This is a genomic window from Halomonas llamarensis, assembly GCF_023555005.1.
Taxonomy (GTDB): Bacteria; Pseudomonadota; Gammaproteobacteria; order Pseudomonadales; family Halomonadaceae; genus Vreelandella; species Vreelandella llamarensis.
In genome coordinates, this window is sequence record NZ_JAMJPJ010000016.1 from 1 (window position 1) to 54,722 (window position 54,722).

The window sequence follows — 54,722 nt, forward strand, 5'->3', positions numbered from 1 at the left end:
CTTGCCGTCAGCTAGCACTTCCCCTTGCCGGGCGTGCAGGGGACTTTCACCCCCAAGTCATCCTGAGGCACCACCCCCAGGAACAGCGCCGGTCAAGGCGCTGCGCGCCATGCCTGGCGCACACGAAAAAGGCGAACCAAGCTAAGTGCTTGATTCGCCTTTTAAAATCTCTGGCGGAGGGGGAGGGATTCGAACCCCTTCACTCCCTGCCTAATATACATAACATACTGATTCTTAATGCTTGGTGCCAACTTCTTTATTGTTTTCGAGTCCCTGGCTAGTCCCGACTATCGTGAGGATTACGCGCGGCGCGTGTGTGCGCACGTTAATGCCGCAGGATTCCTAGAATCCGTGGGTGGCTCGGAAAAAGGTAACAAAGGTAACGCTTTCTAAAAATAGAAGTTAACCTACTGATATTTATATAAATAAAACAGGTGTTCAAAAGGTAACAATAAGGTGACAAAAAGGTAATGCGTTACCTTTTAATAGGGTTACAGAAGTAATTATAAAAATATATATAAATCATCACCTTATAATTCCGTTACCTTTTGCGTTACCTATTGCGACCTTTTAGAGGTAACAAGTAAACCTATATAAAACAGCACCTTATATTTGCTTTTCCCTGCCGTGACCGATGTTACCTTTTTCCGAGGACCCCTCTACTTCTCAAACAGGCCGACTGCCAAGACGCCTCCTGGGATCGTGGATTCTTTTGCATAAAACCGCCGATATGCGCATAAAAGAAAGCTCACCCAAAACCCTGCCCGAGCCCAGTAACGTCGCGGGCTTGGGCCCTAGTGCAAAGGTGCATAAAAAATAAAATATTTAGAGCGCAGGCGGGGCGGGGTGTCGATCGCGCGCTGGGGGTCGGCGCCGGGGCCGGGAGGTGGCACGCTTGCCTCAAGCTGAGCCTGTTTAGCGGGCACAAAAAAGCCGCCTTGAAGGCGGCTGCTGTGCTGTGACTGAGTAGCGAAGCGATTATCGCGATGGATCTAGTCCTGGCCCGCCACCGCCTTCAAGAGAGTAAGGGCGAAAGCTCACGATCTCTTCACCGACCCGCTCGTTGATCTCCATCATTGTTGCCTGCAACGGCTCTAACTCGTTGGCCACGAATACCTTGGCCGCTTTCTCAACGTCGCCGAAACCGCAGGTATTCTGGGGGATGATGCCCATCAGCTGCGGGGGTATGCGGTGGCCGGCAAGCTGATCATCCCGGGTGATGTTCTTCACGTTCCAGAACTCGTCTTTCGCCGCGACCTCGCTGACCGGGATCACCTGAACCCCATCCTTCTTACCCCCTGGGGAGTACAGGAAAAGGTTCCGGAAATTACCGGGGCCCTTCGAATCCTTAAGCGCCTGGCGCATCGCGTCTATATCCTGCTTGTTATGGGCGGCATCGTTGACGTACATGATGAACCCAGCATGACTGCCGTTGAGGTAGTAGCGCCTCCGGAACAGGGTGGCGCTCTCATTGAGCCATGCAGACTGCAGGCTGCCGAGATAGTCCGGTACGCCATAGATCCCCTGGTCAACATCGGGCTCCAGCAAGTGGATTACCCGCCCCGCCGGCAGCTCTACCCGATCAACGAAGTTAGGTGCCCACCAGTATCGATCACCACTCAATCCACCCCGCCGCATATAGCGCGCTCGCAAATGGCGAAAAGGCAACCTCTTGCCTAGCCTCCCGAACACCTCTTCGAGATAACCGTTACCAAACACCAGGTAGTCCAGGGCTAGGCCACTAAACGCTTGGCGGCCAAGCAAGGGGTGCGGCTTGAACGTGCGTAACAGAATATTCCTCTTCACCTGGAGCGCCGACCCGTGATGCGCCGTCGCCCGATAGCTCTTGGCCAACACATCCAGCGGGATCGGCGGCTCGTACCACTCATCTGCTGAAAGCCATAACCCCTCGTGGAAAAAGTCCCGCATGCTGGTAACTGGCTCTGGATCCCCGAAGCTGAACGCCTCGGGTCGAGCGCCTGACGCCGCGGCCGATCCGGTTGACAGGTTGCCCGATTCGCTTGACGGGGCGCTGGACTCATCGACGCGGTAGGCCGGCACGCGGATTCGGGGCTTGGCGGTAGTCTCGCTCATTCAAATATCTCCATCATGGAACGCCCGGCCTCTTCCGCCGGGCCGTCGATTGGTTCGTGGTGAAGCGCGTGCATCGTGGCCCAAGCCAGGTCGGCATGGCCTGTCGCCTGGTTGCGCCCGCTGGTGTAGGTGAACTGGCGGCCCGAAGCGGTCAGTTCACGTTTGATGGCCATGAAGGACTGGGCAAGATCCGCCCAGCCGGCGTCAAACTCGAGTCGTCCCTTGCGCATTATCTGCTGTGCCTGCATTACCATGCGGCTCTTGACGTCGACGCTGTACTGGTAGCGCACTAAGGTGGGGAACCACTTCTCGACATGCTCGGCCACGGCCTCTCCAAGCCCGCTGACGTCGATGCCGATATGCTCGATCTGGTACTTGGCTTCGAAGCTACGGATGAAAGCGGCCTGCGCCTCATAGTCCTGGCCTTTCACTCTGTGGCGCTCCAGCAACCGGTGAGGCTCATCGGCAGTGCGCGAGGGCAACACCACTACCAAGCCAGCGCCGTCGCCATCTTCACCGGTACCCGTTGGGTCATAGCCGATCCACACGCCGCGATCGCCGACCGGGCGCGGCGCGAATGGCCGGTAGTCGTTCCACACTTCCCAGCTATCGACCATGCAGGGCTGAATAGCCGATAGCGGGAAAGCGCTTTGCGAATCGTCGACGAACTGGCACTCGAACAAGTTGGCGAACTCGTCATCGCTATACTCGAATCGCAGGTCATCGATCTCGAAGAGGTCGCAGCCGCCCTGCTCGGCATCGTGGATGGTGACGATTTGCTTCCACTGGCGATCACCGCATAAAGCACCGTTTCTAAGTGCTTTATGACTGGTGTCTATCTCCACTCGATCGGATTTTTTGCGCCGCTTGTTAAGGCGCTCACCCGTCCAGAATGGGTAGGCCGCATGAGCGATTGAAGATGGGGTGGAACAATAGGTCTGGCTAAACTGCTTATGCGTGGCCATCGCCGATGCCACTTTACGAAACTGCTCAAAGCCTAGAATCCAGAAGTACTCATCCAAAAAAACATCACCGTGATACCCCTGTGCGGTTTTCGCGTTAGTACCCAGGAAGTGAAGTTCGGCGCCATTATCAAGAATAATCGGGTCGCCCTTTAGCTCAACGCCACACGTCTGTTTTACAAACTGGACGATATAACTTCGAAATATGTGAGCCTGAGCCTTTGAAGCACTTAGGAATATTTTGTTCTTGCCCGACTTAAAGGCGTCGAGTATCGCTTCCCGAGCGAAGTAGAAAGTCGCGCCGATCTGCCGGCTCTTCAGAATGTTGCGAATTCGGTGCTTCTGACCGGCCTCATACCACGTCAACTGATAATCAAACAGCGAGTCAAAGAACGCGGCCTCGAGCTGCTCTACTTGCTCTTCATCCAGCGCATTACGCCGCTGCTTGCGGCGCGGGGCTTCGTTGCGCGCATTGATATTGGGGTTGAGATCCGCCTCGCGGCCGGTCTGCTGGTATTTATGCACCCGAGCCAGGCGCTCGATCTGCCTGCCCAGCAGGTCGATCTCCTTAAAGTCCCTGCCTTCCTTTGCCTCCTTGCTGATCAGCTGCACCAGGCGCGCCTCGAGCGCCCCCTCAACGCGCTGGCTCGGCAATGCATCGTCCCAGCCGTCACGCTGTTTCCAGCTGTGTACGGTGGCCGCCTTCTCGTCTAAATGCTCAGCAATACGCGCCACTCGCCACCCCTGCCAGTAAAGGTGGCGGGCGTGTACGCGCGAAGAGTCTGTTGTGTCGGCAGGCATCGTTGTCATGCCGCCAGCCTAACCGCGCTCGCTTCGCAGCCCACGGCATAGCGCGTTGTGGATAAGACGCCTACAACGCCACAGCGTTGAGCTAGACGCCCTGCGCGCGGAACCTGACCACAACGCCTGAACCCCACCACCCACGAGGCAGCCATGGCAATGTTCCGCATCGCGACTGAAGGCGCGACAACTGACGGCCGCACGATCACACGCAAGTGGATCGAGCAGATGGCCAAGAATTTTAACCCCGCCACCTACGGTGCTCGGATTTGGATGGAGCACATGCGCGGCATGTTCGCCGACGGCCCCTTCCCCGCACTTGGCGACGTGACAGCCCTTGAGGCGCGCGAAGGCGAAGATGGCAAGATGGCTCTCTATGCCGAGATCGACCCCACCGACCGGCTCAAACAGATCAACAGCGAGCGTCAGAAGATCTACACCAGCATTGAAGTAGATCCTGAATTCGCGGATACCGGCGAGGCCTACCTGGTTGGCCTAGCGGTCACCGACTCACCCGCAAGCCTCGGTACCGACATGCTTCAATTCAGCGCTTCTCAAGGCACCGCCTCTCCGCTGGCCGCCCGCAAGCAGTCGGCGCACAACGTGTTCACGGCAGCCGTGGAAACTGAGCTGGACTTCTCTACGGAGCCACCCGAAGAGCAAGGCCCAACCCTAACCGAGCGCGTGAAAGCGCTGTTCAAGAAGCACGACGCCAAGACCGACAAGGGTTTTGCCGACTTTCGCGCCGAGCTCGAGCAGACCCTCGAACTGTTCGTGCAGAAGTACCAGGCGCTGGACGCCGAGCTCAAAAAACTGCCTAGCAGCACGGCTTTTAAAGAGCTCCAAGACGCCCATGCCGCAACCAAAACCAAGCTGGATGAGCTCTATACCAAGCTCGACAACGAACCGACTACCCCGCCCCGCGCTCCCGCCATCGGCGGTGCTGATGCCCAACTGACAGACTGCTAAGGATCGCCGCTAATGCGTAAAGATACCCGTATCGCCTACAACCGACTGCTCGACCGAATCGCTCAACTGTCCGGCGTGCCTAGCGCCAAAGAGCAATTCGCCATCGAGCCGTCGGTGCAACAGACGTTGGAATCCAAGATTCAGGAATCCAGTGAATTCCTGAGCTCCGTCAACATCATTGGCGTCGATGAGCTCAAGGGGCAAAAGCTCGGCCTGGGTGTCACCGGCCCGATTGCCAGCCGTACCGACACCACTCAGAAAGACCGCACCACCAGTGATGTGTCCTCCCTCGAATCTCATGATTACGAATGTGTCGCCACCGAGTTCGACACCCACATCACCTGGGCCAAGCTAGACGCCTGGGCCAAGTTCCCGGATTTTCAGACCCGTGTGCGCAACGCCATCGTTCGCCAACAAGCGCTGGACCGCATCATGGTTGGGCTCAACGGCACCACGGCGGCCGCCGAAACGGATCGCGTGGCCAACCCGCTGCTGCAAGACGTCAACATCGGCTGGCTGCAGCAATATCGCACCCACGCCCCGGCGCGCGTTCTCAGCGAAGGCGCCAACGCGGGCGAAGTACGTGTTGGCCCGAGTGGTGACTATGAAAACCTGGATGCCCTGGTCTATGACGTGGTCAACGAAATGCTCGACCCCTGGTTCCGGGAAAGCACGGATATTCGCGCCATTTGCGGCCGCAAGATCCTTGCCGACAAGTATTTCCCGCTGATCAACCAAGAGCAGGCGCCCACCGAGCAACGCGCCCTGGACATGATCCTCAGCCAAAAGCGCATGGGTGGCCAACAGGCCGCGCGCGTCCCGTTCATGCCGGACGGCACGCTGCTGATCACCCCGCCGGAAAACCTCTCACTGTATTGGCAGAACGGCAGCCGCCGCCGCTACCTAGAGGACAACCCCAAGCGCAACCGTATCGAGAACTACGAATCCAGCAATGACGCCTACGTGATTGAGGACTACGGATTTGGCTGCTTGGTCGAAAACATCGTCTTCGGTGACTGGTCCGTTTAAGGAGTAGCCAATGATTAGCCCTGCCCGTAAGCACTTCCAGCGCACCTTTGCTGCCCAAGCGGCGGGGGTCGCCAACCCCCGCGCCGCCCAGGGTGGCGAGCAGTACGAACTCATGGCCGCTGCGCTGTGGGAGGCCCGCCGCACCCTAAAGGGCATCAAGTCAGTCGAGGCCAAGGTGGCCAAGAAGCGCGAGATGCTGCCCGAGTTTGAGGCCTACGTGGCTGGCGTGATCGAGGGCGGCAAAGGCGCCCAAGATGACGTCCTGATGACCATCATGCTCTGGCGTCTTGATGTCGGTGAGCTCGAAGGCGGCCTCGAAGTGGCTGAGTACGCCCTACACCACGCTCTCGACACCCCCGACCGCTTCGAGCGGGACACCGCTTCGATCGTCGCCGAACAAGTCGCCGAGGAAGCATTGGCCCGCCTTGAGGCACCGCATACAGATGACGCCGAAGGCGAGGCCCGCGCTGCCGCCGAAGCCGCTGATCTGGTTATGCACCTGAGTCGCGCCGAAGCGCTGACCCGCGACGCCGATATGCACGACCAGATCCGCGCCAAGCTGCACAAGGCCCTGGGCTATGCCCACCGTGGATCACGCAACCTGAGCGAAGCCCTTGAATGCCTTCGCCGCGCCCTGCAGCTGAATGACCGGGTCGGCGTTAAGAAGGACATCGAAAAGCTAGAGCGCGAGCTCAAGCAACAGCAGAACGAAGGTGACCAGGCTAACGCCTGATCGCCCCACCGAGTCGCACGCCGACGCCAAGGGGGCGCCGGGTAAGAGCTGACCCCGGTCTTGCTCGACACCCAGCCCACCCCCTTCCTAACAACGAGCCACCGCCATGTCGTTGATCTCCTACGGAACCGGCGAGACCGCTACGCCACCCGACGCTATCGCCAACAATGGATTCTGGCCAGACCTTGACGCCGCCGACTTTCGCGACGCCGAGCGAATCGACAGCACGGCCACCGAGGCACGCTTCGAACAGGCCCTGCGCGTGGCCATGGCCGATATCAACCGACAGCTCGCCCCCTTCCAGGAAGAACAGCAGGCCAATGGTGTTGCTACCGCTGCCGAGATACCGCGCGCAGGGTGGCAATGCGAAGGGCATCACAAGCTGCTCTATCGCCGCGCCGTCTATGCCACTGCCCTGGCCAGCTTGCTCGAGCGCTACCGCGACTACAGCGCAACCGGTGAAGGGGATGAACGTGGCGAAGCCAAGGACCTAGCGGCTGATGACTACCGCCGCGACGCCCGCTGGGCCGTCAGCGAGATCCTCGACGAAAGCCACGCTGTTGTGGAGCTGATCTAGTGCCAACCGTTCGCACTCACCAGGGCGAAACCCTCGACCAGCTTTGCCATCGAGTGCTTGGCACAACCGCCGGCGTCACTGAGCGCGCGCTAAAAATGAACCCAGGGCTAGCCGATCTCGGCCCGGTCCTACCTCACGGCACCCTGGTCAAGCTGCCCGAAGAGCAGACAACCCCCGTCGTGGTCGACACCGTCCAGCTATGGAGCTGACGAAAAAACGAAGAGGAATTTATGGCAGAACCCAGCACCGCCGCTGCCGCCGGCACCGCCTCGCTTGCAGCCTTTTTTATTGGAATGCTGCCGGGCATCGACGCAAATGCGGTTGTCGGCGCATTTTGCGGCGCCGCGCTGTTCGTTATCAGCGCAAAAGAACTGGGCCTACTCGAGCGCCTCGCTTATCTCGCTATTTCATTCCTGATCGGCTACCTCGGCGGCCCCGCCACACTAGGCGACATGCTTGAGCACTCCGCCGTCTCGGCGTTTATCGCCGCCGCCGTCAGCGTCACTGCCGGGCTTCGAGCCATTGAAGGCGTCAAGACAATGGATCTCAAAGCCTGGCTAGGAGGAAAGAAGTGATACCCGCCGAATCGATGATCACCCTGTTGGCCGCCTCACTGATCTGCATCCGGCTGCTAACGTTTCGCCGCGGCGAGGCCCGCCACCGCGTGGGCTATGCCTGCCTGGCGTGGCTACTCATCGCCGGTACCGGCACCGTTTCTATCCGCATTCTAACCGGCACCGCCTGCCCCCCTGGTTGGGGTATCGCGATCGTCATGTCAGTTCTTGCCGTGCTCGTGTTTCGCGCGCGCGGCAACGTTGCTCACGTCATCCAACTTCGGAGGCTCTAATGCTCATCATCGGAGACCGCGGCTACCAGGTCGAAGCCCTGCAGCAGAATCTCAACCGTCACGGCTACGGCCTAGAGACAGATGGGCTCTATGGGCCTGACACAGAAACCGCCGTGCGCCACTTCCAGCGAGCCCACAACCTGGTGGTCGACGGTATCGCCGGCCGCAAGACGCGCCGAGCGCTCATCCAGGGCGACGATCCCAAAGCCCTGCGCCAGATTGACCTGGTCGGCGCCGCCGACACGCTCGAAGTGGATCTGGCAGCCGTTATGGCCGTCAACGAAGTCGAGAGCCGTGGCGTAGGCTTTCACTTCGGCGGCCCCCGCAATAACGAGCCCGTGATTCTCTACGAGCGCCACATCATGCGCCGCCGCCTAGAGCACCACGGCGTCAGCCCCGTTGCCTACGAGCGTAGCCACCCGCGTCTGGTTAACACCGCACCTGGCGGCTATATCGGCGGCCATCGCGAGCACAACCGACTCGACAAGGCCCGCGACCTGCACAACGAAGCGGCCATCGAGTCAGCCTCCTGGGGCGCGTTTCAGATCATGGGCTTTCACTGGTCGCGGCTAGGGTACGCCAGCGCCCATGCCTGGCTTGAGGCCATGCGCGCAAGCGAGGGCCATCAGCTCGAAGCCTTCGTTCGCTTCATCGAAGCCGACCGAGCAATTCACAACGCGCTACGCCGCCACGACTGGCGCGACTTCGCCCGCCGCTACAACGGCCCAGCCTTCGAGAAAAACGACTACGACACCAAGCTGGCCGCCGCTCACCGTCGCCACAGCCAAGCCCTGGAGGTAGCCGCATGAAAATCATCACCACATTATCAGCCATCGCCCTGATCAGCGGGTGCGCAGCCGTCAACACGCCGCTGGACAGCGAATACGAATTCGGCCAAATGACCGGCAGCTTGCTAGGCCTGCAAGCCAAGTACTGTGCAAACGCTGACCCGCGCCGCCGCGCGGTAATACGGGCAGTGTTAAGAAGCCAGGGCATAGGCCTACCCCCAAGTGGCGCCTGCACTTCGCTAATCGCCCTAATGCCGCAGCCCACCGATGCCGAAATCGAAGCCGCCAAGCAAGATCAACAAAACGCTCAAGGCAAAAGCGATGCGGATTAACTACCAGACCCCACTGATCACAACGCCGGTACCAGACGACACCCATGCCCCATGGCTATGTCAGTCATCAGCAAAAAGCCAGTTGGTGGCCGACTTCGTCGTTATCCTTGATGGTATCCGGCTTGTGATCCCCGAGGGCTATGTCTCCGATTGGGCCAGCATCCCTCGGCCACTCTGGTGGCTCTACCCGCCCACCTATGGCCCCGCCCGCCACGGTGCATGGATTCACGACCGCATCTACAGCCACGAATGGCGATGGTTGCCAAAAGCCTTTGCGGATCGCGCCCTGGCCGCCTGTGTCGCTAACGATGGGGGAACCGCGTTAGACCAGTGGGCCTTTTACCGATCAACGCACCACTTCGGCAAAGGTGGGTGGCACTACAGTCAACACCCCGGCGCCGACTCGTTCTGGAAGGCTACTGAATGAAAATACTACACTCCCTGCGCGCCTACCTTGTCGAACGGATCCCCGGTCTCAAGCGCAACCCTGACCGTCTACTCACCTTCATTGAAGATGGCCGCATCGAGTTCCACCGCGGCGCGCATCTTTCCCATGAGTACCGGGTGCCTGCCCGCATCGTGCTTACCGATCACAGCGGCGAGCTCGACGCGGTCATCATCCCTCTACTGCAGTGGCTTTCGCGCTACCAGCCTGACATCAATCCTGAAGAGGCCATCACCTTCCAGGCCGAGCTGCTCTCCAACAAGTCCTGGGATCTTGCCATTGACGTCACGCTGACTGAGCGCGTCGTTGCCCTGGTCGACTGCGATGCCGGCACCATCCATGTGGATCACCGCCAGCCTAGCTTTGAGATCGATCCTTGTGCCGCCAGCAACTGGCAGCTGTTCATTCGGGACGTTGCGGCAAGCGAGGACTACGACCTGATCGCTGAATGGGGCGAAGAGTGAGTAGCGACCTAGACGCACTGGAGGACTGGGCCGCCCCGCTGCTCGAGCGCCTGCAACCAGGTGAGCGCAAAAAGCTCGCCCGCGATATCGCCCGCGAGCTGCGCAAGCGACAAGCCGCCCGTATCAAGCGGCAGAAAAATCCTGACGGCAGCCCCTTCGAGCCCCGCAAGCCACAGGCCCGCGCCCAATCCGGCAGCATCCGCCGGAAGGCGATGTTCACAAAGATCCGGCAGGCCAAGTTTCTCAAGGGTCGTGGCCAGGGAGATGCCGCGACGGTTGGGTTCTCAGGTCGCGTCGCCCGCATCGCTCGAGCACACCAGCGCGGCCTGCGCGAAAAGGTCGATCGCAGCGGCCCTTGGTACGACTATCCCGAGCGCGAACTGATCGGCTATAGCGACGATGACCGCGCCGTTATCCGCGACATGATCCTTGATCGGCTAGGTTCCGAGTTGTAGAAACACACCCCACAACGCCCGCCGCTTTCGACTCACGCCCACCCGGGTAAGCATGGCCGCATGAGCCAACGCCCCCTGCATAGCGCCGCCGAGATGCTGCGCCTGATCCACAACATAATCCGCCTCGGTACCATCGCCGAAGTGGATCACGAACGCGCCCGCGTGCGCGTCAAAACCGGTGACATCACCACCGGCTGGCTGCGCTGGCTGGAAGGCCGAGCAGGCACAACGCGAGACTGGGACCCGCCCACGGTCGACGAACAGGTCATCGTCTTTTCACCCGGCGGCGACATGCACGCCGCCATCGTCGTTACCGGGCTATACCGAACCGCACACCCTGCCCCGTCGGCTGACCCCGATCTGCAGCGGCGCATCTACCCAGACGGCACCCAGCAACAGCACAACCACGCCGAAAGCCACTGGCATTTGCGCGTACCAGCGGGCGGCAAAATCGAGCTCGAAATAGGCCGCACGCGGCTAACCCTGGAAGACGACAAAACCCGCCTCTATACCCCCGACTTCGAGGCAGTCCGCACATGAGCTATGGCGTCGCCGTCAATCAGCTGGATACCGCCGGCGGCGTACAGATCCAGCAAAGCCAGTCGTTCTTCCGCGTCCAGGGTGAGCCCGTGGTCAGGATCGGCGACCTCGTCGCCGCACACGGCAGCCCGCCGCACTCACCGCCGCCGCCAATGGTGGAAGGCAGCGCCTGGTACCGCGTCGCAGGCATTGCCGTATCACGCCGGGAGCACAAAGCCAGCTGTGGGCACGCCACCACCGGCCGCCCCTGGTACCGGTTAAGCGAATAGGAGAGCTGCCACATGCCAGGCATGAACGACCACAACGGCACCGCCATCGAAGGCATGGCGCACATCCATCAAAGCGTGCGAGACATTCTCACCACGCCCCTGGGAACGCGCGTCATGCGCCGGGAATACGGCAGCCTGTTACCTGAGCTTATCGACCAGCCGTTAAACGATGCCCTGCTGCTGCAAGCCTACGCAGCCACCGTCATGGCGCTGATCCGCTGGGAGCCGCGCATCCGCGTGACCGCTATCCGCCGCAGCGTTAACAGCGGCCAGGCAGGTCAGGCAAGCCTTGAAATTTCCGCCATTACCGTATGGGGCGAGCCGCTAAGCCTGGAGGTCGCCATCCCATGACCACGCCCATCGACCTGTCCCGGCTACCCCTGCCGGATGTCATCGAGCCACTCGACTACGAAGATCTGCTCGAAGAGCGTAAAGCGCGCCTGCTCGAACTGACCCCGGAAGACGACCGCGAAAGCCTCGCCGAGCTGCTCGCCCTGGAATCCGAACCGCTGGCCAAGTACCTACAGGAAAACGCCTACCGTGAAATGGTGCTGCGACAACGCATCAATGACGCCGCCGCCGCGGGCATGCTGGCCGCCAATCGAGGTGCCGATCTTGACGGTGTTGCCGCCCGTTATGAAACCCAACGCCTCGACGGCGAAGACGACGACCGCCTGCGCGAACGCAGCCAGCTCGCCTTCTACCAAGTCGCCGCCGCAGGCCCGGCACAGCGTTACCGCCGCGTCGCGCTTGATGCCCACCCCGATGTCGTTGCCGTCGATGCCTGGCAGCAATCCCCCGGCGTGGTGCGGGTAGCCGTCCTCACCCGCCACACGCTAACCAAAGAAGATGCCAGCGAAGACGCGTTGACGATCGGCCAGGCGCTCTACCCTCAGCCCATCGATAAAAACAAAGCCACGATCATTGGCGGCCGAGGAACGCCCGCCTTTGACGCCGCTCTCAAGCGGCTAACAGCGGACGACGTGCAGCCGGTCGGCGTCGATGTACGCGTCTCCCCCGCGTCTATCAATACCTACACGGTCGACGCCACCGTGATCGTCCCGCTCGGCCCCGATCCCCAGCGCATCCGCGACGCCGCTCACAAAAAATTAGCCACCCGGGTACGAGAACTCGCCACCTTCCGCATTGATGTCTATCGCGCCCCGCTGAAAGCAGCGCTGATGGTGGAAGGCGCCCGCACCGTCGAGCTGCACGCCCCCACGGCCGACATAGACCGCGGCCCCGGTGAATTTGCCGTCGCCACGGCGATCAACGTCGATGTCGAGGTGCGCAATGACTGAACACACCGTGCAAAGCATCCATCCACCCAACGCCACGCGCCAAGCGCGGCGGGTCGAACAGGTCACCGCGCCAGAAGCGAAGATCTCGCCGGAGGTACTGCGCACCCTCTACGACCCCGAACGCATCCCGTCGGATCTGCTCCCTTGGCTCGCCTGGGGGGAAAACGTACCGGTCTGGCCAGATGGCGACGCCGCCCGCCGCGACATCATCCGCCGTAGCCACCGCCTGCATGGCATCATCGGCACCGCCGCCGGGCTGCGCGCCGGTGCCCGGCTCACCGATGCCAAGGTCACCAGGCTGATTACCCCACCGGCCACCACCTTTCTGGGCAGTTGGAGCGACGACGCCCGGCGCGAATGGCTCAACGCCATGCCGCAGCTGCGCATCTACCCACGCCGCCAGCGGGCAACCGCGCAATCGCCCATGCTCGGCAGCACCTGGTCAAACAGCGAGCCGCCGTTGGTCAGTGACGCCATGTTCCGCGCCACGGCCCGAACCACCGTTTGGCAGCCGGACGGCACCGAAACCGAGCTAACAACACGCGAATGGCAGCACGGCACCGCCCAAGGCAACGCCACCCTGGAAATGGCCCGCCACGACCGCGCACCAGGCCTACACCTGGGCCAATGGCTCGGCGGTCACACCGCAAAGTACACCGCCGCGCACCGGCTCTACCGTATTGATCAACAGCACTACCGCTACGGCACCGCCACCCTGCTGATCAAAACCGCCGCGCCCACGCTGGCCCCGCTCTCCACCGATGTCGAGATCTTCAGCGAACGCGCCGCACGGCCAAAAGCCCAACTGGTCGGCCAGCCCACCGGCGGCCTGCACCTTTGCAGGCTCGATAGCGAAACCCGCTACTACCGCCGCAGCTACCTACACGACCCCGAGGTCAAAGGCCGCACCACGGCAAGCCCCGCCCACCTCGGCGTCACCCGCCTGGGCATGCCGCCGTTTCATGTTGAAGCGCGCGTCCGCATGCCCGCGCGCCAAAGCGGTAGTGCCCATATCAACGGCTACATCGGTGCCGGGCCGCCCAGCCAACGCAACGCCACCGCGCACATCACCCCCACGCTCAACGCCGTGGAATGGATGCGCGCCGAAGCCGACAAGATCCTGATCGATACACGCCACACCAGCAGCCTGCTGGCACGCCAGACCATTACCGCCGGCGACTACACCGCCGGGCAGATCATCGAACGCTAAACCGGAGAGCCCCATGGAAAAACAAGTCATCTACCGCGACCGCCAGGAACTGCAAGCCGCCGACCTGGAAAACACCCAAGGCTGGGGCGATGACGCCCTCGCCCACGTCATTAGTGACGCCATTTCCAGCGAACGCCACTACACTGGCCTCGCCGTATCCTCTAACAGTGCCACCGAGCTCACCATCGACCCCGGTCGGCTATACGACGGCAGCGAAGGTCACGTCTACGCTATTGATAACGCGCAGATCAAAAGCGTGTTTTCGATGCTGCCGCTGCAAGACGAAAAATGGCTCGCGGTTTCCGTCGTCGGCCAGGAAAACGACACCAACCTGGAACCCCGCGACTTCCTGATTGATCTGCAAACACGCGAAGTAGAGCCGCAAACCGTCGCCATGCAGCGCGCCCGCGTCGCCGATGTCCACATCGCCCAAGGGCTGGAATCCCCCACGCCCGAAAAGCCCGAGCCGCCCACCGGCTACACCCTGATCGCCCACGTCCGACTGACCAGCTCCGGCATTCAGGAAATAGTCCTCGCCGAAAACCGTCGGCTGCCCAACCTGCAACGCGTCGCCGGCCGCGTGGACGTCGTCGAGGGCTGGATCGACACAGCAGAACCCCGCATCGCTCACATTCAAAGCGATATCGCAGGCCTCGCCGACAGCCTCAATCAGCGTGCAACCATCGAGCAGGCCATTCAGCTGGGCATGGACATGGCCAAGGTCAAAGAGCGCCTGGAAATTCCCGACGACTACGTCTTCTACGGCGCTGACCATTACCTGGACGGCCGCGAGACCGACACCACTCAGGCCGACTACAACGCCCACCTGGACGAAGGCGTCCGCTTCGCCCAAGGCGCAACCGTCACCACCCAACTGGATATCGACAATCCGCTGGACGGGGCGGCCTCGCTCAGTGCCGAGGGCTTTCTGCTGCCGCGCTACGATGAACGCGCGCGCATGCGCTTGGAAAATCGCGCGGGCGAACTCACCATCAACCAATACCAATACCAGACGGTCGAGACCGTGCAACGCACAATGACGCGTCAGCACATTCGCTACGGCGCCACGCGCACCGTGTGTACAAACGGCAGCTTTTGGCGCAGCGGTGAGTACGATATTGCCACGGGCATCTTCAGCAAGGATGGCGAAACGTTTGAGGTGGAAGACGACCGTGGCAGGCGTGACGGCCCCGGCGGGCTGACCCACTGGGTGCGCGTCAAAGAGTTTTGGGTCGATGAATATGAAGAGGCCTATTGGAGCCAGGTCACGACCTCGCACACCATTCAGGGCAGCGTGCTCGCACAAACGTTTCTGAGTGCTCAAACCGGCTGGCACACCAGTGCCGAGATCTACTTCACAAGCGTCGCCAACGACGGTGCGGTCACCGTCATGCTCACCGCCGTCAAAAACGGCCAGCCCGACACCAGCAAGGTGCTATCACGCGCCACGCTCACGGCCAATGGCCTGGAAGGCGGCTGGCAGAAAATCCCCTGGTCGCGCCCGGTCTTCATCGAAGCGGGCAAGCGTTACGCCCTGGTCATTAGTAGCGGCGGCGCGCACCGCGTGGGCTTCGGCGAAGGCACCGAATACACCCAGGGGCTATTGATGTATGCCCAAGACGGCGACTACTTCAACGAAGCCGAAGAGCGTGACCTGATGCTGCGCCTCAACTTCGCCAAGTTCCGCTCCCCGCGCGCTGCAATTCAGCTCAAGAGCCTGGAGCTCGCCGGCGGCATCCACGACATCGACATGCTGTTCGAGGGATTCCGGCCCGCCGGTACTGAGCTCGCATTCCAGTACCGCATTGGGGGCGAGTGGTACTCAGTCGAGGCAGGCACTGCCGAACGGCTTGGCGTATCCCCCGCACTACTCCCGCTGCGCGTCGTGTTCACCGGCACCACGGATCTCATGCCGGGGTTATTGCTCACCGACAGCCAGGTTAAGCTTGCCCAACACGGCACAGAATTCCGTCACTACAGCACTGAACGCAGCCTAACCACGCCCAGCGACACCATCATCATCCGCACGCTGGTCGAGGACTTTGATGACGATGCCCACACCCTCGACGCCACGCTGGTCATAGACGGCGCCACCGTCAACGCCGACAACCAGGTGACCGAGGTAGTGGATCGCCGCAGCTACTGGCTGGAATCGCGCTTCAACCTCGCAAGCCCAGCCAACGCCTACACCATCCGGCTCGACGGCCAAACAAATGACCCGTTTAAGGGCTACCACGTCGCCGAACGCTACGACATCGCCCTATAGGAGACGTTATGGCCACCCGCCTGCCTAATTACCAAATGCGCGACGGCCGCACCCGGCTGGGGCAAAGCTACTTCAACCCCATCTGGGCAGACCTCGACAGCCGCCTCGATACGCTCGAAAAGATCCGGATCGACTGGCAAAACCAGGTCGCGCAGTTGCGCGACCTCGGCCTGCAGCGAATTGATGAATACATCCGCCCGGTCGTTGACGAAGTCGACGCCCTGCTCGCCCAGGCGACCGAAGAGACCAACGGCCTGGCGGCTAGCCTGGTCGAACAGCACCTGACCCCGGTCATCGAACAGGTCAACGGCATACTGTCGCAAGCGCAAAACGACACCGATGGCCTCGCTCAGACCCTGGTCGATGAGCATATCGCCCCGATACTGGCCCAGGCGCAACAGGTGCTGAATGATATCCAGAGCATTCGCCAGCAAGCCAACGCCAACGCATCCGCGACGCTGACCGAAATCGGTCAACAGCTCGAAAGCGCCCAAGAAGACGCCGCCGCAATCACCCAACTACTGGCCAACATGGGATGGGAACAACAACTAGAAGATTTAACTAACAGCGTAAATAACGCCCTAACGGAAAAGGCAGATAAATCCGAACTGGATAGCAAAGCGGACAGCAACCACAAACACGACGCATCCGACATCACCAGTGGTGTTTTTTCGGAGGATCGCATCCCCGCTGCAAGTAGTTCAGTTAAAGGCGGTGTGCGCGTGTGGAAAAACGGCACTACTGGCTATATCTATACAAGTAATTAAGGGGGCTGGTATGCCGTTAATTATCGGTGGCGGTTCTGAAATCGATGATCTCACTATTGACGGAGTGTCGTTAGACTCTCTAGTTGTAGACGGAACTGAAGTTTGGAGAAAGATGGAAGCCGGAGATCAGCTTTCAGACGGCTCTTACGTACTCGGGGTTTTTAACGGTTATTGGCTCATTGTGGCACCTAACGATGAAACCGAACCTGCGTACGGCGGTGTATATGATTATCCTTTATACACAGGTTCTACAGTAGACGGGGTATCGAACACTGTTAGCATGGTAAACAAAGTTAATGCTGGGCTTGGAACCTATAATCCAGATGACGGAAAAACGCCGAACGCGGCAATACTCTGTGACGATAAAACAACAGGCGGGCACACAGACTGGTATTTGCCCGCTATAGACGAGTTATATTTTCTGTGGTCGCAGCGGAACGTTTTAACCGGCGGATTATCTGGCATCGGAATAATTACTAGCACGTCAGTTTACCCCGATCCTTACTACTATTTGTCTTCTTCTGTTCAACAAGATAGGCGAGAGGGTTCTAATAAGTTAATGAAGTTCGATGACGGAAATCCGGGGTATGGGTCTAGAAGGTTTCAATACAACGTGCGTGCTTTTCGAAGAATACCAGCGTAATAGGATAAAAGATGAAAATCACATGGGAAGACCGCAAGCAACGCGGAATTATAGACAATCACACTATCATTGATAAGCCACAATTGAGCTTTGAGTATGCGTGGTTTTTAGTTACTGACGATACAGCCGAATACGTTGAGTCTCATGAATACGGCTACTGGAATAAAGAAATGACGACCAAACAACGTCAAGAGGTTGTCGAGTTCTACCAGTCATGGGCACCGCCCGCGCCAACGCCACCCACCCTTGCAGATCTAAAAAAAGCAAAATACGTGGAGTTAGAACAAGCCCGCAAAGACGCCTTCACCGCCGGGCTACCCTACGAAATCAACGGCCAGCCCGACATCGTCCAAACCCGCCTGCAAGACAAAATCAACCTGCTCGGCCTACGCATCGAGGCGCAAGAGTTAACCAGCGCCGGGATTACCGACCCCATCATGCCTTTCCGCGCAGAAAGCAACACCGGCTACCAGCTAACCCCCCAACAAATGATCGACCTCACCAACGCCGCGCTGGCCCACATTCAGCAGATCTACCAGCAAAGCTGGCAGTTGAAAGATGCCGTCGACAATGCTGAATCAGCAGACGACGTCTCGGCGATAGAATGGCCGTAAGCACGGCATAAGATCAGCGGCCCGCGTATGCGGGCTTTTTTCTTTTTAACCCTACCCAAGCCCCGTCGTTGTAGCCCTACCATCCACAACCCCCAGAGCTAGAGCCTACGCCCTGCGCGCGCAAGCATGGCAGCACGTCATGCATCGACCATTACACCCCTGCGCAGGAGCACCCCATGGCCCAGGACTACCACCACGGCATTCGTGTCGTAGAGATTAACGAAGGCACCCGGCCGATCCGTACCGTCGCCACGGCGGTTATCGGCTTGGTGGCCACCGCGCCCGACGCGGCTACCGGCGTAGCGGCCAGTCGAGTAATCGACTTCGCGGCCTTTAATGCCGGCGTCACTTACACGGCCGTCAATGTCGGAACCGACGGTAACGGCATTCGCGTGCGCTACGTCGAGCCATCCACGGCGGAGGCCGTACTAGCAGTCAGCGTCGCAGGCAGTGACATCACGGTCAGCCTCGCCACCGATATCGAAAGCGCCATTACCAGCACCGCCGCTGAGGTGGCCACGGCCATTAATGACAGCGCCGAAGCCAGCGCCCTGGTGACGGCAGCCGAGGAAGGCACGGGGGCTGGCGTTGTCTCGGCCACTGGCTACCAGAACCTAACCGAGGGCGAGGACGAGCCTTTCCCACTGAACACCCCGGTACTGCTCACCGACCTGCTATCTGCCCAAGGCCAAGCCGGCACCGAAGGCACACTGGCCCGCGCGCTCGATGCCATCGCCGACCAAGCCAAGACCCTGGTGGTCGTGGTCCGCGTTGCGGAAGGTATGGACGCTGACGAAACCAAGTCCAACGTCATTGGCGGCGTGGATGAAAGCGGCAAAAAGCTAGGCCTACAGGCCCTGCTCGCCGCCGAGCAGAAGTTTGGCGTGAAGCCACGCGTGCTGGGAGCGCCTGAGCTTGACGACGAAGACGTCACCACTGAGATGATCGGCATCGCCCAAAAGCTGCGTGCCTTCGTTTACGCCTACGCACGCGGCTGCACCACGAAAGAAGAGGCAGCGATGTACCGGGAGAACTTCGGCGCACGCGAGGTCATGGTGATCTGGCCCGAGTTTACCGGCTGGGATACCGCCACCGACAGCACCCGTAGCATGCCTGCCGTGGCGCGTGCGCTCGGCATGCGCGCCAAGCTTGATAACCAGATAGGCTGGCACAAGACGCTCTCCAACATGCCGGTTAATGGCGTGACCGGGATCTCCCGCGACGTCTTCTGGGATCTACAAGACCCCAACACCGACGCCGGCTACCTGAACAGCCACGAGGTCACCACCCTGATCAACCGGGGCGGCTATCGCTTCTGGGGCTCTCGCACCTGCTCGATCGACCCGCTATTCGCCTTCGAGAACTACACCCGCACCGCGCAGATCATCGCCGATACGATCGCCGAGGCACACCTCTGGGCCGTCGACCTGCCCATGCACCCCTCACTGGTGAAGGACATTATCGAAGGCATCAATGCGAAGTTCCGCGAGTGGATTCGCCAGGGCTACCTGTTGGGTGGTTCCGCCTGGTTCGATGCCGAGATGAACACCAAGGAAGTGCTCAAGAGCGGCAAGTTGTACATCGATTACGACTACACCCCGGTGCCCCCGCTCGAAAACCTCATGCTACAGCAGCGTATTACTGACCGATATTTGGTGGATTTCGCCGAGCGCATCGCCGCCGCCTGATCGATAGGAGACTGACACATGGCACTTCCCCGCAAGCTGAAAGACTACAACCTGTTCGGCGACGGCAATAACTGGCAAGGGCAGATCCCTTCAATGACGCTGCCCGAGCTGGCCCGCGCCGTCGAGGAATATCGCGGTGGCGGCATGGACGGCACCGTCGAGCTGGACATGGGCCAGGAGATCATCGAGTTCTCCTGGCAGGCCGCCGGCATCATCGCCGAGATCTTCAACGAATACGGCAGCTCTATCCACGACGCCAACCTACTGCGCTTCTCAGGCTCCTATGAGTCCGACGAAACCGGCCAGGTTGTTCCTGTCGAGGTCACCGTGCGCGGTCGCCACAAGACCATTGCCATGGGCGATGCGTCAGCCGGCGACAGCAACACCATCGAAGTCACCACCACCTGCACCTACTACAAGCTCGTGGTCGACGGCGAAGAGATCATCGAGATCGACGTGCCCGGCTACGTCTTCCGCGTGCGCGGTACCGACCGCCTCGCCGAGCGCCGCCAGGCATTGGGTCTTTAAGCCCGCGACACCCTCAATCAACGGCCACCGCCTCGGTGGCCATCGCTGACACACAAGGATCACCCTCATGACCGAACAAACCGACGCCAACGTTGCTGCCCTGCCCCGCACCCCAACCGAAACCGTCGAGCTCGACTCGCCGATTCAGCGGGGCAAGACCACCGTCAGCGAGATCCAGGTGCGCAAGCCCAAGTCCGGCGCCCTGCGCGGCGTCTCGCTGTCTGACGTGATCCAGATGGACGTCCAGGCGCTAACGCGCGTACTCCCGCGCATCACTGAGCCGTCATTGACCGAGCCAGAGCTGCGCGACATGGATCCTGCCGACCTGTTCCAACTGGGCAACGTGGTGAGCAATTTTTTGCTACCCAAGCGCTTGAAGGCAGAAGCCGAGAGCTAAGCCTGCCGAATAGCGTGGAAGACGCCATGGCGGATCTCGCCATGGTGTTTCACTGGGGCCCCGCCGAGATGGACCCCATGCCCCTCGAAGAGCTCGCCGACTGGCGAGAGCGCGCCCGCCAACGTCACGAGCCCCCCAAGAAGAACAGCCGGGGGCGTTAACCAGGAGCCGGCATGGCCAAGGACCTGAACCTTTCCGTTACCCTCAAGGCCATCAACAAGGCCACCGGTCCACTCAAGAAGATCCTCCAAGGCAGTCGCGGCGTTGGCCGCGCGATGAAAGAAACGCGCGGCGAGCTCAAGGACTTCAACGACCAGCAAAAGCGCATCAGCGCCTTTCGCGACATGTCGCGCCAAAGCCAGCAGACCCGCGACGTCCTACGCGAAAAACGCCAGGCGCTTGACCAGGTCAACCAGGAGCTAAAGAACGCCACCGGCCCCACCAAGAGGCTCACGCAACAGCAGGCCAAAGCCCAGGCCGCCGTCGACAAGCTCAATGGCGAATACCGCGACCAGCGCGAACGCGTACGGGAACTATCCCGCAACCTACCCAAAGCCGCCGATGGCACCCGGGGGCTCACCGCACAGCAAGAGGCGCTCGATCGGCAGATTCGCGAAACCAATGACCGCCTGAATCGCCAACGCGACGCCATGAGCCGCCTCGCCAATGCCGATGTGTCGGGCCGCTTCAACAAGATGAGCGGCGAGATAGGCCGCCTGGGCCGACGAACCTTGATGGCGGGCGGCGCAGCGGCAACCGGCATCTTCGCGATTGCAAACTCTACCGCTGACCTGGGCGATGATGTCGGCAAGACCGCCGCCAAGCTAGGCCTCACCAACGCCGAATTGCAGGAGCTGCGCTACGCCGGCGAGCGCTCGGGCGTCGCCACTAAAACGCTCGACTCCAGCATGGTGGCGTTTACCAAGCGCCTGGGCGAGGCCGCCGACGGCAGCGGCGCGGCAGTGAAGGGCTACGAGGCGCTCGGCCTTAACGCCCAGGAACTGGTCGATATGCCCGTCTCCGAGGCAATGCGCGAGGTCGCCGACCGCATGGCCCAGATCGAGAACCCCACCCGCCGTAACGCGATCGCGGCCCAGCTCTACTCCCGCGCCGGGGTAGGCCTGGTCAATATGCTGAAAGATGGCAGTGGCGGCCTGGACGACTACGCGGCGGCCGCCGAGCGCACCGGCTACATGCTTGACGATGAAGCCACCGCTGGAAGCGAGAGCTTCAAGGATGCTTTGCTGGACACCCAGCTCAGCCTAAAGGGCATCAAAAACACCATAGGCGCTGAGCTGATGCCGGCGGTCGAGGACATGATGCGCGACCTCTCCGGCTGGCTAGCCGAGAACCGCGACGAGGTAAAGCAGTTTGCCAAGGCCTTTGGCGAAAACCTAAAGGCCGCCGTTCCCATTATCACCGACCTCGCCAAGGGATCCGCCCGGCTGGCCACCGGCATCGGGGATGTCGTCGCCAAGACCGCCAACATGGTCGGCGGTTACGAAAACCTGGCCATGATCGCCGGCGGCCTATTCGCCAGTAAGGCCCTGCTTAGCGTGATCTCCTTTGGCGTAGGGGTCGGCAAGGCCATTGGCGCGATGGCCGCCTTCGCCAAGACCCTGCCCATCGTCGCCACTGGCGTGAAAGCGCTGTCCGCTGCCTTTGCCGCCACCCCGATCGGCTGGATTATCGCCGGTATTGCCGCCATCGCCGGGGCTGCCTACCTGATCTACAAAAACTGGGACTGGATAGGCCCCTGGTTCGGCCAACTGTGGGAAGGCATCAAAGCCAAAGCCGGCGCAGCCTGGGATTGGCTCAAGAGGCTTTTTGACTGGTCACCGATCGCCACCCTCCGCAGCGCGTGGCAAGGCATGGGCAACATCACCGGCGCGGCTGTCGATAGCGCCAAGGACACAGCATCCGCCGCCTGGGAAGGCATCAAAACCTTGTTTCGCTGGTCACCACTGGGCTTGATCGCTCGGGCATGGCAAGGCCTGAGCAGCACGATCGGAAGCCCGTTGGAGCTCGCCAAGGTCGCCGTCGCCAACGCCTGGTCGAGCATCAAGGCCCTGTTCGACTGGTCGCCGATGGCCACTATCCGCAGCACCTGGTCGGGCATCAAAGCCGCCTTCGATGAAGGCATCGGGGGCGTGACGCGCCTGCTGGTGGACTGGTCGCCGCTGGGCATCCTCTGGCGGGGGATCAGTGCCGCGCTCAGCACGCTCGGCATCGAACTGCCCACCACGCTTAGCGGGCTGGGCGGTGCGCTCATTGATGGCCTGATCGGCGGCATCGATGCCAAGTGGCAAGCGCTCAAGGACAAGATCACCGGCATGGCCAGCGGTGTGACCGGCTGGTTCAAGGAAGCGCTCGGCATCAACTCTCCCTCCAAGGTCTTCGCCGGGTTCGGCGGCAACCTGCTCGATGGCCTGGTCAACGGCATCGATGAGAAGTGGCAGATGCTCAAGGACTCGATCGGCAATACCGCCAGCGCGGTAACCGGCTGGTTTAAAGACAAGCTGGGCATCAACTCGCCCTCCAAGGTGTTCGCCGAATTCGGCGTCAACACCATGGAAGGCTACCAGCAGGGGATAAAGCGCGAGGAAGACGCCCCGCTGCGCGAAGTAAGCGCCTTCGCCAAGTCGCTACGCCAGGCCGCCGGCGGCTTGATGCTCGGGTCCGCTGCCCTGTCTTCCGGTGGCGCCGCGGCTGACAGCGCTCCGCTGGCCACGCCCAGTTTCGATGCCCGGGCACCGCTGGCCGCGGCACCTAGCGGCGGAGGCCTCACGATCGAAGGTGGCATCAATATCACCGTGCAAGCCACGCCAGGCATGGACGAACAAGCCCTGTCCCGTTACGTGGCCGCCGAAGTGCAGCGCGCCCTGGCCAATGCCGAGCATGACGCCGGCGCACGCCGCCGCAGCGCTTTCCACGATATCGACTAAAGAGGAAAACAGCATGATGATGGCTTACGGTATGTTCGTCTTCGCGCTCAACTCAGCGCCTTACCAGGAACTGCAACGCCAAAGCGGTTGGCGGCACGACGGCCAAGGGCGGGTCGGCAAGCGCCCTGCCCGCCAGTTTCTTGGCCCGGGTGACGATACCATCACGCTCACTGGCACGCTGCTGCCCCACTTCACCGGCGGGCAGCAGAACCTGGATGAACTGCGCGAAATGGCCAACGAAGGCGGCGCCTGGCCGCTGATCGAAGGCAACGGCACCTTCTACGGGCTATACGTGATCGAAGGCATGAGCGAGACCAAGAGCCACCAAATGCGCGACGGTAGCGCCCAGCGCATCGCGTTCTCGCTCACCCTGCAGCGCATCGATGATGAAAGTGCCGAGCAGCTCGGCAGCCTGGCCGCCGCCTTTTCCCGCCTGCGCAGCGGCAACATTGCCAGGGCCCTGGTATGAGCTGGGCACGCCAGCAGCAGGGCCGCCCTGCCCGAGCCCCCGGCTACCGGCTCAACATTGGCGGGCAACTGATCACCCCCGAGCTAAACGACCGGTTGATGCGCCTGCGGCTGACCGATCGACGCGGCATCGATGCCGACCAGCTCGACATCACCCTAAGCGACCACGACGGCCGCCTTGAACTACCCCGGCGCGGCGTCAAGCTCACGTTGGCGATCGGCTGGCAAGAGGAAGGCCTGGTGGAGCGGGGCATTTTCATTGTCGATGAGGTCGAGCACAGCGGCGCCCCTGACACGCTCACCATCCGCGCACGTAGCGCCGACATGCGTCAGCAGCTGCCCGGCAAGCGCTCGCAGGACTGGCACGAACTCACCCTGGGCGACATCATCAGCGCCGTGGCTGGGCGCAACGACCTAGAGCCCGCCATTGGCGAAACGCTGCGCGGCATCTACCTCGACCACATCGACCAGACCGACGAGTCTGACCTGCACTTCCTCACACGACTGGCCGATAAGTACGATGCGATCGCCACCATCAAGGCCGGTCACTTGTTGTTCATACCCGCCGGCCAGGGCAACACCGCCAGTGGCCAGCCCATCGCCCCGGTGACGCTCTACCGCCACCAGGGCGACAGCCACCGCTACATAGAAACCGACCGAGAGGCCTTTACAGGGGTACGCGCCTACTGGCACGACCCCGATGCCGCCGAGCGCCGCGAGGTCATCACCGGCAGTGAAGAAAACCCCAAAAGCCTACGCCATACCTACGCCACCGAAGACGACGCCACCGATGCCGCCAAGAGCGAGTGGCAGCGTATCCAGCGCGGCCGTGCCGAATGCTCGCTCACCTTGGCCGAAGGCAGGCCCGACCTGTACCCCGAAACCCCCACCACGCTTTCTGGCTTCAAGGCCGTGATCGACGCAACCCCTTGGGTCATTGTTGAAGTGAGCCACGAGCTCAGCGACTCCGCCTACACCAGCGGCGTGCAGATGGAGATCCTTGGAGCGTAACCGGCTGTACGCGAAATCTGAGGCAGTTAGCGGGGGTAAGGTGGCTAGATTTTGCGAGAGAGCGCCAAAAAAATAACCCCGGCCATGCCAAGCAGGCAGCAGCCAGGGTAGTTAAGCTTCATCACCGCCTCGCTTAATTAGGCAAAACGCCAGTTTCCAGAAACTCCAGAAAGGCGGGCTCATCCATAACCTCCACTCCTTTCCCCCTGGCTTCGCTCACCTTACGAGGGCCGGCATTCGGTCCAGTGCATAGAAAGTCGAGGTTTTTCGTTAGGCTTTTCCGTACCACCATGCCTTCGTTTTTGGCCTCATCTTCCAGCTCCTGTCGAGCATTAGCATCAAAGCCAGTGAAAAGGATCTCAAGGGGGCGTTCTGGTGCTGAGGCTTTGGTAGCGGCAGGCGCCGATACCGCCCCCAAAAGTGCTTCGCCATCCAAAAACTCCAAGACGCGATCTCGGCGAAAGGTGCGAATGGCACCGCTGGTTAAACAGTAGCCTTTGATATACCGGCCTGAGTCGCTCCAGCTACGCAGCTCGCGAGTGCTCTGCTCGCCTTCAGCGTTTTCATACACAAAAAGCAAGTTGCCTGGCTCGGTGGCAGACCTCTTTAAAATAGGCTTCGGCTTAGGTTCTGGCTGGTCTTCTTGCGGAGCTTCTGGTTTCGAGACCATCGGCGCTTGCCGCTTGGCAGTGCGCCATGAAATGCCTAGCACAATGATCACTGGCAACAACACGGCTAAGCCAGCAAAAGCGCCGCCCATACCTAGCGGGGCGCCCTCTTGATCGGTAACACCACCCAAGCTGGCCACCAGCATGGAGCCGCCGACCACGGCAAGCGGCAGCAGGGTTGCGCCGGATAAATGCCGCCACCACCAAGGCCTGCTGTTACGTTTCATTGAGTGGGCAATCCCTACCCAAGTACCAACGCCAAGAATAAAGCCCACCACTAAAGCAATGCTATCCATCCCCTATCTCCTTATTTTAAGCAGTCTTAAAGCTGCCTCTATGTCTTAACGTTTTCCAGTTAAACAATCGGGCCAGTTCACATGGTTGGGATTACGAAAACCGCCGACGCTGCAACTCTTGCTTAGCCTGTAGAGTCTGTTGGCGAGCTTGCTGAAAGATTCCCCTCTCAACGTCGCCAATTCGGCTGGCCCAAAAGCCTGCCGCCAGAAAAATAACGACACCGCCAATAAGCAGCATGTTGAACGTGCTCATCGGAACCGACAGCAAATAGCCGTTTAAAAGGCCAGTGATCGCCAAGCCCAGCAGAAAAAACATGATTCCCGTGGGAATATTCAGACGGTTACGAATCCAGCTCTGGCGGGCTTCCCTTTTACCCTGTTCAACGATTTCTCTGAGCTCATCAATGGTAAGCGGCTTCTCTTCCTTAGCTTCGGCAGGCGGGTTAACCGTAATGTGGTGCCCCACGATGATACTGCCGTGATTATCGCCCCCTACTGTGATGCTCACGGTGCGCTCTTCACCATCGCTGGGTAAGTCTTTAATGGCGTCCTTGAACTTGCCGATCGCTTTTTCCAGCCCCTGATCCATCCGATCGTCCCCCATGTTCCCCACTCCTTTATTGGCGTCTATTTAACTTAACGATTTACCACCAGCTTTAGCGTCCGGTTCAACTTCTCATCGTCCTCAAGCCCCGCTTCCTGCTGGAAATAGTTGTAAACATCCGCGGCTATCTCAACCAGCGTCGCCGCCGGCAGGCGCTTGCCCACCTCGGAGGCGATGGCGTCCAAACGCTCCGCAATCCGCACCAGTTGTTCCACGTCAATGGGCGTTTTGTCGCTCCCTGGCACTTCAGAAGGCTGGCCACCAAGTGGGTCGGAACGCTGGCCAGTCATTACGTAGAATATATCCACCCCTAGTGGCGCTAGGCGTGCCACCAAATCAGCAGAACACTTTTGCCTACCGGCGAGCACATCTTTAAGGCGCTGCGGCGAGTTTTCACCGGCGCGTCTGGATGCTTCAGCTAGCGAAAAACCCAACAGGGATATTTCTTCCCTGATTCTATGGGGTATATTTTCAACCAATTCAGTTGACACGGTAGGATATCTCCACCATTCTATAAATGTCATTAACACCACAACACACCACAAGGGAGTTACTGCCATGACCGCACCGACTACATCGCAATCCGAAAACATCACCCTTGAGCCGGTTTACCAAGCAGAGGCCAGCCGCGTACTGGCTGAAACCGTGGGCCACCTGGCCACCGACCCCAACGTTGAGTCCGTAATGCTGAGCACACGCGCCGTTGAAATCGCCGAGGCCCTGGTGGCTGGCATGTTGGTTATTCAGCGTGCCCAAGCGTCCGGTAGTACTCAGTGAGTTTTTTGTGGAAGGCCACAGCGGCTTCGCCAAGCCGCTCACCGGCCTGGGGGCTGCTGGCGTTCTGCAAACTGCCTGCACCAAAAACGCCAGCCTTGCACATTTCAAGCAGCACTTGCTGCGCGGCGCTTTCAGGCTGATCAGACGGATGTATTAAGTGCTGTTCAGACATAACCAAAGCCCTCCTTGGGCATGACAGAAAATTTAGGCATGAGCGCTAAGCGCTGGTCGTAACTGCCTTTAACTCCACAAAGGAGCATAACGCATGACTACCTCGGACACCATTCGCACCCCCGGTGCGGCCTACTCGCGAAGCCCCAACGGCTGCAGCAAGCAGGTAATGACCCAAATCACCCCCGATGAACGCGAGCAGCTCAAAGGCATCGCCGATCTGGAGATGCGTTCGCTATCCGCCACGCTGCGCATGCTGATGCTGCGCGGTATGCAGGGCTACCACGACGATACCGCAAGCGCCGAGTAAGCCTGTTTTTTGCCTTTCCGCATAAGGAGATTCGCCATGTACCAGGACCCCAAACGTATTCGCACCAAAGCCACCGTGTACCTCGACCAGTACGAGGCGGACGTGATCACGGCGCTGGCCAACTACCTGGGCGTACCCAAGGCGGAAGTGATGCGCCAGATGCTGATGAAAGAAGCCCGCGACGCGCTCGGCATCGACCCGGCGGCGCTTGATACCAGTGTCGACGCTCACGCTGGCTAACCAAAGCCCCACAACCACCGTGCATTAGAGGTACCCCATGCCGGAACAGCCAATAGAGCTGGATGAACAAGCCAAGTTCGTGCTCGACACCGTGTGCGAACAGCAATGCCTTGAGACCCGAGAACAAGCCGCGGAGTGGCTACTGCGCCGACGTATTCGCCGTGGCACGCAGGGCTTAACCGGCCGAGGACGTGCGCTTTATGAAGTTAAGGAGAAGGACCGGTGAAAATTTATTGCCCCCATTGCAAAGAAGGCGCGATCACGCGTACCAGCAAGCGCCCGGCGCCGGTGTTCTACGAAGTGTACGCCCAGTGCATCAGCCCGGCCTGTGGCTGGGCCGGCAAGATTTATGTGGAGTTCGCCACGACCACCGTGCCAAGCCGCACGCCTAGCCCGGCCGTCGATATTCCGCTTGAGCCGAAAAGCCGCCGCGAGCTGCTCGAGCAGCTGATGGCCAACTACCAATAAAACCAGCCAATAAAACCAGCCAATAAAACAGGAGAACACCATGGGAACCGTTACCCCGATTCGCCAAGCCAAATTTTGCCCACTGGATAGCGAGAACGTCGCGATCGCCCGGCTGTGGAATCACCGCGATTGGCCGCGCCATGAAGCGCTTGACGACTGCATTGACTATCTCTGCGATGCGCACGACATGCCACGCCACCGCGCCGAGAACGCAGCCTTCCAGGCGCTGGCCGAGATGGAATCCGTCAATGCGCGCGGCACCATCGACATTGCCTCAACGACCAGCCACGCCGTGGTCATCACCAACCGCGCAGGGCAGCGCATTGCCTTAACCGTCCGCGACTTGCGTCGCCTGCTCGATGGCCAAGACCTGCAGTGCGGCAACAGCGTCACCGGCAAGCTGCTGATGCTTGAGCACTGATAACACCGCGTTACCCAGCCGCGTTTTTCACTAAGCAATTAAGGAGGGCGAGCGTGAATCCATCGCTACGCCAGGACATCCTCGCGCGCTTGCTCGGCGACTTCGAGGCCAGGGAGAACGGGGCCTACCTGCAAAAGGTTCGCTGCCCCGAGTGCGGTAAGCGTGAGGCCTATATCAACGCTGACGCGCCGTGGATGCTTAAGTGCGGGCGGGAAAACAACTGCGGTGCGCAGCTGCACGTGAAAGAGCTGTTCCCAGAGTACTTCGCTTCCTGGAGCGAGCGTTACGCGCCTCGCCCTGAGCAACCGGCGCATGAAAAACCCGCCAGTGCTACGCCGGTGGCCGATGGCTACCTGCGCGATGGCCGTGGCTTTGATCTGGAAAAAATTCACGGCTGGTACACCCAGGAGAGCTTCTGGAAGCCGCAGATCGGCGGTACCGCCACCGTGCGCTTTACCCTGCCAGGCGGCGCGTACTGGGAGCGCCTGCTCGACAACCCCGAGCGTTTTGGCAAACAGAAGGCCAATTTCGTTGGCCGCTACAAAGGCCAATGGTGGTGCCCGCCGGTGCTCACCCCCGCCGATCTTGTGGAGGCCGAAGAGGTGTGGATTGTCGAGGGCATTTTCGATGCCATCGCCCTCTACCACCACGGCATCGCGGCCGTCTCGGCCATGAGCTGCGGCAACTACCCCGAAGACGCCCTGAACACCCTGTCAGATGCCGCCCACCAGGCAGGCACTAGCCGCCCCACCCTGGTGTGGGCACTGGATAGCAACCGCGCCGGGCAAAAGGGCACGCTAAAGCATGTAGAGCGTGCCCGTGCCGCTGGCTGGGAATGCCAGGCGGCGCAGCTGCCAGGCAGCGGCCAACGCGACTGGAACGATGCCCACCAGCGCGGCGAGCTTTCTGAGAAGCACCTGGCCACCTACCGCTATCACGGCGCGCTGCTGCTGGCGGAAAGCCCCATGGCCAAAGCGCTGATCATGTACAAGCGCACCGAGCGCCGCGAGTTCTGGTTTGAATACCGCGCGCAGTTGTGGTGGTTCAAGCTTGATTTGGAAGCGTTCGACCGTGCAGTACGCGCCGAAGGCGAAGACGGTGGCGACCAGCAGAGCATCAACCCGGCTATTCGTGATGCGGCGTTGGAGCAAGCCGGCAGCGTGAAGAAGATCTGCACCTGCTACCCCACGGCGCTGTATTACCAGGCCAACAAGGTCACCGATGAGAGCTGGTACTACTACCGCGTGGAATTCCCCGACGGCCGCGCGCCGATCAAAAACACCTTTAGCGGTGGGCAACTGGCCAGTGCCAGCGAGTACAAAAAGCGCCTGCTCGGCGTCGCCCCCGGGGCGATGTGGACAGGCACAAGCCAGCAGCTCGACCAGCTGCTGCAAGACCAGATCGGCAACATCAAAACCGTCGAGACCATCGACTTTATCGGCTACAGCAAAGAGCACGGCGCTTACGTGTTCGGCGACCTGGCTGTATCAGGTGGCCGGGTAGTGCCGATCAACAGCGAGGACTATTTCGAGATCGGCCCGCGCCGGCACCTGAAAACCCTCAGCCAGTCGGTGACGCTGCACATCAACCCAGAGGCCAAGGAGTTTTCTACCGCCTGGACACGCCAGCTTTACGGGGCCTTTGGCCTTCGTGGGGTGATCGCGCTGGCGTACTGGCTGGGCAGCCTGCTCGCCGAACAGATCCGCGCAGAGATGGGAAGCTTCCCGTTCCTGGAAATCGTCGGCGACGCCGGCGCGGGTAAAAGCACGCTGATCGAATTCATGTGGAAGCTGGTGGGCCGCCGCGATTACGAGGGCTTCGACCCTTCCAAGGCCACCATGCCAGCCCGGGCACGTAACTTTGCCCAGGTGAGCAACCTGCCGGTGGTGCTGATCGAGTCCGACCGCGAGCAGGAAGGCGGCGTCAAGCAAAAGCAGTTCGACTGGGACGAACTCAAAACCGCCTTTAACGGCCGCTCAATCCGTGCCCGGGGCGTGAAGAACTCAGGCAACGACACCTACGAGCCACCCTTTCGCGGCAGCATCGTGATCAGCCAGAACGCCCCCGTTCAAGCGGGTGAAGCCATCCAGACCCGTATCTGCCACCTGCACTTCAGCCGCGAAGGCCAGACCCAACAGACCAAAGAGCTGGCAGAGGCCCTGGAAAAGACCGAGCTGGAACACGTAAGCCAGTTCGCGCTCACCGTCGCCCGCCAGGAAGCCACGCTGCTGGAGCACATCACCACCCGTGGCCGCGAATACGCCAACCAGATGGGCCAAGACCCGGAAATCAAAGCGCTACGCATCGCCAAGTGTCATGGCCAACTGATGGCCCTTGTGGAGTGCTTAGGCCCGCAAGCGCTGAATCTTTTCGATGACCAGATCATCACCATGGCGATAGGCCACATCCAGGAGATGGCCCGCGAACGCCAGCAGTCGATCAATGCCGACCACCCCATGGTGGCGGAGTTCTGGGAGGCGTTCGACTACATCGAGGGCCTGCGGGCAGAGCCTGCGCTGGACCACTACGGCGGCCAGGGCGACTACATCGCCATCAACCTTAAAGACTTCGAGCGCACCTGCGGCGAATACAAGCTGCGGGTGCCGGATATGCGCGAGCTCAAGCGCTACCTGAAAAGCAGCAAGACCCGCAAGTTTGTGGATTCCAACCGCACCGTGAGAAGCCACGTTCGCTTAAACGGGGCCAGCGTGAAGTGCTGGATCTTCCAGCGTTAAGCCAGGAGCCATTGCCATGCAACAACGCCACCGCACCTACACCTTGGACCAAGCCGCCGCCCTGCTGAACACCGGGCGCAACACCCTAGCCCGGCAGCTGCGGGACGCCGAGATCCTTGGCGATGACAACCTGCCCGCCGGCGGTTACCGGGGTAACGCCCGTTTGTTGGTGGTGGCCACCGGCACTTACTGGCACCCCATTTGTGGCTGGACACACTACGGCCGCACCGAATTTACCGACGCTGGGCTTGACCACATCGCCAACAAGCTCGGCATCCAACTGGCCCGCCTGCCATACCCACGCGAGGCACATAACCCGCAGCACGTAAGGAGTCTGTCATGACCCATAAATCAAGCATGCCCAACCTTTCCGCTCGCCTGAGCGAGCGCAACCATCAAGCCCTGGAGGCAATGCTCGACGCCGAGGACGAAGACGAACGGAAAGCGAGCGAGCTAGAGCTCAAAGGCCCTGATGCCTGGAAGCGCCTCGCCAGCGTCGCCAATGGCGACACCGGTCAGAGCCAGCACTGCCGCCGCATTCTGCTTTCCATTTACAACAGTTACGTCTGGCCGCTGGAACTGACCCGCCTGCGCGTCATCGATCGCGAGCTGCAGCAGGCCGCGCTCACCGTGATCGAGTGGAGCCTCTACGCCCTTAATGAGCCCCATGAGTACACACCTGGTGGCGACCAGCTGATGCAGGACTTTGCCGCTATTGAAAAAAAGGAGCCCTAACCATGGCCGACAACGCCGATATTGCCAGCGAAATGATGCAAAACCGGCTGGAGGGGGCGCTGGCCAAGCGCCCCCGCTGGATAGGAATCGATATGGCTGTCACCACCTGCGATGACTGCGGCTATGAAATTCCCCAGGCGCGCCGCAAGGCGGCGCCCTGGGCTGTCACCTGTATCGAGTGCCAGGGTATTCGTGAAAAACGGAGGCGGCATGTGCGCTGAACAAACCAAAGGCGGCAAGCTGGCCCGATCGGCAGCGATGCTTTGCCAGGACCGGGCGTTTCAGCTCTATCTAGACAAGCGGCGTCGTTACAAACATGGAATGAGCGTGGCCCAGTTGCCAGATGGCACCCACAACGCTGACGATGCCCGCGACTGGCTGTGCGCGGCGTGCAATATCGAGAGTCGTGCCGAGCTGGACCACAACGCCCAGGCGGCCGCCACTTTCCGCACCATTCAACAACGATTCGGCAAGTGGCGTTATCACTCGCAGGCCGAGCCGTGAACTTGCACACGATTCAACACGCTGCTAATCTCAACCCTGTCACGGCACAATCCGTGGCCGGGTTTGGCGACCCGAGATGAATAAGGCGCACAGCGCCCCTTACCCTACCGGCGCTTTTTTTGTGCCTACCGGGTAGTTATGGCGGGCCGTGCGTGGGAGACCTTCGGGTCTGCCGGGTTCCTTATTCCCCGGTTCGCCAACCCGCGTACGGTCCGCCTCCATCGTTTGGCGACGAGGTAGCGGACTCCTAATCGAATAAGGAGATCCATCATGAATCACCCCACCCCGATCACTCTCGACCCTCGCCCGCTGCGCCACTGGCGCGCCTTGCCCGAACACCACATGCCCAGCCTGGTCAACGCTTTGGTCGAACTCAACCGCTTGAGCCGCGACTTGCCTAGCGATCACCCCATTACCCTCGCCGCTGATCGGCTACGCATCACCGTGCGGGACGCCTGGTGGGCCGATGAAGTCGTCACCCAGATGGCCCGCACCCAGCACGCCGCCGACCTCAGCCTCTTGGAGAATGCCCAATGAACAGCCATCTGATTCCCGTTTTCACAGCCGACAGCCAGCAGTTGCTGTGCAACGCACGCGACCTTCATGACTTCCTGGAAGTGGGCCGCCGGTTCACGACCTGGATACAAGAGCGTATCGAACAATATGAATTTGAAGAGGGCTTGGACTTCATCGTTCATAAAATGCAACCTGGGATGGGCCATAAAACCGCCTCCCAAAATGGGGAAGCCCTGGAATCAATCACTTACGCCGAAAACTTCGGCCAGCAAGGCCGCGTTGAATATCACCTGACGCTCGACATGGCCAAAGAGCTGGCGATGATCGAAAACAACGCCATGGGGCGCCGCGTACGCCGCTACTTCATACAGCGTGAACGCCAGGCGATTGAACTGCTTCAGCAGCAGGCTACCGAGGTGCAGCCCATCGAGCAGGTGCGCAAGCGCATCAAGGACACGCCGAAGTTCCGCTACCTGCTGATCCTCCAGGAGCAAAGCCGCACGCTTGCCCGCGAGCTGGCCCGCTGTGACCATCCGCGTGAGCGCTTCAATCTGCATTGCGCCCTTCGCCAGGTGAATAACACCATCGGCATTCCCACCGAACCGCTGGAAGTCTGGGAAGGCAGCCAGCAGCGCCTATCCCTCTCACATCAATAGTCACTTTGCCTCCCTTCAGGGAGGTTCCTGCCTATAGATAACTAACGGTATAAGAAAACCACCGTGCATCCCTCCCCTGCCAATTTTTTATAACCTCACTTAGGCTGTGCAGAAATACAGCTAAAAGGAATCATCATGGCAGGTGTTGAAGTGCGTGGCGGCAAGGTTCGCGTCTACTTCCAATTCAAGGGTGAAAAATGCCGAGAACCGGTCGGTTCAGCCACTAGCGATAACATCGCCCACGCTGAGCGCCTGGCGGCATCGATCGACCACGAGATCCGGATGGGGACGTTCGACTACGCCCGACTTTTCCCCGGTTCTAAGCGGCTGGCGATCAATACAGTGGGCCACTATGCGGACTTGTGGCTTGGTATCATCGAAAACGATGTCGCCGACACGACGCTGCGGAGCTATCGAAGCAAGGTGAAAAGTCATATAAGTCCTCGGTGGGGCAAAGTGCAGGCCGACCAGGTGAGTCCCATCGACCTCCAGACATGGGTAAAAAGCGAGTTGCCAAGAACGCTGGCCAGCAAAACGATCAAGGAGATCGTTACTATCTTGCGTCAGATATACCGCCTTTACTGCTCTCAGCATCGCCAAGCCTATGACCCGACGCAGGGCGTCCAGGTGCGGCTGCCAGATCCTGAAGACCCTGATCCTTTCAGCCGTCACGAGATCGAATGCATCCTCACCACGCCAACAAAACGCGTGCAGGAGCTCAACATGATTGAATTCATGATCTGGGATGGCCCTCGCCTATCCGAGGCAATGGGGTTGGCGTGGGAAGATGTTATTGATCTGGAACGCGGGATTATTCGCTATCGGCGTCGACAGTTCCGCAATGCCTATCGTGTCACAAAGACCAGGCGCTCCACGCGTGAAAAGCGGCTACTTAAGCCAGCCCGGCAGGCGCTGCAGCGTCAGTGGGTATTGACCAGCCACCTTGCACCGCAGCCGATTGAAATAATCGACCGAGACAACACCACTGTCCGCAAAGCCGACCTGCGCTTCGTGTTCCTGAATTCAAACACAGGCAGGCCGCATTATGGCGACACAGGGATTCGCGATCGCTTCTTTAAGCATCACCTGGAGAGGGCTGGCGTGCGGTATCGCGGGCCAAGTCAGTGCCGGCATACCTATGCAAGCCAACTCCTGAGCACCGGGGTCGCGCCCATACAATGGGTAGCTGAGCAGATGGGGCATACTTCGCCAGCGATGATCTACAAGCACTATGGGCGATGGATTTCTGAGGACGGGCCAGACATCAACTCGCTGGTGGAAACTGCTCTGGAAGTTAAGCGTGAAACGTAAGCCAGTCCCAAGCTAGTCCCTGAGAGCCGGAAACGAAAAAGGCGAACCAAGCTAAGTGCTTGATTCGCCTTTTAAAATCTCTGGCGGAGGGGGAGGGATTCGAACCCTCGAAGCCTTTCGGCTTACGCGCTTTCCAGGCGCGCTCCTTCGACCACTCGGACACCCCTCCGTCTTTTTACCCTGTTGAAAGGCAGCGCCTTTAGCAACAGAACGGCACATATACTATTGCCTAAGTGGCGAAATAGCAAGCTTTTTCACGATTTAAGGGAGTACTGCGTAGCTTCCGTTAGCTTCTAAGCAAAGGGTCTCGCCGCAATAAAGTTGCTGTGTGAGCGCAATACGCCCTTTGCCGCGTTCCTCAAGTTTAGCGGCGAGTTTTGCCGGGCCTTCGGGTTCGATTGGAGTGCAGACAAGCCGGTAATCATCGGTTACCGGGGCAAGGAAGCGCTGGCTGGCTTCAGCGACCACCACATCTCGTGAGATGCCTTGTGCCCGCAGCCATAGCGTCACCCAGCACCAACCCTGGAGGGTGGTTTGCGCGGTTAACGCACCACCAAAGCCAGTACCTTTGTCGTTCAGGCTTGGCGTTAACGCAAGCTCCCATATCAGCGTGTCATGTTGTTGCGCCATTCCCTTAATGCCGAGGGCATTTACCATCGGGATGGCTTCGCCTAACCATTGCTGAAAAGCCGTCAGATCTTCCCGCCCTTCCGGCAGCGGTAGGCGCGGATGAGGAACCCCTGGTTGCCGAGCTGTTGTCATGCCAAACCCTGCCTTGTCGCCCTTGTGCATTATTCCCAGCGTTCGAGAAAGTCGTCCACGTCGTGTTCCGGCACAGGCTTGTGGCGCCCACCAAGTGTACCAAGGTAAATGAACGCCACCACCTCGTCGTCATCTGCTAAACGCAGCCCTTTACGCACTACCGGGTCGAAGGCGTATTTGCCGCTGCGCCACATAGCGCCAAAGCCTAGCGCGTGGGCGGCAAGTAGAATGCCGTGTGCCGCGCAGCCCGCCGAAATCACCTGCTCGATTTTGGGCACTTTGGGTACCTCGGGCGTTACTTTAGCCACCACGGCGATAATCATAGGGGCACGAAGTGGCTTTTTGCGTGCCGCGTTTAGCGTGGTATCCGAGGCGTGCGGGTCTTCTTGAAATTCCGCTTCAGCAAACAGCTCGCCCAAACGCTCAAGCCCTTCCCCGCTAAATTCGATAAAGCGCCAAGGGCGCAGTTCGTTGTGGTCCGGGGCGCGCAACGCCGCTTGGTAGATCGCGCTTAACTGCTCGGACGATGGGGCTGGGGCCATCAATTTGCCCATGGAACTGCGTTGGCGCAGTAGCGTGAGTGCGTCCATTATTGGCTCCAAACCGTTATGTTAGTGACTTACTGTAGCGCAGTGACTTACTGCCTTGCCAGACGCAGCGGGTGCGGCGGTGCTAAACCAGGCGTTGCCCGCCAGGGGCTAATATCCAGCCCACCACGGCGCACATAACGCGCCAGCACCAATAACGCATCGGGTTTTGCGAAGTGCATGAGGTCTGTAAAGATATGCTCAACGCAGTGCTCGTGAAAGTCTTGATGTTGACGGTAGCTAATCACATAGCGCAAAAGCCCTTCGTGATCGATTTTAGGGCCTTTATAGCGAATCAGCACACTCCCCCAGTCAGGCTGGCCAGTTACTGGGCAGTTGGATTTGAGCAGGTGTGAGTAGAGCGTCTCTTCAGCGACGTCTTCGCCAACCGATAACAATGACGCGCTAGGCGTGTAGTCATCCACACTGATATCAAGCGCATCCAGGCATTTGCCGGGCAAGCGCTGCGGCATGAGTTCAGCGTCGTCAACGCCAAACAGCTCAACGCCAACGCTCTCCCTCGCCGCGCGTGAAAGATCACGTGTCAGTGTTTGCACGACGTCGTCCCGGCTGGCGAAGCGTGTTTGGTTAAAGCTGTTGAGGTAGAGCTTCCAGGATTTGGATTCAATTAAGTGGGGCGATTCCGCGGGTAGCGTGAAACGCCCCACGGCCACCACCGGCTTGCCGCGGGCGTTAAGCCATGACATTTCAAACGCATGCCACTCATCGGCGCCGATAAAGGGCAGGCGGGTATCGTCAATGCCCAACGGCGCACGGTTGGTCGCGCGTGCTATCGGATACAAAAGCCCGGCGTCGTAATGTTCCGGGTAAGCCGATTCACGTCCAAGTGGGGCGTTCTTTAGGGTTTCAGGGCGGTGATGCGTCATGAGCGAATCCCTTTCCCACGCGCTAACATTTGAAGTGCCACAGTAAAGAGCACCACGATGAAGCCCAAAATGGCCATCAATGCCCAGCCGACGGGGATATCCGACACACCCAAGAAGCCATAGCGGAAGACATTGACCATGTAGAGAATAGGGTTGAGCATCGATACGCCCTGCCAGAAATCCGGCAGCATCGAGATCGAGTAGAAAACCCCGCCTAGGTAAGTCAGCGGCGTCAGAATAAACGTCGGCACAATCGAAATGTCATCGAATTTATTCGCCAACAGCGCGTTGATGAAACCGCCAACGGAAAACAGCGCCGACGTCAGCACAACGACCAACACGGTCAATAGCGGATGCTCCATACTCAAGCGAGTGAAGAACAGTGATACCACCGTCACGATCAGCCCAACCCCCAAGCCACGCGCCATCCCCCCTAGCACAAAGCCTGAGAGGATCACCCAGTTAGGCATGGGAGAAACCATCATTTCTTCAATCGAACGCTGGAACTTGTTAGAGAAAAAAGAGGATGCAACGTTGGAATAACTATTGGTGATCACCGCCATCATGATTAGCCCTGGGACGATGAAGTCCATGTAATTGAACCCATCCATCGCCCCGATGCGCGAGCCAATCAAGTTGCCAAAAATAATAAAGTACATCGCCATCGTAATGGACGGCGGTAAAAGCGTTTGCGGCCAGATGCGGGTAAAGCGCTTGATCTCTTTCACCACTAGCGTCCACAGGGCGATCAGCGTTTGCGTAGCATTCATGCGCGCGCCTCCTTGCTTTGCGTTTGATCATCGATGGCGCTTTGGCCGCTTTCTACCATCGACACAAACATCTCCTCCAGTCGATTGGCGCGGTTGCGCATCGAGACCACGTTGATACCTTGCTCGCTCAAGGCCGCGAAAACATCGTTCATTTGCTGACCGCGGTGAATCACCATCGAAAGCTGCGATGGCTCGGTCAAGCTGAGTTCGAACCCTTCCACTGCCGGCGCCTCTTCTAGCGGGTGCGCAAGATCCAGCAGGAAGGTTTCGGTATCGAGCTCGGCAAGCAGGTCACGCACATTGGTGTTACGAATAATGTCGCCATTGTTAATGATCGCGATATTGCGACAAAGGCTCTCCGCTTCTTCCAGGTAATGCGTGGTGAGAATAATCGTTGTCCCTTCATCGCGATTAATGCGGCGCATGTACTCCCACATGCTACGGCGCAGTTCGATATCAACCCCTGCGGTGGGCTCATCAAGAATCAAGAGCTTGGGGCGATGCATAAGCGCGCGCGCAATCATTAAACGGCGCTTCATCCCGCCTGAGAGCATCCGTGCACTGCCGTTGCGCTTATCCCAAAGGCCCAAATCAGACAGCAGCTTTTCTGCCCGGGGCAGCGCCTCGCGGCGCGTCATGCCGTAGTACCCTGCCTGCGCCAGCACGATGTCGATCACTTTCTCGAACTGGTTGAAGTTAAACTCCTGCGGCACCACGCCCAATTGGTACTTCGCCTTGGCAAAATCTTGATCAATATCGATACCAAAGATCGTGACTTTTCCAGCGCTCTTTTGCACTAGCGAGCAAACAATACCTAACGTGGTCGATTTTCCCGCGCCATTGGGGCCTAGCAAGGCAAAAAAATCGCCCTGCTGGACGTCTAAATCAATGCCTTTCAGCGCATGAAAACCATTGCCGTAGACCTTGGTCAGCCCACGGATCGACAATGCCGGTTCGGCCATGAACATGTCCTGTCAGCAAAAAAGAAAAATAAAGACTTTTATAAGGAAGTGATATAAGGGCAGCTCGCTTGTTTTCAAGGCCATGCCGCACCAATGCACAATACTCGCTAGGCTCTTGGCCTACCGAGATAAGAATCACGATAAATCAGAAAACAATAATTTGGGAGGGCGCTTGGAGCGGGAAAGGAGATTCGAACTCCCGACCCTCGCCTTGGCAAGGCGATGCTCTACCGCTGAGCTATTCCCGCAGCGCAAGAAATGAAGCGAGCTGGCGTCCCATAGGGGGTTCGAACCCCTGTTACCGCCGTGAAAGGGCGGTGTCCTAGGCCACTAGACGAATGGGACGTATTGGATACTGAACTGGAGCGGGAAAGGAGATTCGAACTCCCGACCCTCGCCTTGGCAAGGCGATGCTCTACCGCTGAGCTATTCCCGCTTAATTCAGTTATCTCGCCATCGGATTGGCGTCCCATAGGGGGTTCGAACCCCTGTTACCGCCGTGAAAGGGCGGTGTCCTGGACCACTAGACGAATGGGACACACGTTGGAGCGGGAAAGGAGATTCGAACTCCCGACCCTCGCCTTGGCAAGGCGATGCTCTACCGCTGAGCTATTCCCGCACTCCGATACCTTAACGATTTAAGTGGCGTCCCATAGGGGGTTCGAACCCCTGTTACCGCCGTGAAAGGGCGGTGTCCTGGACCACTAGACGAATGGGACACTGCATTGCCTCGTCGAGGTGGCGCGTATAGTAATCAGCGGATGAAACACTGTCAAGCCTCAATCTTTGCTGGCGTCCCCGTTTAAGATCACACATGCTGAGATGCATAACACGTATCTTGAAATTCATACCGACTGATAGCACTCAATGTCTAGTAGCACGACTTTCACCGGCATGGCGAATGCGCTAATCGCTTGCCGTTATAATAAGGAGTCATAATATGGCCAAAGTAGAAAAACCCCCTGAACAATGGCGCGACCAGCTCACTCCAGAGCAGTACCGTGTCACCCGTGAAAAAGGCACCGAACGCCCCTTTACCGGCGACTGTAAAGTGAGTGATGCTCAAGGTATTTACCACTGCGTGTGTTGCCATACGCCTCTGTTTGAGAACGAGCATAAATTTGATGCGGGCTGCGGCTGGCCGAGTTTCGACCGCCCGCTAGGCAGCCAACGCGTGGAAGAGCACACCGACGAGAGCCACGGCATGGTACGCACAGAAGTCCTATGCGCGCATTGCGACGCCCACCTCGGTCACGTGTTTCCCGACGGGCCACAGGACACCACGGGGCTTCGCTACTGCATTAACTCGGTGGCTATAGAGTTTCACGCCGACGAATAACGCTATCGGTTAATCCGGCAAAGCGGGCGCCATCTGCTAGAATGGTCGCCCGTTTTTTATGCTGACACCGCATTACTAACAACGCATTGCGCAGGAGAACCTCATGCTCGGCTGGTTTCCCGGTCATATGAATAAGGCACGCCGCCAGATTAAAGACGCGCTGCCTGAAATCGACGTGGTTATCGAAGTGCTCGATGCGCGCCTGCCCTACTCCAGCGCCAACCCGATGCTGGCAGAACTAACGCGCCACAAGCCGGTGCTCAAAATTCTCTCCCGCGCGGATTTAGCTGACCCTGAGCGCACGGCCGACTGGGTCGCGTTTTTTGACGCTCAGCCCAATACACGCGCCCTCGCGATTACCACCACCAACGCCCGCGAGCTCAAAAGCATTCCTAAGCTTTGCCATACGCTTGCCGGAGAGGTACGCGCTGACCGCGATGTCCGCGTGATGGTGATGGGGATTCCCAACGTCGGCAAATCGACACTGATTAATGGGCTGGCGAAGCGCAAAATTGCCAAGACCGGCAACGAACCCGCCGTTACCAAGCGCCAGCAAAAAGTACGTATCGATGGCCGTGTGGCGCTCATTGATACGCCCGGCGTGCTATGGCCCAAGATCGAAGACCAGGCCAGCGCCTATCGTCTGGCCGCTAGCGGTGCGATCCGTGACACGGCGATTGAGTATATCGACGTCGGGATTATTACCAGCGCCGAGCTGGCTAAGCGCTATCCAGAAGCGCTCACAGCGCGTTATAAACTCAAAGCACTGCCACGCTACACAGTGCCGGAAACACCGCCAAGCGTTGAAGCCGATGGACCAGAACGCCCGGATTTCTTAGCGCTGGCGGGCTTTGACGGTTACGCCATTTTAAAAGACATTGCCAGCAAGCGTGGCGGCTTGCGCCCCGGCGGCGAAGTTGACCTTCACCGTGGTGCCGAAGTGCTGCTGCATGAACTGCGCGATGGCAAACTGGGCCGAATTACGCTAGAAACGCCTCACGACATTCCAGCACCTGACGCTGATGTAACTCCCGCGGAGGCAAGCGAGCCGAATGCCCCGCCAGCGCCTTAATGCCGTCAGCGTTGGGAACGACCACTGATTGGGAACGATAACATGGACACCCCACAGCCTCACGAGGCGCCTTTGCTTAACAAATCACATAAGCTCGATAGCGTTTGCTACGACATTCGCGGCCCCGTGCTCGACCACGCCAAACGCCTGGAAGAAGAAGGCCAACGCGTATTAAAGCTCAACATCGGTAACCCCGCCCCGTTTGGCTTTGAAGCACCGGAAGAGATTCTGCAAGACGTGATGCGCAACCTGCCAACAGCCCAAGGCTACTGCGACTCCAAGGGGCTTTATTCGGCACGCAAGGCAATCATGCAAGAGTGCCAGCGCAAAGAAATCCCCGGCGTCGGCATTGAAGATATCTACATCGGCAACGGTGTTTCCGAGCTGATCGTGATGGCCATGCAGGCGCTCTTGAATGATGGCGACGAGGTATTGATCCCCGCGCCGGATTACCCGCTTTGGACGGCGGCGGCTAACCTATCCGGCGGCCACGCCGTGCATTATTTATGCGATGAGCAAGCCGATTGGGCACCGGACATGGCGGACATTCGCGCCAAGGTGACAAGCCACACCCGCGCCATTGTGCTGATCAACCCCAACAATCCCACCGGGGCTGTCTATCCGCCTGACGTCGTGCGCGAGGTGCTCGATATCGCCCGCGAACACAATCTGGTGGTGTTCTCCGATGAGATTTACGACAAGATTCTCTACGACGGTGTGGAACATACCGCCACCGGGGCGCTCGCCGATGACGACCAGTTGGTCATCACCATGAACGGGCTCTCCAAAAGCTATCGCTGCGCCGGGTTTCGCTCCGGGTGGATGACCATTTCCGGGTCGATCGCCAAGCAACGCGCCAGCGGGTATATCCAAGGGTTGACCATGCTAGCCTCGATGCGCCTTTGTGCCAACGTGCCCGCTCAACACGCCATCCAAACCGCACTCGGTGGCTATCAATCGATCAACGACCTGATTCTCCCCGGTGGGCGCCTACTCGCGCAGCGCGATATTACCTATGAAAAGCTTAACGCTATTCCCGGTGTCAGCTGCGTCAAGCCTAAAGGCGCGCTTTATGCGTTCCCCAAACTCGACCCGAAAATATTTAATATCCAGGACGACCAAAAAATGGTGCTGGATTTGCTACTGCAAGAGAAAATCTTGCTGGTTCAAGGTACTGCCTTTAACTGGCCGGAAGCGGATCATGTGCGGATCGTAACGCTGCCCTGGGCTGATCAGTTAGGTGATGCACTCGACCGTTTTGCCAACTTTTTATCGCGCTATCGGCAATAATCTTGAACCCCCGCGTACGTGAACGTATCTAAGTTTACGTTTTACTACCGCTGACTTATTGACTTGGGCTTTATGGAGATGTCGCCACATGATGCGAATTGTGCTGTTCTTAGCCACTAACCTGGCAATTTTATTGGTGGCCAGTATTACCCTGCGCCTATTCGGCGTGGAGAGCTACCTAAGTAGCCAAGGGATTAACTTTACTAGCCTGCTGATTTTCTGCTTTGTCTTTGGCATGGCCGGTTCAATGATATCGCTGTTCATCTCGAAGTGGATGGCCAAGCGCTCTACCAGCACGGTGATTATCGAAACCCCGTCTAACCAAACCGAAAAGTGGCTGGTGGATACCGTTGCGGAGCTCGCTCGCGAGGCGGGCATCAAAACGCCGGAAGTCGGTATTTTCCCCGCGCAGCAGTCTAATGCCTTTGCCACCGGCTGGAACAAAGACGACGCGCTGGTGGCCGTATCGGCGGGCCTTTTAAACCGCATGCAACCCGAAGAAGTACGTGCCGTGCTGGCCCACGAGATCGGCCACGTCGCCAACGGTGATATGGTGACGCTGGCGCTGATTCAGGGCGTCGTCAACACCTTCGTGATGTTCTTCGCCCGCGTCGTGGCGCATCTGGTGGATAACTTCTTGAAAAGCCGCTCTGACGGCGAGGGTGGCCTTGGCTTTATGGGCTATTTTGCCGTGGTTATCGTCGCGGAAATCGTTTTTGGGATTATCGCCTCAGCCATCGTGGCGTGGTTCTCACGCTTTCGCGAATACCGCGCTGACGAGGCCGGCGCACGGCTTGCCGGCACCGGCGCCATGGTCAACGCCCTCGCCCGCTTGAAGGCCGAAACCGAGTTGCCGGACCAAATGCCCGACACCCTGCGCGCGATGGCAATTACCAAAGGCCAAACCCGTTCGCTAATGGAGCGCCTGTTCGCCAGCCACCCGCGGCTGGATGACCGCATTCGCGCCCTTAAAGAAGCCGCTTACCGTCAGTAAATAGCGCCCTCTCCTTTATACGCCCACCACCCGGTGGGCGTTTTTATGCCAACACCACGGTAAACCCTGCAACGCTTAGTATGGTCGCTAGCGTCTGCGCCTCATCACGCAAACGCACGGTCAACGTCGAAAACTCACGCCGCAGCGGGTAATTTGCACGGCACGTATCAAAGCCTTTCGCCAGCCCCAGTGCGTGCGCCTCCCGCGTCAGGCGTTCGTGATCATGGCGAACGTCATACACCGCGCGGGCGCAGAGCCGCAATGCGTCTTCACTTGGCAATGCCTGCTGCAGCGTGATTGATGCCAACGCTGGCGGCGGGCAAATATCGTCAAGCGTGAGCTCGCTCGTTTGGTCAAGATGCGCCGCCAACGCTTGATGAATCATCAAACTGCCACGCAATTTACCATCCAGGCTGTAACCAGCAATATGCGGGGTCGCAAGCATCGCCAAGTCGTGAAGGGCGGCGTCAATGGCGGGTTCGTTCTCCCACACATCCAGCACGGCGGTGAGATCGTTCTGGCTTGCCAAGCGGCTACGTAGCGCCAAGCCGTCGATACAATCACCGCGCCCGGCATTAAGCACCACCATGCCGTGGGCAAGTTCGGTGATACGCTCAGCATCCAGCAAATGCTGAGTGGCATGCGGGCCGGTGCTCACCAGTGGTGTATGCAGGCAGAGCACATCGCAGTGTTCAATCAGCGTTTCAAGGGAGGTGAAGCCGCTCTTTCCCTCACTCACCCCCTCACGCTCGGCGCGCGGTGGGTCGCAGGCCAGCACCTCTACCCCTAGCGCCTGGAGCCGGGCTTGCAAACGGCTGCCCACATTGCCCACGCCCACAATACCCACACAGCGATCTAAAAGCCGCCAACCCTGTCGTTCAGCAAGCGTTAATAGGCTGGCGAGCACATAATCCACCACCGCCTCAGCGTTGCACCCTGGAGCGCTGGCGAAGGCAATGTCATGTTCGGCAAGATAGTGGGTGTCAACGTGATCAATGCCGATGGTGCAGGTGCCGACAAAGCGCACCGCGCTTTCAGCCAACAGCGAGGCGTTAACCGGGGTGACGGAGCGGATGATCAGCGCATCCGCATCGCGCAGGTGCTCGGCGCTGATCTCACGCCCTGGGCATTTTATCACCTCACCGAAAGCACCAAAGCAGGCATCAGCGGCGGGAATATTGGCATCGACGACAAGTTTCATGGCGTTTTGGCTCTGGCGATTTACAATAGTGGCCGCCACTGACGGGCAACCATGCGTTTTGACTAACGTATTTGCGCAAGATGATGTGAAATAACGTATTAAAAATAGCGGGGTAACTGAGTGATCGTACGTTGGGAAACCGACCATGACTACGTCCTGGTGCATATCCACCAAGATATGTTCGGCGACTGGATTTTCAGCCGCGCCTGGGGCCAAATCGGCACCCAGTTTGGTGGCTTGAAGCACCAGCTGGCGGACACACGGGAGCAAGCCCAGATGTGGCTTGATGACGAAGCCACCATCCAGAATTCCCGCGGTTTTCTCAAAGTGCTAGACGTGACCGACGATACCCCCGAAGGCCAAGAAGCCATGCGTCAACTATCACTGATCGACGTTATTTAACCGCTGTAAGATAGCGCTCAACTCAGGTAACGCCGCCCGTTGTGCTCAAACGCAGGCTTTGCTGGCTTGGGCGCTGGCGGCGGCGCCAGCAGCGCTTCCAATGCGGTTTCATCCAACCAGCCGCGCGCCCTAAGCCATTCGCCCAAACGCATGGGGTCCAACCCTCGATCCAACTCAACGTCTTCGGCATCGGCCAGTACGGGGATGCGCACGCCATAGCGCGCCAGTAGATCGTCGTCCTCACTGATTTCGATGTGACGCAGCGCCACCTCGTCATTAGCGAGCGTATGCACCAGCGCCTCTAACTGCGCGCATAGATGGCAGCCTAAGGTGGTATAAAGCCAAAGCTGGATCATTAAGCCTCCTTATGGCGCAGCAAAAAGACGTGGTGAAGGTTAGTGCGGCGTTGGAAATCCGGGTCGAAAGAGCGCGCGGAAATATCCTCTACGTCAAAGCGCTCAACAAGACCCTCATCAAGGACAAATCGACGCTGGTTATTAGAGAACACTAACGTGCCGCCTGGGGCCAATCGTGCCATCGCCAAGTTCACCAACGGCGAATGGTCACGCTGAATATCCAGCGTCTCGCGCATCTTCTTCGAGTTGGAAAACGTCGGTGGGTCCATAAAAATCACATCAAACGTTGTGCTTGCCGTTTCCAGCCAGTGGAAACAATCGTCGCGCATAACACGGTGGCGCGATGAGTCGAGCTGATTAAGCGTAAAGTTATCCTGCGCCCACGTGAGGTAGGTATTGGACATATCCACGCTGACGCTATCACTCGCCCCGCCCAAGGCGGCGTGCACCGTTGCGGTGGCCGTGTAGCAGAACAGGTTTAAAAAGCGCTTACCCTCAGCCATTTCCCGAAGCATTCGGCGCACCGGCCGATGATCGAGAAATAGCCCGGTATCCAAATAGTCGCGCAGGTTCACCCACAGCCACGCCGGCCCTTCTTGTACCTTAAAGCGCTCGCCGCTGGCGTCGCGTTTCTGATATTGGGCGCTGCCAGTTTGACGCTCACGGCGTTTCACATAAACATGGCTCGGATCAATCTCCAAGACGTCAGGCAGCACTTCCAAGGCATCGAACAAACGCTTTTGAGCTTGGGCGGCATTCACCGTGCGCGGCGGCGCGTATTCCTGCACGTGGACACGATCGCCATATACATCGATGGCCAGCGCAAACTCGGGCATATCCGCGTCATAGAGGCGATAACAAGTTTCGCCGCTTTGTTTAAGCCACTTTTTGAGCCGTTTTTGGTTCTTTTTCAGCCGGTTGGCAAACATTTCTGCGTTTTCAGACACGCGCGGCGATGGGTGATTGGCCTCGTCGAGCACTTCTGGGTCAGCCGCCTCGGCAATGTCCATCAGCAATAACTTGGCATCCAGCGGTCCATTTTTCAGCGCGTATTGCTTATGGGCGCGCAACCCCAGCCGGTGGCCTAGATCTGGATTGCCGGTGAAAAGCGCCAGCGTCCACCCGGGGAACGCCGCTTTCACCTTTTCGCCCAATGTGGCGTAGAGGGTGACCAGCTCGGGCAATTCACCGAGCCGCTCGCCATAAGGCGGATTAGTGATCAGAAGGCCTTTCGAGGCGTGTTCCCCCTCCAGCGCAGCAGGCCTTTCAAGCGTTGCTAGGCCTTGGCCGGTGAGCGTAATCAACGCAGGAACACCGGCACGCATGGCGTTGGCTTTGGCCGCCGAGAGCGCTGCGGGGCTTTGATCAAAGCCGAACAGCTGATTTTTGCAGCGTTTGCGCCCGATGCTCGCGCGCGCCTGGGCTTCACGCGTTAGCTCTTGCCACGCGGCGCGGTCAAAATGCGCCCAACCGTGAAAACCAAATCGCTCGCGGTGTAAGTTCGGTGCTTGATCGGCAGCGATCAGCGCCGCTTCAATCAATAGCGTCCCCGCGCCGCAAAGCGGGTCGATCAGCGGCTCGTCCGCTTTCGCACGCTCGGGCCAACCGGCACGCACCAAAAGCGCTGCTGCCAAGTTTTCTTTGAGCGGGGCATGCCCCACATCGCGGCGGTAGCCACGCCGGTGCAGACTTTCGCCGGCAAGGTCGATTCCCAGCGTTAGGTTCTCCCGGTGCAGGTGAGCATATAGACGCACATCGGGTTTTTTTGTATCGACATTCGGGCGCGTCTGACCTGCAAGCAAGAGCGCATCCACGACGCCATCTTTCACCGTCTGTGCGCCGAAGCGGGTATGGCGTATGTGTTCACTGCGGCCATGAAAATCGACCGCGATTGTTTTTTCCGGGGCAATATGTCGCGCCCAGGGCACACGCGTTGATACAACGCGCAGATGCTCTGCCGTACTCACCAGCGGCTCGCGTGAAATGACCGCGATAACGCGGTTGGCCAACCGCGACCAAAGACATAATCGATATGCCGTCGCGTGGCTGGCACTGGCGAAAACCCCGGCCACAGTGGTTTTCCCAGGCGTGGCACCTAGGCTCGCTAGCTCATCAGCCAGCAGGCCCTCGATCCCTTTTGGGCAAGTCACCAGCAGGTCTAATTCGTTGCTTTGGCTTGGATCAGTCATAGTGGCGGCAGCGCTAAATGCGCAATATTCCTATATATGGCAAAAAAGTTTACGTCTTATGACAATTTGATGGTCGACAAGTCACCCCATCATGGTCTAACTATAAAGGTGTAGCTACACAAAACGCTTGCGTGACTTTGAAAGTTATCTGTCAGCTAGCGGTGCGTTCAGCACGTGAGTGCCCAACATTCTGTTTGCAAATACTATGTTCTAAAAAAGAGTGTGTTCTGAAAATACAGCTTTTTATTTTTTTGCAACGCCGCTATCACGGCTATGTTACGCCAAGCGACCATGAAATGGCTTTGTCTTCACCAATAAAAAACAGGCCGTTTCCCCTCAAAGGCTTTCATATAACGAGGTTAGCCAATGAAACGACAGAAACGTGACCGCTTCCAGCGGGCTTATGTTCACGGCTACAAAGCAGGTGTTTCCGGTCGCTCCCGAGACGACTGCCCCAGTGACAATATTAATTTACGCGAATACTGGATGAGCGGTTGGCGTGAAGGCCGCGGTGACCAATGGGACAGTATGACGGGCGTTTCAGGCATTCATAAAAATCCCACGGTCATGACGTAGCGTTTTTTTATCTGTCCTCATCCTCTTTATTGGATCAACATAGCCCGCTTAGCCCAGCGGGCTTTTTGCTGCTTGCGTTTTAAGTGCTTTGGCACACTCGCCCACAAGCTTGGGCCCGCGATAAATCAACCCAGAATAAAGCTGCACCATGTTTGCCCCTGCGTCTATTTTCGCCTGGGCGGTCTCAGCACTGTCGATCCCGCCGACGCCAATAATCGGCAGTGTTGGCAAGTGCTTACGCAACAGCCGGATGATACGATTGGAGGCTTCAAAAACAGGCTTACCGGAAAGCCCACCCGCTTCGTGCGCCTGCGGGTCGTGTTGAACGGCATCACGCGCCACGGTGGTATTGGTCGCAATGACGCCATCGAAGTGATTACGTTCAATGCTTTTGGCCACCAACGCCACCTCGTCTGCGTCCATGTCTGGGGCAATTTTGACCAGAAGCGGTACCTTGCAGCCACGCCTTGTATCCAACGTGGTAGCCCTTTCGCGAATCGGCCCTAACAGCGCATCGAGCTGCTCGCCGAACTGCAGCGTACGAAGCCCCGGCGTGTTAGGCGACGAAATATTGACGGTGATGTAATCCGCCAGCGGGTGGACGGCATCCAGACAGACAAGATAGTCATCCAAGGCATTCTCAACGGCGGTGGTGAGATTTTTGCCGATATTGATACCGACAATGCCGTCAAAACGGCGCTTTCTCACCTGTTCAACCAAATGCGCCACTCCGTCGTTGTTGAACCCGAAGCGGTTGATGATGGCCTCGTGCTCAGCCAGGCGAAAAAGCCGCGGCTTCGAGTTGCCCGGCTGGGGCTTGGGCGTCACGGTGCCCACTTCGATAAAACCAAAGCCCATCGCCCCCAGTGCATCAAGGTGCTTTGCATTTTTATCCAGCCCAGCCGCGAGCCCAACACGGTTGGGAAATGTAAGCCCCATCAGCGTCACCGGGTCATCCACCCGCGGCCCTACCAAGCGCTTAACGCCACCCGCACGATTAAGCACCTCCAGGGCACTAAGCGCCATGCCGTGAGAGGTTTCAGGATCAAGGCGAAACAGCAACGAGCGGGCAAGATCGTACATTCGGGCTCCGAGCAACATATCCAAACAACAAAAAGGTGCGGTGCGCGATTATAACGCACACCGCACCTTCAAGCATCGCTGATCGAGGCCCTGTTAGCCGTTAGGCTTCGCTGTCGCTCTCAGCAAGGTCGACCAGCTCGCGCACGGCCACGGCAAACAGCGCAAAGCCGCTTTCGCTACCGCTACGTACCTCCTCAATCAAACGGCACCAGCGGCCATGCAGCTTGTCGTGCTGTTCAAGCCACTGCGCCACCCGCTCCTCAGGGGTACGGCTTCCCGCGTCTAGCTTCAACACGCTGGCCGTGAGTGCCAGCTGCTGGCGGTCGATATCATCGCGAAAGGTTTCCCGCGCCTGCGCCTGCCAAGCGTCACGCACGCCGAGCCGAGTCACCTGTTGAATCATCCACGGTAGCTCCAAACGGCTACCGATTTCATAAAACACTTCAGCCACACGCTGGGGTTTTTCGTTGACAAGGCGCGCTGCTTGGATAATACCTAAGCCAGCATACAAGCTCGGCGCTGCCGCTACGCTTGCTGCCAGCGCGTCAGGCACGCCGGCGTCCAATAGTTCGTCGCGGCGCACGCGCCACGTATCCAGCTCCTCACCACTTAAGAGCTCACCAATGCCTTCTTGTAGCTGCGCTAAACGCGGAGCGAAATACTCCACCGTATCCTGTGTCGAAAGCCCCATATGCTGACGTAAGAACCAGCGTGTGGCACGGCGAATCATGCGCATCAGGTCCTGCATCATGCTGTACTGCACCTTGCTTGAGATCTGATTATCTAGCGCTTCGATCTCCGCCCATAGCGACGGCAAGTTAAAGCTATCGCGCGCAACGATATAGGCGCGGGCAATATCCGCACGCCCGGCGCCCGTGGAGTCGATCAAGCGGCGCGCAAACACGATGCCCATGTGATCAACTAAATCATTGGCTACCTGGGTCGCAACGATCTCGCGTTTCAGGCGATGGTCGTACATTTCCTGCTTGTAGCGTTCCACCAGCACATTCGGGAAGAGGCGCTCTAGATGACGATGAATATATGGATCATCGGGCACATCAGAGGTAATCAAATCCCCCTTCAACGTGCTCTTCGCGTAAGAGATCAACACCGAAAGCTCTGGCAGCCTCATGCCTTGATTGCTGCCCGTGCGCTCTTTAAGCACATCATCCGCGGGTAAAAATTCAAGCTCACGATCAATCTGCCCGGCAGATTCAAGCTCGGTAATAAAGCGCCGATACGGCCCAATACCTTGCTGCGATATTAGCGCGGAAAGATCCAGCGCCTGCGTCTGGCGATAGTTATCCAGAATCACCAAGCCCGCTACTTCCTCGGTCATATCCGCCAGCAGTTGGTTACGCTGCTTTTCGGTCATATCCCCGCGTTTGACCACTTCATCGATCAGTATTTTGATATTAACTTCATGGTCAGAGCAGTTCACACCACCGGCGTTGTCGATAAAGTCGGTATAGGCATAAACTCCTTTGGCCGCTGCTTCCATGCGCCCACGTTGAGTAAAGCCGAGATTACCGCCCTCACCGATCACACGACAATTGAGCTCGTTACCGTTAACACGCAGTGAATCGTTTGCTTTATCACCCACGTCAGCATTGGTTTCATCCGAGCCTTTCACGTAGGTACCGATTCCTCCGTTCCAGATCAAATCGACCTTGGCTTGCAGCATCGCATGAATCAGCTCATTGGGTGCCAACCGCGATTGCGTGATGCTAAAAGCTTTCTGCATTTGCGGGGTGATCGTAATTGACTTGGCGCTACGACTGAAAATACCACCGCCTTCCGATATCAAGGATCGATCATAATCTTCCCAGCTGGAACGCGGCATATCAAAGAGGCGTTTGCGCTCAGCAAAGGTGGCCTCGGCATCCGGCGTCGGGTCAACAAAGATATGCAGGTGATTGAATGCCCCTACCAACTGGATTTTGTCTGACAGCAACATACCGTTACCGAAGACATCGCCACCCATATCGCCAATACCCACGACAGAAAATTCTTCTCGCTGAGTATCTAGGCCGAGATTACGGAAGTGACGCTTAACCGACTCCCAGGCGCCGCGCGCGGTGATGCCCATTTTCTTATGGTCGTAACCATTGGCGCCGCCGGAAGCGAAGGCATCGCCTAGCCAGTGGCCATACTCCACGGATATTTCATTGGCAATATCCGAGAACGTTGCGGTACCTTTATCGGCCGCCACCACCAAGTAAGCATCGTCGTCGTCATGGCGAACAACGTTTTTTGGCGGTATAACGTGGCCTCCGTCAAGATTGTCGGTCACATCTAGAAGTGCGCGGATAAAGGTCTTATAGCAGGCGATCCCCTCTTTCTGCAGAGTTTCACGATCGGCATTTTCTGGCATGCGTTTGCAGACAAAGCCGCCTTTGGCGCCCACTGGTACAATAACGGCGTTTTTTACCTGCTGCGCTTTAACCAGCCCCAGGACTTCGGTGCGGAAATCCTCCATGCGATCTGACCAACGCAGGCCACCCCGCGCCACCTTGCCGCCGCGTAAATGAACCCCTTCCACACGGGGAGAGCAAACGAAAATCTCAAACGCTGGGCGCGGCTTGGGCATCCCGGTGACCTTGGAAGGCTCTAGCTTGTATGAGATATAGTCCTTGAAACGTCCATTGTCGCTGAGCTGGTAATAGTTAGTGCGCAACGTGGCCTGAATCAGCTCCATAAAACGACGCAACAGCTGATCATCATTTAAGCTAGATACGTCGTCTAACTGTGCGTTAATGCGCGCTAGACAGTCGCTGTTATCCCTATCGGTGCGTTCAGGATCAAAGCGTAAACGGAAGAGCTCAACCAGCTCGCAGGTAATACCGGCATAGTTTGCCAAGGTCGAGGCAATGTAGTTCTGCGACATACCAAAACGGACCTGCTTAAGATAGCGAGCATAACCGCGCAGCATCGCCACTTCGCGCCAATCAAGGTTGGCGCCGATAATCAGCCGGTTAAAAGCGTCGTTATCCGCTTCGCCAGCCCAAATACGCTGAAACGCTTCGGTAAACGTCTCACGCATGTCGCTGAGACTGACATCGACCCCGCTATGCTCAAGCTCGAAATCGTGGATCCAATAACGCTGCTTGGGCGCATTAATCTCATACGGACGCTCGCCGATCACGCGCAGGCCTAAGTTCTCCATCATCGGCAACACATCGGAGAGCGGAATCTGCGAGGCGCGATGGAATAACTTTAAGTTGACACCGCCACCTTGCTCTTCGAGCGGGCGATACAGCGAAAGGGCAAGATCGTTACCGTTATCCAGCGCCAACAGATGTTGGACGTCAAACACCGCCGTCCGGGCGCTGAAATCCTCGCGGTAGCTGGCAGAATATGCCTCGCAAAAGCGGTCCATCAACCGATTAGCCTGCTCCTCGCCAAAGCCTTCCACCATGGCCGACTGCAGTTCATCACGCCAGCTACGCGCGAGAAGCGCAATTTTGCTTTCCAGCCGTTTGATATCGAACTGCCCTGGCTGGTCACCATTAAAGCGCAGAATCAGCTGGATGCGGGCCAATACCGACTCTGACAAATAGGTATTAAAATCGCCAAAGTGAGCATCCATCTCTTCGCAGAGCAGTTTTTGAATCCGCTGGCGTAAATCCGTCGAGAAAACATCGCGCGGTACAAAGATCAGGCAGGAGAAAAACTTACCGCTGACATCAGAGCGCACAAACAGCCGTACCTGGCGGCGCTCACGAATGTTAAGAATCCCGAGAGCCGTGCTCGCCAGCGATTCCGTATCAATCTGGAACAGGTCATCGCGAGGATACACTTCTAACACTTGTAGAAGCTGCTTGCCGTTATGCCCCTGTGGATTAAATCCGGCAATATCCATCACGGCTTTCAACTTGCGCCGCAGTAGCGGAATATTACGCGGCGACTCGTTGTAGACGGTAGCGGTAAACAGGCCAAAAAAGCGCCGCTCACCAATGACAGTGCCATCGTCGTCGTAACGGTCGACGGTAATGTAATCGGGATATGTCGGGCGATGGACGCGGGAATGATGGGCACTTTTGGCGAAAGATAAAAGCTGCGGCATCAGCACATAACCGCCGTCTTCATCGACTCCTTCTTCAGAGCGAATCCGCTCGCAATAACGCGGTTGATCGAGACGGAAAACCCCGAGAACGCTATCAGAATCGCGCTTGAGTTCACCGCCTTGCAAAGTGTATTCGTCATACCCGAGGAAGGTAAAATTATCTTTTACCAGCCACTCAAGAAATGCGATGGCCTCTTCATGGTCGTCCGGGTCAATTTGCGGTGGGCAAACCTTTTCAAGCTCCTGAATCGTCTTGCGGGTGCGCTCGCACATGGCCTCGTAGTCAATCACAGAGGTGCGCACATCGCGCAGCACGTCTAACAAGTTATCTTCTATGTCTGTCAGCGCCTGCTGGTCTGTATGGCGGTCAACTTCTATGACAATCAGCGATTCACGCGATGCTGGCGCATTGTTATCGCCCGGCGCCGTAACGCGTTGAAGTTGATAGTCGCCATCGCGTTCTGCCGCTATGACAGCGTTTTGAATCGCGTGCACGGTCAATCCCCGCCGGTTGAGCTCAATGCGCACCGAGTCGACCAAAAACGGCATGTCTTCATGCAACACGGCGACAAACGTATGCGTCGATTGCCAGCCGTGCTCTTCAAAATCCGGATTAAAGACGCTGACTTTT

General features: G+C 58.6%; 64 protein-coding genes and 7 tRNA genes (1 of these 71 running past the window's edge). 48 read left to right on the top strand and 23 right to left on the bottom strand.

Annotated elements, in window-relative coordinates:
• Positions 1-978 precede the first annotated feature (978 nt).
• Positions 979-2,094, bottom strand: a complete 1,116-nt coding sequence (locus M8006_RS10610) for a phage portal protein (protein ID WP_250081983.1) — start codon at positions 2,092-2,094, stop codon at positions 979-981.
• Positions 2,091-3,866, bottom strand: coding sequence for a terminase large subunit domain-containing protein (locus M8006_RS10615; protein ID WP_250081985.1), 1,776 nt, complete (start codon positions 3,864-3,866; stop codon positions 2,091-2,093). Before M8006_RS10615 ends, M8006_RS10610 begins: the two co-directional genes overlap by 4 nt.
• A gap of 144 nt (positions 3,867-4,010) precedes the next feature.
• On the opposite strand from M8006_RS10615, the gene M8006_RS10620 reads away from it, so the two are divergent.
• The 28 genes from M8006_RS10620 (at position 4,011) to M8006_RS10755 (ending at position 25,143) form a co-directional block, all read left to right on the top strand.
• Positions 4,011-4,826 carry a GPO family capsid scaffolding protein gene (locus tag M8006_RS10620; RefSeq protein ID WP_250081986.1) on the top strand — a complete coding sequence of 272 codons (816 nt, stop codon included), beginning with the start codon at positions 4,011-4,013 and terminating at the stop codon, positions 4,824-4,826.
• Between the two features lie 12 nt (positions 4,827-4,838).
• Entirely contained in the window at positions 4,839-5,855 is a 1,017-nt protein-coding gene (locus M8006_RS10625) for a phage major capsid protein, P2 family (RefSeq protein ID WP_250081988.1), read from the top strand.
• 10 nt (positions 5,856-5,865) lie between these two features.
• On the top strand, positions 5,866-6,588 hold the full coding sequence (gpM, locus tag M8006_RS10630; RefSeq protein ID WP_250081990.1) for a phage terminase small subunit: 723 nt from the start codon (positions 5,866-5,868) through the stop codon (positions 6,586-6,588).
• A gap of 106 nt (positions 6,589-6,694) precedes the next feature.
• A complete protein-coding gene (locus M8006_RS10635; RefSeq protein WP_250081992.1) occupies positions 6,695-7,165 on the top strand; it encodes a head completion/stabilization protein in 471 nt (156 codons plus the stop codon).
• The gene (locus M8006_RS10640; RefSeq protein WP_250081994.1) at positions 7,165-7,374 is read left to right on the top strand and encodes a tail protein X; all 210 of its coding nucleotides are present in this window, start codon (positions 7,165-7,167) and stop codon (positions 7,372-7,374) included. Before M8006_RS10635 ends, M8006_RS10640 begins: the two co-directional genes overlap by 1 nt.
• A 21-nt stretch (positions 7,375-7,395) precedes the next feature.
• Positions 7,396-7,740 carry a putative holin gene (locus M8006_RS10645; protein ID WP_250081996.1) on the top strand — a complete coding sequence of 115 codons (345 nt, stop codon included), beginning with the start codon at positions 7,396-7,398 and terminating at the stop codon, positions 7,738-7,740.
• Complete coding sequence (locus M8006_RS10650; protein ID WP_250081998.1) at positions 7,737-8,012, top strand: phage holin family protein; 276 nt, start codon at positions 7,737-7,739, stop codon at positions 8,010-8,012. The genes M8006_RS10645 and M8006_RS10650 overlap by 4 nt, the downstream gene beginning before the upstream one ends.
• On the top strand, positions 8,012-8,821 hold the full coding sequence (locus tag M8006_RS10655) for an N-acetylmuramidase domain-containing protein (protein WP_250081999.1): 810 nt from the start codon (positions 8,012-8,014) through the stop codon (positions 8,819-8,821). The genes M8006_RS10650 and M8006_RS10655 overlap by 1 nt, the downstream gene beginning before the upstream one ends.
• A complete protein-coding gene (locus tag M8006_RS10660; protein ID WP_250082002.1) occupies positions 8,818-9,132 on the top strand; it encodes a hypothetical protein in 315 nt (104 codons plus the stop codon). The genes M8006_RS10655 and M8006_RS10660 overlap by 4 nt, the downstream gene beginning before the upstream one ends.
• The gene (locus M8006_RS10665) at positions 9,122-9,559 is read left to right on the top strand and encodes a DUF1353 domain-containing protein (protein WP_250082003.1); all 438 of its coding nucleotides are present in this window, start codon (positions 9,122-9,124) and stop codon (positions 9,557-9,559) included. Before M8006_RS10660 ends, M8006_RS10665 begins: the two co-directional genes overlap by 11 nt.
• Complete coding sequence (locus tag M8006_RS10670; protein WP_250082005.1) at positions 9,556-10,041, top strand: phage tail protein; 486 nt, start codon at positions 9,556-9,558, stop codon at positions 10,039-10,041. The genes M8006_RS10665 and M8006_RS10670 overlap by 4 nt, the downstream gene beginning before the upstream one ends.
• Complete coding sequence (locus M8006_RS10675; RefSeq protein ID WP_250082007.1) at positions 10,026-10,496, top strand: phage virion morphogenesis protein; 471 nt, start codon at positions 10,026-10,028, stop codon at positions 10,494-10,496. The genes M8006_RS10670 and M8006_RS10675 overlap by 16 nt, the downstream gene beginning before the upstream one ends.
• A 60-nt stretch (positions 10,497-10,556) precedes the next feature.
• Positions 10,557-11,036 (top strand): phage baseplate assembly protein V, encoded by a 480-nt coding sequence (locus tag M8006_RS10680; protein WP_250082009.1) that lies wholly within the window; start codon positions 10,557-10,559, stop codon positions 11,034-11,036.
• A gap of 89 nt (positions 11,037-11,125) precedes the next feature.
• Positions 11,126-11,305: a hypothetical protein gene (locus M8006_RS10685; protein WP_250082013.1), complete on the top strand. Its 180-nt coding sequence runs from the start codon at positions 11,126-11,128 to the stop codon at positions 11,303-11,305.
• Between the two features lie 12 nt (positions 11,306-11,317).
• Positions 11,318-11,656, top strand: a complete 339-nt coding sequence (locus M8006_RS10690) for a GPW/gp25 family protein (RefSeq protein ID WP_250082015.1) — start codon at positions 11,318-11,320, stop codon at positions 11,654-11,656.
• Complete coding sequence (locus tag M8006_RS10695) at positions 11,653-12,606, top strand: baseplate assembly protein (protein ID WP_250082017.1); 954 nt, start codon at positions 11,653-11,655, stop codon at positions 12,604-12,606. The genes M8006_RS10690 and M8006_RS10695 overlap by 4 nt, the downstream gene beginning before the upstream one ends.
• Entirely contained in the window at positions 12,599-13,816 is a 1,218-nt protein-coding gene (locus M8006_RS10700) for a phage tail protein I (protein ID WP_250082019.1), read from the top strand. The genes M8006_RS10695 and M8006_RS10700 overlap by 8 nt, the downstream gene beginning before the upstream one ends.
• Before the next feature lie 13 nt (positions 13,817-13,829).
• Complete coding sequence (locus M8006_RS10705) at positions 13,830-16,082, top strand: hypothetical protein (protein ID WP_250082020.1); 2,253 nt, start codon at positions 13,830-13,832, stop codon at positions 16,080-16,082.
• Between the two features lie 8 nt (positions 16,083-16,090).
• Positions 16,091-16,849: a dynamitin family protein gene (locus tag M8006_RS10710; protein ID WP_250082022.1), complete on the top strand. Its 759-nt coding sequence runs from the start codon at positions 16,091-16,093 to the stop codon at positions 16,847-16,849.
• A gap of 10 nt (positions 16,850-16,859) precedes the next feature.
• A complete protein-coding gene (locus M8006_RS10715; protein WP_250082025.1) occupies positions 16,860-17,492 on the top strand; it encodes an Lcl C-terminal domain-containing protein in 633 nt (210 codons plus the stop codon).
• 11 nt (positions 17,493-17,503) lie between these two features.
• A complete protein-coding gene (locus M8006_RS10720; RefSeq protein ID WP_250082027.1) occupies positions 17,504-18,106 on the top strand; it encodes a DUF4376 domain-containing protein in 603 nt (200 codons plus the stop codon).
• 176 nt (positions 18,107-18,282) lie between these two features.
• A complete protein-coding gene (locus M8006_RS10725; RefSeq protein ID WP_430886821.1) occupies positions 18,283-19,794 on the top strand; it encodes a phage tail sheath protein in 1,512 nt (503 codons plus the stop codon).
• An 18-nt stretch (positions 19,795-19,812) separates the two neighbouring features.
• Positions 19,813-20,322 (top strand): phage major tail tube protein, encoded by a 510-nt coding sequence (locus M8006_RS10730; protein ID WP_250082029.1) that lies wholly within the window; start codon positions 19,813-19,815, stop codon positions 20,320-20,322.
• Between the two features lie 67 nt (positions 20,323-20,389).
• On the top strand, positions 20,390-20,719 hold the full coding sequence (locus M8006_RS10735) for a phage tail assembly protein (RefSeq protein ID WP_250082031.1): 330 nt from the start codon (positions 20,390-20,392) through the stop codon (positions 20,717-20,719).
• A 26-nt stretch (positions 20,720-20,745) separates the two neighbouring features.
• A complete protein-coding gene (locus M8006_RS10740) occupies positions 20,746-20,880 on the top strand; it encodes a GpE family phage tail protein (protein ID WP_284047020.1) in 135 nt (44 codons plus the stop codon).
• Positions 20,881-20,892: 12 nt separating this feature from the next.
• Positions 20,893-23,664: a phage tail tape measure protein gene (locus tag M8006_RS10745; RefSeq protein WP_250082035.1), complete on the top strand. Its 2,772-nt coding sequence runs from the start codon at positions 20,893-20,895 to the stop codon at positions 23,662-23,664.
• A gap of 13 nt (positions 23,665-23,677) precedes the next feature.
• Positions 23,678-24,133 carry a phage tail protein gene (locus M8006_RS10750; protein WP_250082037.1) on the top strand — a complete coding sequence of 152 codons (456 nt, stop codon included), beginning with the start codon at positions 23,678-23,680 and terminating at the stop codon, positions 24,131-24,133.
• Positions 24,130-25,143, top strand: coding sequence for a phage late control D family protein (locus M8006_RS10755; protein WP_250082039.1), 1,014 nt, complete (start codon positions 24,130-24,132; stop codon positions 25,141-25,143). The genes M8006_RS10750 and M8006_RS10755 overlap by 4 nt, the downstream gene beginning before the upstream one ends.
• Positions 25,144-25,276: 133 nt before the next feature.
• On the opposite strand, the gene M8006_RS10760 is transcribed toward M8006_RS10755, so the two are convergent.
• From M8006_RS10760 to M8006_RS10770, 3 genes are all read right to left on the bottom strand, one after another.
• The gene (locus tag M8006_RS10760) at positions 25,277-26,107 is read right to left on the bottom strand and encodes a BRCT domain-containing protein (protein WP_250082041.1); all 831 of its coding nucleotides are present in this window, start codon (positions 26,105-26,107) and stop codon (positions 25,277-25,279) included.
• A gap of 91 nt (positions 26,108-26,198) precedes the next feature.
• Entirely contained in the window at positions 26,199-26,711 is a 513-nt protein-coding gene (locus M8006_RS10765) for a hypothetical protein (protein ID WP_250082043.1), read from the bottom strand.
• A 32-nt stretch (positions 26,712-26,743) separates the two neighbouring features.
• On the bottom strand, positions 26,744-27,145 hold the full coding sequence (locus tag M8006_RS10770; protein WP_250082045.1) for a hypothetical protein: 402 nt from the start codon (positions 27,143-27,145) through the stop codon (positions 26,744-26,746).
• Between the two features lie 124 nt (positions 27,146-27,269).
• On the opposite strand from M8006_RS10770, the gene M8006_RS10775 reads away from it, so the two are divergent.
• Positions 27,270-27,488: a hypothetical protein gene (locus tag M8006_RS10775; protein ID WP_250082047.1), complete on the top strand. Its 219-nt coding sequence runs from the start codon at positions 27,270-27,272 to the stop codon at positions 27,486-27,488.
• Here M8006_RS10775 and M8006_RS10780 read toward each other — a convergent pair.
• The gene (locus M8006_RS10780) at positions 27,451-27,660 is read right to left on the bottom strand and encodes a hypothetical protein (protein WP_250082049.1); all 210 of its coding nucleotides are present in this window, start codon (positions 27,658-27,660) and stop codon (positions 27,451-27,453) included. The genes M8006_RS10775 and M8006_RS10780 overlap by 38 nt on opposite strands.
• A 93-nt stretch (positions 27,661-27,753) precedes the next feature.
• On the opposite strand from M8006_RS10780, the gene M8006_RS10785 reads away from it, so the two are divergent.
• The 13 genes from M8006_RS10785 to M8006_RS10845 all read left to right on the top strand — a co-directional run bounded on the left by M8006_RS10785 (position 27,754) and on the right by M8006_RS10845 (position 35,555).
• The gene (locus M8006_RS10785; RefSeq protein ID WP_250082052.1) at positions 27,754-27,969 is read left to right on the top strand and encodes a hypothetical protein; all 216 of its coding nucleotides are present in this window, start codon (positions 27,754-27,756) and stop codon (positions 27,967-27,969) included.
• A 36-nt stretch (positions 27,970-28,005) separates the two neighbouring features.
• Positions 28,006-28,209, top strand: coding sequence for a hypothetical protein (locus tag M8006_RS10790; RefSeq protein ID WP_250082053.1), 204 nt, complete (start codon positions 28,006-28,008; stop codon positions 28,207-28,209).
• A 37-nt stretch (positions 28,210-28,246) separates the two neighbouring features.
• On the top strand, positions 28,247-28,435 hold the full coding sequence (locus M8006_RS10795) for a hypothetical protein (RefSeq protein ID WP_250082055.1): 189 nt from the start codon (positions 28,247-28,249) through the stop codon (positions 28,433-28,435).
• The gene (locus M8006_RS10800) at positions 28,432-28,677 is read left to right on the top strand and encodes an ogr/Delta-like zinc finger family protein (RefSeq protein WP_250082056.1); all 246 of its coding nucleotides are present in this window, start codon (positions 28,432-28,434) and stop codon (positions 28,675-28,677) included. Before M8006_RS10795 ends, M8006_RS10800 begins: the two co-directional genes overlap by 4 nt.
• A 40-nt stretch (positions 28,678-28,717) precedes the next feature.
• Positions 28,718-29,098 (top strand): hypothetical protein, encoded by a 381-nt coding sequence (locus tag M8006_RS10805; RefSeq protein WP_250082060.1) that lies wholly within the window; start codon positions 28,718-28,720, stop codon positions 29,096-29,098.
• Between the two features lie 53 nt (positions 29,099-29,151).
• Positions 29,152-31,833, top strand: coding sequence for a toprim domain-containing protein (locus M8006_RS10810; RefSeq protein ID WP_250082061.1), 2,682 nt, complete (start codon positions 29,152-29,154; stop codon positions 31,831-31,833).
• Positions 31,834-31,849: 16 nt separating this feature from the next.
• Positions 31,850-32,176: a phage antirepressor KilAC domain-containing protein gene (locus M8006_RS10815; RefSeq protein WP_250082063.1), complete on the top strand. Its 327-nt coding sequence runs from the start codon at positions 31,850-31,852 to the stop codon at positions 32,174-32,176.
• Positions 32,173-32,568, top strand: coding sequence for a DUF7673 family protein (locus M8006_RS10820; RefSeq protein ID WP_250082065.1), 396 nt, complete (start codon positions 32,173-32,175; stop codon positions 32,566-32,568). Before M8006_RS10815 ends, M8006_RS10820 begins: the two co-directional genes overlap by 4 nt.
• A gap of 2 nt (positions 32,569-32,570) precedes the next feature.
• A complete protein-coding gene (locus M8006_RS10825; protein WP_250082067.1) occupies positions 32,571-32,789 on the top strand; it encodes a TraR/DksA family transcriptional regulator in 219 nt (72 codons plus the stop codon).
• Entirely contained in the window at positions 32,779-33,072 is a 294-nt protein-coding gene (locus M8006_RS10830) for a hypothetical protein (RefSeq protein WP_250082070.1), read from the top strand. Before M8006_RS10825 ends, M8006_RS10830 begins: the two co-directional genes overlap by 11 nt.
• A gap of 270 nt (positions 33,073-33,342) precedes the next feature.
• Positions 33,343-33,609 carry a hypothetical protein gene (locus M8006_RS10835; protein WP_250082072.1) on the top strand — a complete coding sequence of 89 codons (267 nt, stop codon included), beginning with the start codon at positions 33,343-33,345 and terminating at the stop codon, positions 33,607-33,609.
• Positions 33,606-34,244, top strand: coding sequence for an antA/AntB antirepressor family protein (locus tag M8006_RS10840; RefSeq protein WP_250082074.1), 639 nt, complete (start codon positions 33,606-33,608; stop codon positions 34,242-34,244). The genes M8006_RS10835 and M8006_RS10840 overlap by 4 nt, the downstream gene beginning before the upstream one ends.
• 135 nt (positions 34,245-34,379) lie before the next feature.
• Entirely contained in the window at positions 34,380-35,555 is a 1,176-nt protein-coding gene (locus M8006_RS10845) for an Arm DNA-binding domain-containing protein (RefSeq protein ID WP_250082076.1), read from the top strand.
• An 81-nt stretch (positions 35,556-35,636) separates the two neighbouring features.
• Here M8006_RS10845 and M8006_RS10850 read toward each other — a convergent pair.
• The 12 genes from M8006_RS10850 to M8006_RS10905 form a co-directional block, all read right to left on the bottom strand.
• A tRNA-Ser gene (locus M8006_RS10850) sits at positions 35,637-35,724 on the bottom strand.
• Between the two features lie 92 nt (positions 35,725-35,816).
• Positions 35,817-36,317, bottom strand: a complete 501-nt coding sequence (locus M8006_RS10855) for a YiiD C-terminal domain-containing protein (RefSeq protein ID WP_250082078.1) — start codon at positions 36,315-36,317, stop codon at positions 35,817-35,819.
• A gap of 29 nt (positions 36,318-36,346) precedes the next feature.
• Complete coding sequence (locus tag M8006_RS10860; RefSeq protein ID WP_250082080.1) at positions 36,347-36,907, bottom strand: nitroreductase family protein; 561 nt, start codon at positions 36,905-36,907, stop codon at positions 36,347-36,349.
• Positions 36,908-36,954: 47 nt separating this feature from the next.
• Positions 36,955-37,791 (bottom strand): NADPH-dependent 7-cyano-7-deazaguanine reductase QueF, encoded by an 837-nt coding sequence (queF, locus tag M8006_RS10865; RefSeq protein WP_250082082.1) that lies wholly within the window; start codon positions 37,789-37,791, stop codon positions 36,955-36,957.
• Positions 37,788-38,561 (bottom strand): ABC transporter permease, encoded by a 774-nt coding sequence (locus M8006_RS10870; protein WP_250082084.1) that lies wholly within the window; start codon positions 38,559-38,561, stop codon positions 37,788-37,790. Before M8006_RS10870 ends, queF begins: the two co-directional genes overlap by 4 nt.
• Positions 38,558-39,523, bottom strand: coding sequence for an ABC transporter ATP-binding protein (locus M8006_RS10875; RefSeq protein ID WP_250082086.1), 966 nt, complete (start codon positions 39,521-39,523; stop codon positions 38,558-38,560). Before M8006_RS10875 ends, M8006_RS10870 begins: the two co-directional genes overlap by 4 nt.
• A 173-nt stretch (positions 39,524-39,696) precedes the next feature.
• A tRNA-Gly gene (locus M8006_RS10880) sits at positions 39,697-39,771 on the bottom strand.
• Positions 39,772-39,792: 21 nt separating this feature from the next.
• Positions 39,793-39,868, bottom strand: a tRNA-Glu gene (locus tag M8006_RS10885).
• Between the two features lie 16 nt (positions 39,869-39,884).
• Positions 39,885-39,959, bottom strand: a tRNA-Gly gene (locus M8006_RS10890).
• 26 nt (positions 39,960-39,985) lie between these two features.
• Positions 39,986-40,061, bottom strand: a tRNA-Glu gene (locus tag M8006_RS10895).
• Positions 40,062-40,067: 6 nt separating this feature from the next.
• Positions 40,068-40,142: transfer RNA gene (locus M8006_RS10900), tRNA-Gly, on the bottom strand.
• A gap of 24 nt (positions 40,143-40,166) precedes the next feature.
• Positions 40,167-40,242: transfer RNA gene (locus M8006_RS10905), tRNA-Glu, on the bottom strand.
• 221 nt (positions 40,243-40,463) lie between these two features.
• On the opposite strand from M8006_RS10905, the gene msrB reads away from it, so the two are divergent.
• From msrB to htpX, 4 genes are all read left to right on the top strand, one after another.
• A complete protein-coding gene (msrB, locus tag M8006_RS10910) occupies positions 40,464-40,862 on the top strand; it encodes a peptide-methionine (R)-S-oxide reductase MsrB (protein ID WP_250082087.1) in 399 nt (132 codons plus the stop codon).
• Positions 40,863-40,965: 103 nt separating this feature from the next.
• The gene (gene ylqF, locus M8006_RS10915; RefSeq protein ID WP_250082089.1) at positions 40,966-41,934 is read left to right on the top strand and encodes a ribosome biogenesis GTPase YlqF; all 969 of its coding nucleotides are present in this window, start codon (positions 40,966-40,968) and stop codon (positions 41,932-41,934) included.
• Between the two features lie 42 nt (positions 41,935-41,976).
• Positions 41,977-43,224 (top strand): pyridoxal phosphate-dependent aminotransferase, encoded by a 1,248-nt coding sequence (locus tag M8006_RS10920; RefSeq protein ID WP_250082090.1) that lies wholly within the window; start codon positions 41,977-41,979, stop codon positions 43,222-43,224.
• Between the two features lie 88 nt (positions 43,225-43,312).
• The gene (gene htpX / locus M8006_RS10925; protein ID WP_250082092.1) at positions 43,313-44,218 is read left to right on the top strand and encodes a protease HtpX; all 906 of its coding nucleotides are present in this window, start codon (positions 43,313-43,315) and stop codon (positions 44,216-44,218) included.
• A 43-nt stretch (positions 44,219-44,261) separates the two neighbouring features.
• Here htpX and pdxB read toward each other — a convergent pair whose 3' ends face one another.
• Positions 44,262-45,419, bottom strand: a complete 1,158-nt coding sequence (gene pdxB, locus M8006_RS10930) for a 4-phosphoerythronate dehydrogenase PdxB (protein WP_250082094.1) — start codon at positions 45,417-45,419, stop codon at positions 44,262-44,264.
• A gap of 120 nt (positions 45,420-45,539) precedes the next feature.
• Between pdxB and M8006_RS10935 the strand changes: the two genes are divergently transcribed.
• Positions 45,540-45,821, top strand: a complete 282-nt coding sequence (locus tag M8006_RS10935; protein WP_250082098.1) for a hypothetical protein — start codon at positions 45,540-45,542, stop codon at positions 45,819-45,821.
• A 17-nt stretch (positions 45,822-45,838) separates the two neighbouring features.
• Here the strand turns inward: M8006_RS10935 and M8006_RS10940 are convergent, their stop codons facing one another.
• Positions 45,839-46,177, bottom strand: a complete 339-nt coding sequence (locus M8006_RS10940) for a glutaredoxin family protein (RefSeq protein ID WP_250082100.1) — start codon at positions 46,175-46,177, stop codon at positions 45,839-45,841.
• The gene (rlmKL, locus tag M8006_RS10945) at positions 46,177-48,366 is read right to left on the bottom strand and encodes a bifunctional 23S rRNA (guanine(2069)-N(7))-methyltransferase RlmK/23S rRNA (guanine(2445)-N(2))-methyltransferase RlmL (RefSeq protein ID WP_250082102.1); all 2,190 of its coding nucleotides are present in this window, start codon (positions 48,364-48,366) and stop codon (positions 46,177-46,179) included. Before rlmKL ends, M8006_RS10940 begins: the two co-directional genes overlap by 1 nt.
• 366 nt (positions 48,367-48,732) lie before the next feature.
• Here rlmKL and rmf point away from each other — a divergent pair, with 366 nt between their 5' ends.
• On the top strand, positions 48,733-48,942 hold the full coding sequence (gene rmf / locus M8006_RS10950) for a ribosome modulation factor (RefSeq protein WP_250082104.1): 210 nt from the start codon (positions 48,733-48,735) through the stop codon (positions 48,940-48,942).
• Positions 48,943-48,990: 48 nt separating this feature from the next.
• On the opposite strand, the gene M8006_RS10955 is transcribed toward rmf, so the two are convergent.
• Complete coding sequence (locus M8006_RS10955) at positions 48,991-50,025, bottom strand: quinone-dependent dihydroorotate dehydrogenase (RefSeq protein WP_250082105.1); 1,035 nt, start codon at positions 50,023-50,025, stop codon at positions 48,991-48,993.
• A 100-nt stretch (positions 50,026-50,125) separates the two neighbouring features.
• Positions 50,126-54,722 carry the 3' portion of an NAD-glutamate dehydrogenase gene (locus M8006_RS10960; protein ID WP_250082106.1) on the bottom strand. It continues 227 nt past the right edge of the window, so only the last 4,597 of its 4,824 coding nucleotides appear in the window; its start codon lies off the right edge, out of view; the stop codon is at positions 50,126-50,128.

Excerpts from the sequence above, each read along its gene's own strand:
- M8006_RS10610 (WP_250081983.1), bottom strand. The coding sequence starts at position 2,094 with ATGAGCGAGACTACCGCCAAGCCCCGAATCCGCGTGCCGGCCTACCGC.
- M8006_RS10615 (WP_250081985.1), bottom strand. The coding sequence starts at position 3,866 with ATGACAACGATGCCTGCCGACACAACAGACTCTTCGCGCGTACACGCC.
- M8006_RS10620 (WP_250081986.1), top strand. The coding sequence starts at position 4,011 with ATGGCAATGTTCCGCATCGCGACTGAAGGCGCGACAACTGACGGCCGC.
- M8006_RS10625 (WP_250081988.1), top strand. The coding sequence starts at position 4,839 with ATGCGTAAAGATACCCGTATCGCCTACAACCGACTGCTCGACCGAATC.
- gpM (WP_250081990.1), top strand. The coding sequence starts at position 5,866 with ATGATTAGCCCTGCCCGTAAGCACTTCCAGCGCACCTTTGCTGCCCAA.
- M8006_RS10635 (WP_250081992.1), top strand. The coding sequence starts at position 6,695 with ATGTCGTTGATCTCCTACGGAACCGGCGAGACCGCTACGCCACCCGAC.
- M8006_RS10645 (WP_250081996.1), top strand. The coding sequence starts at position 7,396 with ATGGCAGAACCCAGCACCGCCGCTGCCGCCGGCACCGCCTCGCTTGCA.
- M8006_RS10655 (WP_250081999.1), top strand. The coding sequence starts at position 8,012 with ATGCTCATCATCGGAGACCGCGGCTACCAGGTCGAAGCCCTGCAGCAG.
- M8006_RS10660 (WP_250082002.1), top strand. The coding sequence starts at position 8,818 with ATGAAAATCATCACCACATTATCAGCCATCGCCCTGATCAGCGGGTGC.
- M8006_RS10665 (WP_250082003.1), top strand. The coding sequence starts at position 9,122 with ATGCGGATTAACTACCAGACCCCACTGATCACAACGCCGGTACCAGAC.
- M8006_RS10670 (WP_250082005.1), top strand. The coding sequence starts at position 9,556 with ATGAAAATACTACACTCCCTGCGCGCCTACCTTGTCGAACGGATCCCC.
- M8006_RS10675 (WP_250082007.1), top strand. The coding sequence starts at position 10,026 with ATGGGGCGAAGAGTGAGTAGCGACCTAGACGCACTGGAGGACTGGGCC.
- M8006_RS10680 (WP_250082009.1), top strand. The coding sequence starts at position 10,557 with ATGAGCCAACGCCCCCTGCATAGCGCCGCCGAGATGCTGCGCCTGATC.
- M8006_RS10690 (WP_250082015.1), top strand. The coding sequence starts at position 11,318 with ATGCCAGGCATGAACGACCACAACGGCACCGCCATCGAAGGCATGGCG.
- M8006_RS10695 (WP_250082017.1), top strand. The coding sequence starts at position 11,653 with ATGACCACGCCCATCGACCTGTCCCGGCTACCCCTGCCGGATGTCATC.
- M8006_RS10700 (WP_250082019.1), top strand. The coding sequence starts at position 12,599 with ATGACTGAACACACCGTGCAAAGCATCCATCCACCCAACGCCACGCGC.
- M8006_RS10705 (WP_250082020.1), top strand. The coding sequence starts at position 13,830 with ATGGAAAAACAAGTCATCTACCGCGACCGCCAGGAACTGCAAGCCGCC.
- M8006_RS10710 (WP_250082022.1), top strand. The coding sequence starts at position 16,091 with ATGGCCACCCGCCTGCCTAATTACCAAATGCGCGACGGCCGCACCCGG.
- M8006_RS10715 (WP_250082025.1), top strand. The coding sequence starts at position 16,860 with ATGCCGTTAATTATCGGTGGCGGTTCTGAAATCGATGATCTCACTATT.
- M8006_RS10720 (WP_250082027.1), top strand. The coding sequence starts at position 17,504 with ATGAAAATCACATGGGAAGACCGCAAGCAACGCGGAATTATAGACAAT.
- M8006_RS10725 (WP_430886821.1), top strand. The coding sequence starts at position 18,283 with ATGGCCCAGGACTACCACCACGGCATTCGTGTCGTAGAGATTAACGAA.
- M8006_RS10730 (WP_250082029.1), top strand. The coding sequence starts at position 19,813 with ATGGCACTTCCCCGCAAGCTGAAAGACTACAACCTGTTCGGCGACGGC.
- M8006_RS10735 (WP_250082031.1), top strand. The coding sequence starts at position 20,390 with ATGACCGAACAAACCGACGCCAACGTTGCTGCCCTGCCCCGCACCCCA.
- M8006_RS10740 (WP_284047020.1), top strand. The coding sequence starts at position 20,746 with ATGGCGGATCTCGCCATGGTGTTTCACTGGGGCCCCGCCGAGATGGAC.
- M8006_RS10745 (WP_250082035.1), top strand. The coding sequence starts at position 20,893 with ATGGCCAAGGACCTGAACCTTTCCGTTACCCTCAAGGCCATCAACAAG.
- M8006_RS10750 (WP_250082037.1), top strand. The coding sequence starts at position 23,678 with ATGATGATGGCTTACGGTATGTTCGTCTTCGCGCTCAACTCAGCGCCT.
- M8006_RS10755 (WP_250082039.1), top strand. The coding sequence starts at position 24,130 with ATGAGCTGGGCACGCCAGCAGCAGGGCCGCCCTGCCCGAGCCCCCGGC.
- M8006_RS10760 (WP_250082041.1), bottom strand. The coding sequence starts at position 26,107 with ATGGATAGCATTGCTTTAGTGGTGGGCTTTATTCTTGGCGTTGGTACT.
- M8006_RS10765 (WP_250082043.1), bottom strand. The coding sequence starts at position 26,711 with ATGGGGGACGATCGGATGGATCAGGGGCTGGAAAAAGCGATCGGCAAG.
- M8006_RS10775 (WP_250082047.1), top strand. The coding sequence starts at position 27,270 with ATGACCGCACCGACTACATCGCAATCCGAAAACATCACCCTTGAGCCG.
- M8006_RS10780 (WP_250082049.1), bottom strand. The coding sequence starts at position 27,660 with ATGTCTGAACAGCACTTAATACATCCGTCTGATCAGCCTGAAAGCGCC.
- M8006_RS10785 (WP_250082052.1), top strand. The coding sequence starts at position 27,754 with ATGACTACCTCGGACACCATTCGCACCCCCGGTGCGGCCTACTCGCGA.
- M8006_RS10790 (WP_250082053.1), top strand. The coding sequence starts at position 28,006 with ATGTACCAGGACCCCAAACGTATTCGCACCAAAGCCACCGTGTACCTC.
- M8006_RS10795 (WP_250082055.1), top strand. The coding sequence starts at position 28,247 with ATGCCGGAACAGCCAATAGAGCTGGATGAACAAGCCAAGTTCGTGCTC.
- M8006_RS10805 (WP_250082060.1), top strand. The coding sequence starts at position 28,718 with ATGGGAACCGTTACCCCGATTCGCCAAGCCAAATTTTGCCCACTGGAT.
- M8006_RS10815 (WP_250082063.1), top strand. The coding sequence starts at position 31,850 with ATGCAACAACGCCACCGCACCTACACCTTGGACCAAGCCGCCGCCCTG.
- M8006_RS10820 (WP_250082065.1), top strand. The coding sequence starts at position 32,173 with ATGACCCATAAATCAAGCATGCCCAACCTTTCCGCTCGCCTGAGCGAG.
- M8006_RS10825 (WP_250082067.1), top strand. The coding sequence starts at position 32,571 with ATGGCCGACAACGCCGATATTGCCAGCGAAATGATGCAAAACCGGCTG.
- M8006_RS10830 (WP_250082070.1), top strand. The coding sequence starts at position 32,779 with ATGTGCGCTGAACAAACCAAAGGCGGCAAGCTGGCCCGATCGGCAGCG.
- M8006_RS10835 (WP_250082072.1), top strand. The coding sequence starts at position 33,343 with ATGAATCACCCCACCCCGATCACTCTCGACCCTCGCCCGCTGCGCCAC.
- M8006_RS10840 (WP_250082074.1), top strand. The coding sequence starts at position 33,606 with ATGAACAGCCATCTGATTCCCGTTTTCACAGCCGACAGCCAGCAGTTG.
- M8006_RS10845 (WP_250082076.1), top strand. The coding sequence starts at position 34,380 with ATGGCAGGTGTTGAAGTGCGTGGCGGCAAGGTTCGCGTCTACTTCCAA.
- M8006_RS10855 (WP_250082078.1), bottom strand. The coding sequence starts at position 36,317 with ATGACAACAGCTCGGCAACCAGGGGTTCCTCATCCGCGCCTACCGCTG.
- M8006_RS10860 (WP_250082080.1), bottom strand. The coding sequence starts at position 36,907 with ATGGACGCACTCACGCTACTGCGCCAACGCAGTTCCATGGGCAAATTG.
- queF (WP_250082082.1), bottom strand. The coding sequence starts at position 37,791 with ATGACGCATCACCGCCCTGAAACCCTAAAGAACGCCCCACTTGGACGT.
- M8006_RS10870 (WP_250082084.1), bottom strand. The coding sequence starts at position 38,561 with ATGAATGCTACGCAAACGCTGATCGCCCTGTGGACGCTAGTGGTGAAA.
- M8006_RS10875 (WP_250082086.1), bottom strand. The coding sequence starts at position 39,523 with ATGGCCGAACCGGCATTGTCGATCCGTGGGCTGACCAAGGTCTACGGC.
- msrB (WP_250082087.1), top strand. The coding sequence starts at position 40,464 with ATGGCCAAAGTAGAAAAACCCCCTGAACAATGGCGCGACCAGCTCACT.
- ylqF (WP_250082089.1), top strand. The coding sequence starts at position 40,966 with ATGCTCGGCTGGTTTCCCGGTCATATGAATAAGGCACGCCGCCAGATT.
- M8006_RS10920 (WP_250082090.1), top strand. The coding sequence starts at position 41,977 with ATGGACACCCCACAGCCTCACGAGGCGCCTTTGCTTAACAAATCACAT.
- htpX (WP_250082092.1), top strand. The coding sequence starts at position 43,313 with ATGATGCGAATTGTGCTGTTCTTAGCCACTAACCTGGCAATTTTATTG.
- pdxB (WP_250082094.1), bottom strand. The coding sequence starts at position 45,419 with ATGAAACTTGTCGTCGATGCCAATATTCCCGCCGCTGATGCCTGCTTT.
- M8006_RS10940 (WP_250082100.1), bottom strand. The coding sequence starts at position 46,177 with ATGATCCAGCTTTGGCTTTATACCACCTTAGGCTGCCATCTATGCGCG.
- rlmKL (WP_250082102.1), bottom strand. The coding sequence starts at position 48,366 with ATGACTGATCCAAGCCAAAGCAACGAATTAGACCTGCTGGTGACTTGC.
- rmf (WP_250082104.1), top strand. The coding sequence starts at position 48,733 with ATGAAACGACAGAAACGTGACCGCTTCCAGCGGGCTTATGTTCACGGC.
- M8006_RS10955 (WP_250082105.1), bottom strand. The coding sequence starts at position 50,025 with ATGTACGATCTTGCCCGCTCGTTGCTGTTTCGCCTTGATCCTGAAACC.